The organism is Luteococcus sp. H91 (genome assembly GCF_038433135.1).
GTDB lineage: Bacteria > Actinomycetota > Actinomycetes > Propionibacteriales > Propionibacteriaceae > Luteococcus.
On sequence record NZ_JBCDMV010000002.1, the window covers coordinates 114,058 to 169,626 of the forward strand.

The 55,569-nt window shown below is 68.6% G+C and carries 53 protein-coding genes, 1 tRNA gene and 1 riboswitch (2 of these 55 cut by a window edge); of the genes, 24 read left to right on the top strand and 30 right to left on the bottom strand.

Features of this window, described 5'->3' with window-relative positions:
* Window positions 1-1,384: the 5' portion of an oligosaccharide flippase family protein gene (locus AAEX57_RS01240; protein ID WP_342090415.1), read on the bottom strand. Its footprint begins 188 nt before the window's first position; 1,384 of the gene's 1,572 nt are visible here — the first part of the coding sequence; its start codon is at window positions 1,382-1,384; the stop codon falls past the left edge of the window.
* 333 nt (window positions 1,385-1,717) lie between these two features.
* On the opposite strand from AAEX57_RS01240, the gene AAEX57_RS01245 reads away from it, so the two are divergent.
* On the top strand, window positions 1,718-3,214 hold the full coding sequence (locus tag AAEX57_RS01245; protein WP_342090416.1) for a potassium/proton antiporter: 1,497 nt from the start codon (window positions 1,718-1,720) through the stop codon (window positions 3,212-3,214).
* Between the two features lie 66 nt (window positions 3,215-3,280).
* On the opposite strand, the gene AAEX57_RS01250 is transcribed toward AAEX57_RS01245, so the two are convergent.
* A complete protein-coding gene (locus tag AAEX57_RS01250; protein ID WP_342090417.1) occupies window positions 3,281-3,775 on the bottom strand; it encodes a LytR C-terminal domain-containing protein in 495 nt (164 codons plus the stop codon).
* 62 nt (window positions 3,776-3,837) lie between these two features.
* The gene (locus AAEX57_RS01255; protein ID WP_342090418.1) at window positions 3,838-4,131 is read right to left on the bottom strand and encodes a type II toxin-antitoxin system VapB family antitoxin; all 294 of its coding nucleotides are present in this window, start codon (window positions 4,129-4,131) and stop codon (window positions 3,838-3,840) included.
* 108 nt (window positions 4,132-4,239) lie between these two features.
* Here AAEX57_RS01255 and AAEX57_RS01260 point away from each other — a divergent pair, with 108 nt between their 5' ends.
* Window positions 4,240-5,814 carry a helicase HerA-like domain-containing protein gene (locus tag AAEX57_RS01260; protein WP_342090419.1) on the top strand — a complete coding sequence of 525 codons (1,575 nt, stop codon included), beginning with the start codon at window positions 4,240-4,242 and terminating at the stop codon, window positions 5,812-5,814.
* A 61-nt stretch (window positions 5,815-5,875) separates the two neighbouring features.
* Here the strand turns inward: AAEX57_RS01260 and AAEX57_RS01265 are convergent, their stop codons facing one another.
* The 3 genes from AAEX57_RS01265 to AAEX57_RS01275 form a co-directional block, all read right to left on the bottom strand.
* Window positions 5,876-6,802 (bottom strand): universal stress protein, encoded by a 927-nt coding sequence (locus AAEX57_RS01265; protein ID WP_342090420.1) that lies wholly within the window; start codon window positions 6,800-6,802, stop codon window positions 5,876-5,878.
* A gap of 223 nt (window positions 6,803-7,025) precedes the next feature.
* Window positions 7,026-8,405 carry an extracellular solute-binding protein gene (locus AAEX57_RS01270; RefSeq protein ID WP_342090421.1) on the bottom strand — a complete coding sequence of 460 codons (1,380 nt, stop codon included), beginning with the start codon at window positions 8,403-8,405 and terminating at the stop codon, window positions 7,026-7,028.
* Window positions 8,393-9,196 (bottom strand): helix-turn-helix transcriptional regulator, encoded by an 804-nt coding sequence (locus tag AAEX57_RS01275; RefSeq protein WP_342090422.1) that lies wholly within the window; start codon window positions 9,194-9,196, stop codon window positions 8,393-8,395. The genes AAEX57_RS01270 and AAEX57_RS01275 overlap by 13 nt, the downstream gene beginning before the upstream one ends.
* Window positions 9,197-9,407: 211 nt before the next feature.
* Between AAEX57_RS01275 and AAEX57_RS01280 the strand changes: the two genes are divergently transcribed.
* The 3 genes from AAEX57_RS01280 to AAEX57_RS01290 all read left to right on the top strand — a co-directional run bounded on the left by AAEX57_RS01280 (window position 9,408) and on the right by AAEX57_RS01290 (window position 12,090).
* Entirely contained in the window at window positions 9,408-9,992 is a 585-nt protein-coding gene (locus AAEX57_RS01280) for a MarC family protein (protein ID WP_342090546.1), read from the top strand.
* 371 nt (window positions 9,993-10,363) lie between these two features.
* The gene (locus tag AAEX57_RS01285; protein ID WP_342090423.1) at window positions 10,364-11,218 is read left to right on the top strand and encodes a hypothetical protein; all 855 of its coding nucleotides are present in this window, start codon (window positions 10,364-10,366) and stop codon (window positions 11,216-11,218) included.
* Window positions 11,215-12,090 (top strand): oxygenase MpaB family protein, encoded by an 876-nt coding sequence (locus tag AAEX57_RS01290; RefSeq protein ID WP_342090424.1) that lies wholly within the window; start codon window positions 11,215-11,217, stop codon window positions 12,088-12,090. The genes AAEX57_RS01285 and AAEX57_RS01290 overlap by 4 nt, the downstream gene beginning before the upstream one ends.
* Window positions 12,091-12,097: 7 nt before the next feature.
* On the opposite strand, the gene AAEX57_RS01295 is transcribed toward AAEX57_RS01290, so the two are convergent.
* Window positions 12,098-13,645: a peptide MFS transporter gene (locus AAEX57_RS01295; protein ID WP_342090425.1), complete on the bottom strand. Its 1,548-nt coding sequence runs from the start codon at window positions 13,643-13,645 to the stop codon at window positions 12,098-12,100.
* A 101-nt stretch (window positions 13,646-13,746) separates the two neighbouring features.
* On the opposite strand from AAEX57_RS01295, the gene AAEX57_RS01300 reads away from it, so the two are divergent.
* A complete protein-coding gene (locus tag AAEX57_RS01300; protein WP_342090426.1) occupies window positions 13,747-15,075 on the top strand; it encodes an adenosylmethionine--8-amino-7-oxononanoate transaminase in 1,329 nt (442 codons plus the stop codon).
* A 2-nt stretch (window positions 15,076-15,077) separates the two neighbouring features.
* The gene (gene bioD, locus AAEX57_RS01305) at window positions 15,078-15,746 is read left to right on the top strand and encodes a dethiobiotin synthase (RefSeq protein ID WP_342090427.1); all 669 of its coding nucleotides are present in this window, start codon (window positions 15,078-15,080) and stop codon (window positions 15,744-15,746) included.
* Between the two features lie 111 nt (window positions 15,747-15,857).
* On the opposite strand, the gene AAEX57_RS01310 is transcribed toward bioD, so the two are convergent.
* The 3 genes from AAEX57_RS01310 to AAEX57_RS01320 form a co-directional block, all read right to left on the bottom strand.
* Window positions 15,858-16,277 carry an ankyrin repeat domain-containing protein gene (locus AAEX57_RS01310; RefSeq protein ID WP_342090428.1) on the bottom strand — a complete coding sequence of 140 codons (420 nt, stop codon included), beginning with the start codon at window positions 16,275-16,277 and terminating at the stop codon, window positions 15,858-15,860.
* A 50-nt stretch (window positions 16,278-16,327) separates the two neighbouring features.
* The gene (locus AAEX57_RS01315; protein WP_342090429.1) at window positions 16,328-16,558 is read right to left on the bottom strand and encodes a hypothetical protein; all 231 of its coding nucleotides are present in this window, start codon (window positions 16,556-16,558) and stop codon (window positions 16,328-16,330) included.
* A 633-nt stretch (window positions 16,559-17,191) separates the two neighbouring features.
* Entirely contained in the window at window positions 17,192-17,845 is a 654-nt protein-coding gene (locus tag AAEX57_RS01320; protein ID WP_342090430.1) for a response regulator, read from the bottom strand.
* A gap of 181 nt (window positions 17,846-18,026) precedes the next feature.
* Here AAEX57_RS01320 and AAEX57_RS01325 point away from each other — a divergent pair, with 181 nt between their 5' ends.
* Window positions 18,027-19,175 (top strand): hypothetical protein, encoded by a 1,149-nt coding sequence (locus AAEX57_RS01325; RefSeq protein WP_342090431.1) that lies wholly within the window; start codon window positions 18,027-18,029, stop codon window positions 19,173-19,175.
* Window positions 19,176-19,220: 45 nt separating this feature from the next.
* Window positions 19,221-19,679, top strand: coding sequence for a dimethyladenosine transferase (locus AAEX57_RS01330; RefSeq protein WP_342090432.1), 459 nt, complete (start codon window positions 19,221-19,223; stop codon window positions 19,677-19,679).
* Window positions 19,680-19,707: 28 nt separating this feature from the next.
* Here AAEX57_RS01330 and AAEX57_RS01335 read toward each other — a convergent pair whose 3' ends face one another.
* The 3 genes from AAEX57_RS01335 to AAEX57_RS01345 all read right to left on the bottom strand — a co-directional run bounded on the left by AAEX57_RS01335 (window position 19,708) and on the right by AAEX57_RS01345 (window position 21,987).
* Entirely contained in the window at window positions 19,708-20,115 is a 408-nt protein-coding gene (locus AAEX57_RS01335) for an HTH domain-containing protein (protein WP_342090433.1), read from the bottom strand.
* Between the two features lie 41 nt (window positions 20,116-20,156).
* Window positions 20,157-20,828, bottom strand: coding sequence for a membrane protein YczE (gene yczE / locus AAEX57_RS01340; protein ID WP_342090434.1), 672 nt, complete (start codon window positions 20,826-20,828; stop codon window positions 20,157-20,159).
* A gap of 199 nt (window positions 20,829-21,027) precedes the next feature.
* A complete protein-coding gene (locus tag AAEX57_RS01345) occupies window positions 21,028-21,987 on the bottom strand; it encodes an acyl-CoA thioesterase (RefSeq protein ID WP_342090435.1) in 960 nt (319 codons plus the stop codon).
* Between the two features lie 183 nt (window positions 21,988-22,170).
* Here AAEX57_RS01345 and AAEX57_RS01350 point away from each other — a divergent pair, with 183 nt between their 5' ends.
* From AAEX57_RS01350 to AAEX57_RS01360, 3 genes are read left to right on the top strand one after another with little or no spacing between them, the layout of a single operon-like run.
* The gene (locus tag AAEX57_RS01350) at window positions 22,171-23,388 is read left to right on the top strand and encodes an acetyl-CoA C-acyltransferase (protein ID WP_342090436.1); all 1,218 of its coding nucleotides are present in this window, start codon (window positions 22,171-22,173) and stop codon (window positions 23,386-23,388) included.
* Entirely contained in the window at window positions 23,385-24,182 is a 798-nt protein-coding gene (locus AAEX57_RS01355) for an enoyl-CoA hydratase/isomerase family protein (protein ID WP_342090437.1), read from the top strand. The genes AAEX57_RS01350 and AAEX57_RS01355 overlap by 4 nt, the downstream gene beginning before the upstream one ends.
* A 32-nt stretch (window positions 24,183-24,214) precedes the next feature.
* Window positions 24,215-25,069: a 3-hydroxyacyl-CoA dehydrogenase family protein gene (locus AAEX57_RS01360; RefSeq protein WP_342090438.1), complete on the top strand. Its 855-nt coding sequence runs from the start codon at window positions 24,215-24,217 to the stop codon at window positions 25,067-25,069.
* A 127-nt stretch (window positions 25,070-25,196) separates the two neighbouring features.
* Here AAEX57_RS01360 and AAEX57_RS01365 read toward each other — a convergent pair whose 3' ends face one another.
* The gene (locus tag AAEX57_RS01365) at window positions 25,197-25,622 is read right to left on the bottom strand and encodes a PaaI family thioesterase (RefSeq protein WP_342090439.1); all 426 of its coding nucleotides are present in this window, start codon (window positions 25,620-25,622) and stop codon (window positions 25,197-25,199) included.
* A gap of 146 nt (window positions 25,623-25,768) precedes the next feature.
* Between AAEX57_RS01365 and paaZ the strand changes: the two genes are divergently transcribed.
* Window positions 25,769-27,859 (top strand): phenylacetic acid degradation bifunctional protein PaaZ, encoded by a 2,091-nt coding sequence (gene paaZ / locus AAEX57_RS01370; protein WP_342090440.1) that lies wholly within the window; start codon window positions 25,769-25,771, stop codon window positions 27,857-27,859.
* A gap of 116 nt (window positions 27,860-27,975) precedes the next feature.
* Here paaZ and AAEX57_RS01375 read toward each other — a convergent pair whose 3' ends face one another.
* The 3 genes from AAEX57_RS01375 to AAEX57_RS01385 form a co-directional block, all read right to left on the bottom strand.
* Window positions 27,976-28,584: a TetR/AcrR family transcriptional regulator gene (locus AAEX57_RS01375; protein ID WP_342090441.1), complete on the bottom strand. Its 609-nt coding sequence runs from the start codon at window positions 28,582-28,584 to the stop codon at window positions 27,976-27,978.
* 139 nt (window positions 28,585-28,723) lie between these two features.
* Window positions 28,724-30,076 (bottom strand): phenylacetate--CoA ligase family protein, encoded by a 1,353-nt coding sequence (locus tag AAEX57_RS01380; protein WP_342090442.1) that lies wholly within the window; start codon window positions 30,074-30,076, stop codon window positions 28,724-28,726.
* A gap of 42 nt (window positions 30,077-30,118) precedes the next feature.
* Window positions 30,119-30,541, bottom strand: a complete 423-nt coding sequence (locus tag AAEX57_RS01385) for a hotdog fold thioesterase (RefSeq protein ID WP_342090443.1) — start codon at window positions 30,539-30,541, stop codon at window positions 30,119-30,121.
* Between the two features lie 217 nt (window positions 30,542-30,758).
* Between AAEX57_RS01385 and paaA the strand changes: the two genes are divergently transcribed.
* From paaA to AAEX57_RS01415, 6 genes are read left to right on the top strand one after another with little or no spacing between them, the layout of a single operon-like run.
* Window positions 30,759-31,727, top strand: a complete 969-nt coding sequence (paaA, locus tag AAEX57_RS01390) for a 1,2-phenylacetyl-CoA epoxidase subunit PaaA (protein ID WP_342090444.1) — start codon at window positions 30,759-30,761, stop codon at window positions 31,725-31,727.
* Between the two features lie 3 nt (window positions 31,728-31,730).
* The gene (gene paaB, locus AAEX57_RS01395) at window positions 31,731-32,048 is read left to right on the top strand and encodes a 1,2-phenylacetyl-CoA epoxidase subunit PaaB (protein WP_342090445.1); all 318 of its coding nucleotides are present in this window, start codon (window positions 31,731-31,733) and stop codon (window positions 32,046-32,048) included.
* Window positions 32,045-32,872, top strand: coding sequence for a 1,2-phenylacetyl-CoA epoxidase subunit PaaC (gene paaC / locus AAEX57_RS01400; protein ID WP_342090446.1), 828 nt, complete (start codon window positions 32,045-32,047; stop codon window positions 32,870-32,872). The genes paaB and paaC overlap by 4 nt, the downstream gene beginning before the upstream one ends.
* A 4-nt stretch (window positions 32,873-32,876) precedes the next feature.
* On the top strand, window positions 32,877-33,428 hold the full coding sequence (gene paaD / locus AAEX57_RS01405) for a 1,2-phenylacetyl-CoA epoxidase subunit PaaD (protein ID WP_342090447.1): 552 nt from the start codon (window positions 32,877-32,879) through the stop codon (window positions 33,426-33,428).
* Window positions 33,428-34,585, top strand: coding sequence for a 1,2-phenylacetyl-CoA epoxidase subunit PaaE (gene paaE, locus AAEX57_RS01410; RefSeq protein WP_342090448.1), 1,158 nt, complete (start codon window positions 33,428-33,430; stop codon window positions 34,583-34,585). The genes paaD and paaE overlap by 1 nt, the downstream gene beginning before the upstream one ends.
* Window positions 34,586-34,629: 44 nt before the next feature.
* Entirely contained in the window at window positions 34,630-35,427 is a 798-nt protein-coding gene (locus AAEX57_RS01415) for an enoyl-CoA hydratase/isomerase family protein (protein WP_342090449.1), read from the top strand.
* Between the two features lie 15 nt (window positions 35,428-35,442).
* On the opposite strand, the gene AAEX57_RS01420 is transcribed toward AAEX57_RS01415, so the two are convergent.
* Both AAEX57_RS01420 and AAEX57_RS01425 read right to left on the bottom strand, forming a co-directional pair.
* The gene (locus AAEX57_RS01420; RefSeq protein ID WP_342090450.1) at window positions 35,443-37,095 is read right to left on the bottom strand and encodes a nuclease-related domain-containing DEAD/DEAH box helicase; all 1,653 of its coding nucleotides are present in this window, start codon (window positions 37,093-37,095) and stop codon (window positions 35,443-35,445) included.
* A gap of 99 nt (window positions 37,096-37,194) precedes the next feature.
* Window positions 37,195-39,432: a sensor histidine kinase gene (locus AAEX57_RS01425; RefSeq protein WP_342090451.1), complete on the bottom strand. Its 2,238-nt coding sequence runs from the start codon at window positions 39,430-39,432 to the stop codon at window positions 37,195-37,197.
* A 472-nt stretch (window positions 39,433-39,904) separates the two neighbouring features.
* Between AAEX57_RS01425 and AAEX57_RS01430 the strand changes: the two genes are divergently transcribed.
* Entirely contained in the window at window positions 39,905-41,185 is a 1,281-nt protein-coding gene (locus AAEX57_RS01430) for a hypothetical protein (RefSeq protein WP_342090452.1), read from the top strand.
* Window positions 41,186-41,308: 123 nt separating this feature from the next.
* On the opposite strand, the gene AAEX57_RS01435 is transcribed toward AAEX57_RS01430, so the two are convergent.
* The 4 genes from AAEX57_RS01435 to AAEX57_RS01450 all read right to left on the bottom strand — a co-directional run bounded on the left by AAEX57_RS01435 (window position 41,309) and on the right by AAEX57_RS01450 (window position 47,807).
* Window positions 41,309-43,498: a sensor histidine kinase gene (locus tag AAEX57_RS01435; RefSeq protein ID WP_342090453.1), complete on the bottom strand. Its 2,190-nt coding sequence runs from the start codon at window positions 43,496-43,498 to the stop codon at window positions 41,309-41,311.
* A 195-nt stretch (window positions 43,499-43,693) separates the two neighbouring features.
* On the bottom strand, window positions 43,694-45,817 hold the full coding sequence (locus tag AAEX57_RS01440) for a YhgE/Pip domain-containing protein (RefSeq protein ID WP_342090454.1): 2,124 nt from the start codon (window positions 45,815-45,817) through the stop codon (window positions 43,694-43,696).
* Window positions 45,817-46,908: an ATP-binding cassette domain-containing protein gene (locus tag AAEX57_RS01445; RefSeq protein WP_342090455.1), complete on the bottom strand. Its 1,092-nt coding sequence runs from the start codon at window positions 46,906-46,908 to the stop codon at window positions 45,817-45,819. Before AAEX57_RS01445 ends, AAEX57_RS01440 begins: the two co-directional genes overlap by 1 nt.
* 77 nt (window positions 46,909-46,985) lie before the next feature.
* On the bottom strand, window positions 46,986-47,807 hold the full coding sequence (locus AAEX57_RS01450; protein ID WP_342090456.1) for a PhzF family phenazine biosynthesis protein: 822 nt from the start codon (window positions 47,805-47,807) through the stop codon (window positions 46,986-46,988).
* 94 nt (window positions 47,808-47,901) lie between these two features.
* A riboswitch (TPP riboswitch) is annotated at window positions 47,902-48,006 on the top strand.
* On the opposite strand from AAEX57_RS01450, the gene thiM reads away from it, so the two are divergent.
* From thiM to thiD, 3 genes are all read left to right on the top strand, one after another.
* Window positions 48,000-48,806: a hydroxyethylthiazole kinase gene (gene thiM, locus AAEX57_RS01455; RefSeq protein ID WP_342090457.1), complete on the top strand. Its 807-nt coding sequence runs from the start codon at window positions 48,000-48,002 to the stop codon at window positions 48,804-48,806. (Overlaps the previous riboswitch by 7 nt.)
* On the top strand, window positions 48,803-49,498 hold the full coding sequence (locus tag AAEX57_RS01460; protein WP_342090458.1) for a thiamine phosphate synthase: 696 nt from the start codon (window positions 48,803-48,805) through the stop codon (window positions 49,496-49,498). Before thiM ends, AAEX57_RS01460 begins: the two co-directional genes overlap by 4 nt.
* On the top strand, window positions 49,495-50,313 hold the full coding sequence (gene thiD / locus AAEX57_RS01465; protein WP_342090459.1) for a bifunctional hydroxymethylpyrimidine kinase/phosphomethylpyrimidine kinase: 819 nt from the start codon (window positions 49,495-49,497) through the stop codon (window positions 50,311-50,313). Before AAEX57_RS01460 ends, thiD begins: the two co-directional genes overlap by 4 nt.
* An 85-nt stretch (window positions 50,314-50,398) precedes the next feature.
* Here thiD and focA read toward each other — a convergent pair whose 3' ends face one another.
* The 4 genes from focA to AAEX57_RS01485 all read right to left on the bottom strand — a co-directional run bounded on the left by focA (window position 50,399) and on the right by AAEX57_RS01485 (window position 53,865).
* Window positions 50,399-51,217, bottom strand: a complete 819-nt coding sequence (focA, locus tag AAEX57_RS01470) for a formate transporter FocA (RefSeq protein ID WP_342090460.1) — start codon at window positions 51,215-51,217, stop codon at window positions 50,399-50,401.
* Window positions 51,218-51,360: 143 nt separating this feature from the next.
* Window positions 51,361-51,918: a hypothetical protein gene (locus AAEX57_RS01475; protein WP_342090461.1), complete on the bottom strand. Its 558-nt coding sequence runs from the start codon at window positions 51,916-51,918 to the stop codon at window positions 51,361-51,363.
* 110 nt (window positions 51,919-52,028) lie between these two features.
* Window positions 52,029-52,856 (bottom strand): MerR family transcriptional regulator, encoded by an 828-nt coding sequence (locus AAEX57_RS01480; RefSeq protein ID WP_342090462.1) that lies wholly within the window; start codon window positions 52,854-52,856, stop codon window positions 52,029-52,031.
* 46 nt (window positions 52,857-52,902) lie between these two features.
* Entirely contained in the window at window positions 52,903-53,865 is a 963-nt protein-coding gene (locus AAEX57_RS01485) for a transglutaminase-like domain-containing protein (protein ID WP_342090463.1), read from the bottom strand.
* A gap of 11 nt (window positions 53,866-53,876) precedes the next feature.
* Between AAEX57_RS01485 and AAEX57_RS01490 the strand changes: the two genes are divergently transcribed.
* A complete protein-coding gene (locus AAEX57_RS01490; RefSeq protein ID WP_342090464.1) occupies window positions 53,877-54,245 on the top strand; it encodes a putative immunity protein in 369 nt (122 codons plus the stop codon).
* Between the two features lie 62 nt (window positions 54,246-54,307).
* On the opposite strand, the gene AAEX57_RS01495 is transcribed toward AAEX57_RS01490, so the two are convergent.
* The 3 genes from AAEX57_RS01495 to AAEX57_RS01505 form a co-directional block, all read right to left on the bottom strand.
* Window positions 54,308-54,395: transfer RNA gene (locus tag AAEX57_RS01495), tRNA-Ser, on the bottom strand.
* Window positions 54,396-54,452: 57 nt separating this feature from the next.
* Window positions 54,453-54,815, bottom strand: coding sequence for a PaaI family thioesterase (locus AAEX57_RS01500; protein ID WP_342090465.1), 363 nt, complete (start codon window positions 54,813-54,815; stop codon window positions 54,453-54,455).
* Between the two features lie 115 nt (window positions 54,816-54,930).
* On the bottom strand, window positions 54,931-55,569 hold the end of the coding sequence (locus tag AAEX57_RS01505) for an amino acid permease (protein ID WP_342090466.1). It continues 795 nt past the right edge of the window; only the last 639 of its 1,434 coding nucleotides appear in the window; the start codon falls outside the window, past its right edge; its stop codon occupies window positions 54,931-54,933.

Consider the following 55,569-nt stretch of genomic DNA (forward strand, 5'->3'; position numbering starts at 1 on the left):
CCACGGCGGCCGGGATCGACGCCAGGGTGGCGGGCAGCAGGCTGGCGAAGATGTCGCGGACGCTGCCGCCGGTCTTGTGCACCGACCAGAGGAAGATCGGCAGCGCGACGACGACGACGGTGAAGATCTGGGCCAGGGCGGCGCCCTCGGTGCCCCAGGTGCGGGCCGCGAACCACGTCGAGCCGAAGAGCACGACCACCCAGGCGATGCTGGCCTGCAGCACGGCGCGGGAGTTGCCGCGGGCGTAGAGATAGCCGGTGAAGGTGTCGAACATCACCCGCACCGCACCGTAGATGCCCAGGATGGCCAGCAGCGGGACGGACCTGGCGAAGTCCGGGGTGTAGAAGAAGAAGATCACGTCATTGGCGAACAGCGCCAGCATCAGCCCGACGGGGAAGGCGATCAGCCAGGTCAGCTGCGATCCCAGCGTCAGCACCGGTTCCCGAGAGGACGGCTTGGTGTGCGCGAAGGCGGGGAGCGCCACGGAGCGGACCACCAGCCCGAAGACCGAAACAGGCCAGTTGGAGACATTCGAGGCCATCGTGTAGTGCCCCAGCCTCAGCGGGCCGAGCAGCGGGGCAACCACCAGCTTGTCCACATTGCTCAGCATCACCTGCAGCAGGTTGGAGCCGGCGACGGGCAGTCCGAAAGCCAGGGCGGAGCGCAGCACGGTGCGGTCCCAGCCGAGCCGGATCCGTCGCTTGGCGAAGAGGTAGAACAGGGTGACCTCCAGCGCCATCCCGCAGACGGCGCCGATCGGCAGCGCCAACACACCGATCCCGGTTCCGAGCAGCAGGCCCAGGATGATGGTGTTGCTGACCACGAAGTTGGCGATCAGGGCAAAGGACAGCCGACGTTGGTCCAACCGTCGGGTGAGCACGGCCTGCGGAACGATCGCCAGGCCGCCGATGAAGACCATCAGGGAATAGACCTGGAGCAGTCGGGTGGCGTCGACGGTGCCCAGGGCCCGCGCGATCAGGCCGCCGCCGACCAGCAGGACGGCCGCGCCGATGCTGCACAGGATCATCCCGAGGGTGGCGACGGTGGGCGCCTTGCGCTCCATCTCCTCCTCGCTGCCCCGCACCAGATCGGTGCCTAGCCCCATGTCGATGAAGGTGAGCAGCATCTGCCCGACGGTCATGGCGACGGCGAAGACGCCGATCCCCTGCGAGCCGACCAGGTTGGCCACCACGATGCCGATCACCAAGGAGCCGGCGCGGGTGATGATGTTGCCCAACATGCTCCACTTGGCACCCTGCGCCACCTTGGCCCCGAGGTTCTCGCCGGCGGACGGGGATGGTGCAGGCTGCGCGACGCCGTGACCGTCGGCGGCCCGTCGTGGCACGCAGGCCACCGGGCTCAGCCGCGACTCATCCGGTGCCACCGGGTCTGCTGCGTCTGGCTCCAGCAATGCACGTCGTGCCCCCAGCCCCCCGGCCGGGTTTGCGGCGTCCCTCATCTTCTTCCTCTCCCCCGAGAATGGTGACTGTCAATGGTCAGCGGAACCGGCAGGGCCGTCGGGGGGACACGACCCAAACCCAAGGGTCGTGTGCAGCCCCGTCAGCCGTGACGCCCTGGCCCTGCCGTCATCAGACAGGCAACGCCTCCAGTATGGGGGACGAATGGGCCGGGAAAGAAGTTGATGATGAATTTGGGGCCAATGACCAGTGAATGTCCAGCCCGCCGCTGGGCTTGTCGGCTCTGGAAGAATGGCCCCATGCCGCCGATCGACTTCGCCCTGCTGGTGGGTTCGGTCGTCTCCCTGGTGGCGGTCTTCGCGGCCCGGCTGGGCTCCCGGTTGGGTTTGCCCGCCCTGCTGCTCTTCCTCTTCCTGGGCATGGCGATGGGCAACAGCGGCCTGGGCTACGCCTTCAACGACGCCGATCTGGCGCACGGCCTGGGCTTCGCCGCGCTGGTCCTGATCCTGGTCGAGGGCGGCTTCACGACGAAGTGGGCCAATATCCGCCCTGCCATTGGCGCCGCCGGCCTGCTGGCCACCCTGGGCATTGGGGTGAGCATCGGGTTGATGACCTTATTCGGTCACTATGTGCTGCTGCTGCCGTGGGCGGTGGCCCTGCTGCTGGGCGCGGTCACCGCTCCCACCGATTCCGCGGCGGTCTTCGCGGTGCTGCGGGGGGTGCCGCTGCCCAGCCGGGTGCGGGCCGTGTTGGAGGCCGAATCCGGCCTGAACGATGCCCCGACGGTGCTCCTGGTGGGGGCGGCCTCCCAGCTGGCCCTGGGGCACGCGCCGCAGGGGGGAACCTGGGGGCTGGCCGCGCTGGTGGCGGGGGAACTGGCCGGCGGCGTGCTGTTGGGGATCGTGCTGGGCCTGGCGGGTGTCGCGGTGCTGCGTCGGATCGCCCTGCCCTCGTCGGGGCTCTACCCGCTGGCTGCGATGGCCTGGGCGGTGGCCACCTATGGCGCCGGCGTCGGGCTGCACGTCTCCGGCTTCGCCGCCGTCTATGTCTGCGCCGTGGTGCTGGGCAATGGCAAGCTGCCGCACCGGCACGCTACCCGATCCTTCGCGGAGGGGATCGGCTGGATCGCCCAGATCGGACTGTTCGTGATGCTGGGTCTCCTGGCCAATCCCGGGCGGATCAGCCAGCACGCCGTCTGGTCGGGCATCCTGGCCGGGCTCTTCCTCACCTTCGTCGCCCGCCCCGCGTCGGTCTTCAGTTCACTGAGCTGGTTCCGGATCTCGCTGAAGGAACAACTGTTCATCTCCTGGGCCGGGTTGCGCGGCGCGGTACCGATCATCCTGGCGACGGTGCCGATGTCGGCCCGGGTGCCCAATGCGGACCTGCTCTTCGACATCGTGCTGGTCTTCGTGATCGTCTTCACCAGCTTGCAGGGCCCGACGCTGCCGTGGGTGGGCCGCAAGCTGGGGCTGGCCGATCCCAATGCCGCCCGCGATGTGGACATCGAGGCCGCGCCGTTGGACAAGATCGCCGCGGATCTGTTGCAGATCAGGATTCCCGACGGATCGCTGCTCTCCGGCGTGCAGGTGCGGGAGCTGCGGATGCCGCGCAATGCGGTGGTCTCGCTGATCATCCGCGGGGAGCGCTCCTTTGCGCCACACGGTGACACCCGGCTCTACATCGGCGATGAATTGTTGATCGTCACCCCCGAACACCATCGGGCCGAGGTGGAGCGACGGATGACCGAGATCGGTCGGGGTGGCCGGCTGGCCCGCTGGAATGACGTCCGCGCCTGATCAGCGCAGCGGCCAGGAGGGCTCGACGGGCGCGGCCTTCGTTGGTTTGATGGGGTGGTGCTGGGCTCAGCGCGCGGGCGTGGCGATCGGCGCGGGCAGGCACACCGTCGGGGTGTCCACCGCGATCGAGGACGGGGCCTTTGCGTTGAAACCGGTCTCCTTGTTGCCCACCAGCACCTCGACGGTGTGGTCGGCGCGTCCGTCGGCCTTCACCTCGGCACCCTTGAAGAAGCCGGAGACCAGCTTCACCTCGGGATTGTTCACGTCGGCGCCGATGATCTGGGTGGTGCTCACCTCGATGCCGGTATTGCCGGTCTTGATCACCTTGAAACCGGCGGCCTTCATCCGGGTGGCGACGGTACTGGCCAGCCCGGCCTTGGTGCCGCCGTTGAAGATCTTCACGCTGACGTGACCGGTGGTCAGCGCCTTGCCCACGCTCTGCTCCGTGCACGGGATCAAGGGTGCGGGCGGCGCGGGGGCAACCACGTTCTTGTACCCCCAGCGGGCTCCGAAGAACAGGATGCCGAGCAGCACCAGCAGTGTGATTGGCGTGCCGAACATGCGCACATACCGCTGCACTGTTGCTCCTGTCGTCGAAAGGTCAGTGAATTCCAGAGGAAATCCTACTTGAGTTCCAGCACTCGGGCATGCATCGTCTGTCGTTGTTGCAGCGCGGCGCGCAGCGCTCGGTGCAGACCGTCCTCAAGATAGAGCTCTCCGCGGTAGCTCACGACGTGGGCAAAGAGGTCGCCATAGAAGGTGGAATCCTCCTCCAGCAGAGCCTCGAGATCCAGGGTTCGCTTGGTGGTGACCAGCTCGTCCAGGCGCACTTGGTGGGGGGCGATGGCAGCCCACTGCTTCTGCACATAGCCATGATCCGGATAGGGACGGGATTCGCCAACTCGCTTGAAGATCACCACTTGAGCTTATCCGGCCGGGCCGTCAGCGGGCACTGCCCCACGCCATTGACCAGTTTCGGCTGGTCCGCGCAGGAATTGTCACAGGCATGTGCCACGCTTGGGGGCATGACTGATGCAGCAGCGAGCAACCCCGTCGAGACCATCACCACGGGCTACACCTTCGATGAGGCAGCCATTGATTTGGGCGTTCTGGCGGACGACGGACAACCCGTCCCCGAGGCGAAGGTTCGCATCCCCCTGAGCATGCTCAACCGGCACGGCCTGGTGGCCGGCGCCACCGGCACCGGCAAGACCAAGACCCTGCAGTTGATGGCCGAGCAGATCAGCAATGCCGGCGTGCCGGTCTTCGCCGCAGACATCAAGGGTGACCTGTCCGGTCTGGCCAGCGCCGGCCAGAGCTCGGAGAAGCTGCTGCAGCGCACCCAGGCGATCGGGCAGGAGTGGCAGGGCGTCGCGAATCCCGTCGAGTTCTACTCGTTGGGCGGCGAGGGGCATGGCGTGCCGCTGCGCGCGACGGTGACCAGCTTCGGCCCGATCCTGCTGAGCAAGGTGCTGGGGCTGAACGAGACCCAGGAGAGTTCGCTCGGTCTGGTTTTCCACTACGCCGATTCCAAGGGGCTGGCGCTGTTGGACCTGGCTGATCTGCAGACGCTGCTCACCTACCTGACCAGCGACGAGGGCAAGGCGGAGCTGAAGACCATCGGCGGGCTGTCGTCGACCACCGTCGGGGTGATCCTGCGCAACATCATCACCCTGGCTGACCAGGGCGCCGACGAGTTCTTCGGGGAGCCGGAATTCGAGACCAAGGATCTGCTGCAGATCGCCCCCGACGGCCGGGGCATCATCAGCCTGCTGGAACTGCCCAACCTGGTGGACCGTCCGGCGCTGTTCAGCACCTTCCTGATGTGGCTGCTGGCCGATCTCTTCCACGACCTGCCCGAGGTGGGCGACGTGGACAAGCCCAACCTGGTCTTCTTCTTCGACGAGGCACACCTGCTCTTCGACGGCGCCTCCAAGGCCTTCCTGGATGCGATCGCCCAGACCGTGCGACTGATCCGCTCCAAGGGTGTCGGTGTCTTCTTCGTCACCCAGACCCCCAAGGACGTACCGGATGACGTGCTGGCCCAGCTGGGTTCGCGGGTGCAGCACCAGCTGCGCGCCCACACCCCGAATGACGCGAAGGCGCTCAAGCAGACCGTCGCCACCTTCCCGAAGTCACATTATGACCTGGCCGAAACCCTGCAGCAGTTGGGGATCGGCGAGGCGATCGTCACCGTGATGGATCCCGACGGTGCCCCGACGCCGGTCGCCTGGACCAGGATGCGCGCGCCGCAGTCGCTGATGGCGCCCACCCCCGACGCCCAGTTGGAGGCAACCGTCGCGGCCAGTCCGCTGCAGGCCAAGTACGGCACCGTGGTGAACCGGGAATCGGCGCACGAGATCCTGGCGGGCAAGATCCAGGCCGCGGCCGATGCCGCCGCCGCGGAGGCCGCGGCCAAGGAGCAGGCGAAGCTGGACAAGGCGCAGGCCACCGCCGAGCGGGCCAGCGCCCCGCGTGGCCGGGGCCGGGAAGAGAAGGGGATCGTGCAGCAGGTGGTGGGTTCGAGCGTCTTCAAGCAGTTCGCCCGCTCCGCCGGCCGGGAGATCGTCCGTTCGGTCTTCGGCACCCGGCGCCGCTGACGTGGCCGGGAGCCCACCCGAGCTTGGCGAGGGGGCCTGGGTGGGCCTCGGCGGACCGGGCTCAGTGTTTGGCGAGCAATTTCTTGTTCGGGAGCACCAGCACGGGGCAGATTGACGTCCGGGCGACGTGGGCTGCCGTCGAGCCGAGCAACAGACCGCCCAGACCGCTGCGACCACGCGAACCGACCACCAGCAGCTCCGACTCGTGGGAGGCATTCACCAGCACCTCGCCGGCATGGCCCAACGTGACTCGGACCTCCACCTCGAAGGACGGATTCTCGCCCACCTGGGTGCGGACCAGTTCCGCCAGATCCTGCTCATAGGTGTGCTGCACGGTCTCGAAGAGCTCCGAATCCATCGCGGGCATCCCCTCCACCACGGTGGGGCTGTACTCCCAGGAGTGGATCGCCAGCAGCCGTCCGCCGACACGCTGTGCCTCCTCGATCGCGGCGTGCAGCGTGGCCGTCGAATGAGTGGCGTCGTCGACGCCCACCGCAATCGTGCCGGCGGCGCGCTCGTCGCGGGCCATGCCCGTCTCCGGGACCACCACGACGGGGCAGTGGGCGTGGGTGATCAGGTGACGGGAGACCGAGCCCAGGGCCATCGCCTTGATCGCGCCCAACCCGCGGGTGCCCACCACGGTCAGCATGGCCGTCTCGCTGGCCTGCACCATGGCCAGGGCGGGTTCGGAATCCTCCAGCAGCAGGGCGACGATGTCCAGCCCCGGGTGCGCGGCGCTCACCTCGTGGGCCGCGGCATCCAGCCGTTCCCGGGCCCCGGCCACGATGCGCTCGGCGAAGTCGGTGGCATTTTGCCGCATCATCCTTCCCCGCGAGGTGGGGATCTGCAGCGGCGGGGTGGCCAGCAGCAGTGTCAGTCCCAGCCCCAGTTGCTCGGCACGGTGGGCAGCCCATTCGGTGGCGACGGCCGACTGGCCGGAGCCGTCGACGCCCACCACGACTCGTCCGGTGTGGTCAACAACGCTCATGGCGCACGCTCCTTTGCGTCCAGCGGGGCGTGCACCGGGCGACGCCCTCACCAGCATTCTACCTAGTGAGCGAAGGAAAAGCGCTGAGAATTGGAGAAATTCACCCCAACTGCCGGTGGGGATGGACGCGTCGAAGCTGCCTGCTGCGACGGTCTTGCGATGAGCCGGTCAGTACCTGCGTCGGGCCATGCTCTCTGAACCGTGACCGCGGTGCCCCCGGGGCCTACAGGCGGGCCTGGGCCGGATCGGCAGCCACCAGATCGGAGATTCGCTGCGACTCCCGGGTCAGCGTCGCCACATCCATTGTCCCCTCCAGGAAGCTGTTCCAGAGCACTTGGTGATCGTGGTTGGTGCCGTGGTGGCTGATGAAGCGCCAGCTGAAGACGTCTTCACCCGCGGCGCGCACCAGATCCAGCTGTTGGGTCAGCACCGGCCCGGGGATGGCCGGCAGGGCATCGGTGCGGGTGGGGATCACCTGGTTCGTCTGGGCGAAGTGGCTGGCCGCGGCGCGTCCCAGGGCAACGCGGAGCAGGGCCTTGCCCGCTTCCGGATTGGTGGCCGCGGCGGGCGCCAGAAAGCCCTCGTCGGGGCCGGCGTGCAACGCGGCGGCGGGCAGCTTGGCCTTTCCGTCAAGCACCGGATCCGGGGCCACGGAGAGTTCGAAGTCGTTGCCAGGGGCGATCTGCGCGCCGATCCAGGAGCCGCAGGGCACCAGCAGCACGCTGCGGTCGCTGGCCCACGCGGCCATCGCACTGCGCCAGGACCGCTGCGAGCCGCCGGGTTTCACGTAGCCGGCCCGGACCGCCTCCTGCACCGCGGTCAGCGACGCCTGCACCGCCGGCTGGCTCCAGGCCTTGGGCTCCAAGTGCTCCAGGGCCTGCAGGACCTCCGGTCCGCTCTGCTTGGCGGCCATCGACAGGGCCATCCGAAGGTAGGCGGTGGCGCCGTCGCGTCCCCAGCAGAAGAGAAAGCGCTTGTCCCGCTGGGCGCGTTCGCCCAGGGTCATCAGTTCGGGCCAGCTGGTGGGGGCGCGCCAGCCCTGCTCGCCGAACAGCTCGGCGGAGTACCACAGACCGTGCACGGTGTAGACGTAGGGAATGGCGACCAGCCGCTTGCCGACGGTGCCGGCGGCCAGGGTTCCGGGGCGCAGCAGCGAGCCGATCGGGGTGTTGCCCTCGGCGGTGGAGGCCGATCCGGCCAGCGAGGTCAGGTCCACCAGGTGCTGGGTCAGCTGGCCGACCGACAGTTCGTCGGAGCCGCCGTTGAAGACCAGGGAGGGGGGCCTGCCCTCGCTGAACCGGGTTGCCAGGGCGGCGGCCAGCTCGCTGGTTGAGTTGACCTGGGTGCGCAGCGCGGTGGTCTGCTCGCTGGCCAGCCGGGAGAGCTGCTCGGCCCAACTGACCGGATAGCGGCTGTCATCGGCCCACAATTCCACGTCGGTTCCGTTGGTCACCGGTTCGGGGGAACGGCTGGTGGCGCTGGGGCTCTGCGACGGGCTGCTGCCCGGCGTGCTGGGGGTGCTGTCGCAACCGGTCAGGGCGGAGCCGGCCGCGGCCAGCCCGACGGCCTGCAGGAGCTGGCGTCGGCGGATCACCAGCGCCACGCAATCCCGAAGTTCCGGCCCAGCTCCGGCTTCGCGATGCGCATCGTGCAGGTGCCGTTCGGCAGTGGCGTGATGATGTCGTCGCGGTGCCGGGGCCCTTCCGCTCGTGGGTCACCGACGTTGTGTTGGGCGAAGATCCAGACGGCCTCGGGTCGCGGGCCAAGGAAGTTGAGCGCCAGCTGCACATTGCGGGTGGGGCGCGTGAAGCGCACCGTGACGGCGGTGTCCGGTTCGTCCTCCCGGACCCAGCTGCGCACGGCGAACTCGTGCACCTCGCCGCGCCGCAGGGAACGGTCGAAGTGGAAGCGGGTGAGCAGCGTGCTGATCCCGTCCTCCTGATGACGCTCGTGCTTCTCGATCCAGCCGCCCCACAACGCCTCGCTGTCCAGGTCGAAATTTCCGGACTGGTTTCCCAGCTGCAGGCCGTAGCCGTCGTTGCCGTCGCTCAGGGAGCGGACCTGGCGCACCTGGATGATCTCCTCCGGGGCGCGATGGTCGCGGAAGGTGTAGGCATAGGTGGCTGCCAGGATCTCGTAGTTGCCGGAGATCTCGAACGGTGGGTCCCCGGCCGGACGGTGCACGGCGGCGAACCACGGTTCCAGCGGTGCCACCCAGTCCGGCAGGTGCACCTCGATCGCTCGCCACAGCCTGGCCGACGGGTTCTCCCGTCCCACCTCCACATTGGCCAGGGTGGATCGCGCGATCACATGGTCGAGCGCCTCCACCAGATCCTGTTGGCGCATTCCGGCGGCCTGCCGTTGCCGACGCAATGCCTGTCCGAAACCATCCACCTCTTCATCGTGACACGATTCTTCGGGGCAGCGATATGGCCTCGCCGGGTGGGACGGGCAAAGGCTTCGCATGGCGACCTCCCGGCGATTTTCGTTTCCCGACACACTTCGACGATAATATTCATCGTCTGCGCCAGTCGGGCGTGGTTCTTGCGTCGGTTGGCGAGAATGGCAAGAGTTTTCCTTGAAGGGAGGGGTGGCAGTGAGCTTGATGCAGGCAATCACGTTGCTCTTCCTGGTGATGGATCCGCTGGGCAACATTCCGTTCTTCATGACCTCGCTGAAGAAGGTGGCCAAGGAACGGCGGCAGTGGGTGATCGCGCGTGAGCTGCTGATCGCCCTGGTGATCATGGTGGCCTTCCTCTTCGCCGGCCAGGGCCTGCTGAGCGCGCTGCAGGTCTCCCGGGAGGCGTTGACCGCCGCCGGCGGCATCATCCTGATGCTGATCGCGGTGCGGATGGTCTTTCCGTCGCCAGAGACGACGCTGGAAGAGGTGAGCCTGGCCGCCGAGCCCTTCATCGTACCGCTGGCGATTCCTTACACGGCCGGACCGTCGCTGTTGGCCACGGAGATCCTGCTGATGAGTCAGGATCCGGGCCGATGGATGACCTGGCTGGGCGCCGTGCTGGCGGCCTGGGCAATGTCTGCCGTCATCCTGTTCATGTCCGGCTACCTGGAGCGGATCCTGGGCGAGCGGGTGCTGCTGGCGCTGGAGCGCCTGATGGGGATGATCCTGGTGCTGATCAGCACCCAGATGATCTTCACCGGCATTCGGGAGTTCTTTGAGCTGGGCTGAGCGGGCGGCTCGCGGGTGAATCTGTTGGATGACTGAGAAGAGCCCTCCCAATGGCGGGCGGCAAGGGGTGACAGGGCAGACTTGACCCGGCAGTCAGCACGATCGGAGTTTCGGATCGGGGTGGATCCGAGTGGGCGTCAGCGATGGCGACCAGGGCCCCGGGAGGGGCAAGCACGCCGGGCAGGTCGGGTGTCACCCGCACCTTCTGCGCGGCCGATCGTGCACACGGACCAGAGCCTGCGGATGGCAGCGTGGCCGAGGGCTGCCCAACCTGGGAGGTTGGCCGGTTAGGGATGGGAGCCCGTCGGGGGAACCGGAACCTCCAACACCCCTGCTGGCCTTTGCCCAGCCCCCGGAGCAAACTGGTGTGCGTGAGCGTCCCCCTCCCTCGAGTCCAGCAACTGCGGCGCACCACCGCCGGGCTCACCGCGCGCGGGCGTCGCACCTGGATCGGGCACACCCTTCGTCGCTTCGACGAGGTGGATCTGGCCACCCACACCCTTGCCCTGGCCGCCCAGCAGGTGATGTGCACCGTGCCGCTGCTGCTGGCCGTCTCCGCCCTGCTGCGACGCTTCCACGCCGGCGGGGTGGTGGGCCTGATCTCCGATCTGCTGCAACTTGACGAGCCCAGCCGCCAGGCCCTGATGGGCCTCTTCTTCACCCGGGCCCGGGTGGGTCTGGGCTCGCTGCTGCTGGAATTCGGCTGGGCGGTGATCTTCCTCACGGGCCTGGCCGCCACCACCCAGTCAATGCTGGAGGCCGTCTGGGGGGTCACCCAGCCACCACGTTCCCGCTGGTGGCGGCAGGCGGTCTGGGTGCTGTCCGCGGTGCCTTGCCTGACGCTGGCCATGATGGCGGGTCGGGAGATGCACCACCTGCTCGGTGGCCGAAACCACTCCTGGCTCTTCGCGGCGCTGATTGAGGGGGTGGCGGCGCTGTTCTTCTATTGGTGGACCCAGCACCTGCTGCTGGGCGGGCAGATCAGCTGGCGTCGGCTCGCGCCCGGATCGGTGCTCAGTGGCCTGGGAATCGCCGGCGCGGCGATGGCGTCGGCATGGCTGATGCCCGAGCAACTGGTGGAGCAGGCCGCCTACTACGGGCCGATCGGGGTGGCGATGGTGCTTTCGCTGTGGCTGATGGGGGTTACGGCGGTGGTGGTGCTGGCCGCTGTGGCTGGTGCAGTACTGGATGAGCGTCGAAGGACGCGAGAGGACGAACGACGATGACGCAGCTGGCAGCCCGTGAGCGACTGGCCCAATTCCTGCGGGACAAGGTGGCCGGCCCCGATGCCGCCGAGCGCGCCTGGCGGATCTGGGGCGTTGAGGGGGAGCGTTGGTTCAGCGAGGACGACGTGATCTGGCGGGTCAACCAGGATCCGTCGATGTATGCGGGCGGGGTGTGTGCGCTCTTCCTGCAGTCCCTGCACCCCGGGCCGATGGCCGCCGTCGCCCAGCACGACAACTACCAGTCCGATCCTTGGGGGCGGCTGCAGCGGATCAGCAACCACATTGCGGTCACCACCTACGCACCCATCCCCGACGCCGAACGTCAATTTGCCCGGGTGCGGGCCGTCCATGAACACGTCCGCGGCACCGACGCCTTCGGCGGCTCCTACTGGGCGGGTGATCCCCGGTTGCTGCGTTGGGTGCACGACGCGGAGACCTGGAGCTTCCTTGCCGCCTATCAACGCTGGGGCCGGGGCCGCCTGACCCCAGCGGAGGCGGATGAGTACGTCGCCCAGGCCGCGCAAGGTGGCGAACGGCTGGGTGCCACGGGCCTGCCGCGCACCGTTGCCGAGCTGGAGTCCCAACTGACCAATTTCCGGCCCGAGCTGGCCTGCACGCCCGACGCGCTGGAGGTGGTGGACTTCCTCACCCACCGGCCGCCGCTGCCTGCCGTCGCCAAGCCGGGCTACCGGATGGTGATCGCCGGCGGCAAGGCCTTGCTGCCGCGCTGGGCCAAGGTGATGCTGGGCCTGCCGGTGGACCGGTGCGCGGTCGCGGTGCAGTCCGGCCTCGGCGCGGGCGCGACCCGACTGGTGGGGTGGGCGCTGGTCAATCCCGACGGCCAGCACAACCGTCCGATGCGTGCAGGCTGACAGCAGCTCAGGCCGGCAGCTCCGCGGGCTGCGATTCTGGCCGGCCGGGCGGTGCCCCGAGGACTTTGGAAGCCTCAACCCTCGATCTTGCCCGCGAGAATTGCAGGGTGGCCAGCCCGATCGCGATCGCGCCCAGCCCGCAGGCCAGGAAGTAGCGCCGTTCGGCGGCCGCATTCTGCGGGTTGTACCAGCGGCTCAGCACCCCGGCCAGGGAGGTGCCCAGCGCCATCGACAGGAAGTAGAGCGCGGAGAAGCGGGTGCGGAAGGCGGCCGGGGCGTGGGCGGTGGTCGCAGACATGCCCACCGGGCCCACCAGCAGCTCGCCCAGGGTGATCACCAGCACCGCCGCGGCCAGGGCCAGCACCGGCGTCGAGGCGGCGCCCTGAGCGGCGAAGGGCAGCAGCACCAACATGCCGCAGCCGGAGATCACCACGCCGAGGCACATCTTGGTGGCCGAACACGGGCCGCGCTGGCCCAGCCGGGTCCACAGCAGCGCCATCGGCAGACTCAGCAGCAGGATGTAGGCCGGGTTGAAGGACTGCGTCCATGCGGCCGGCATCTCGAAGCCACCCAGGTGGCGATCCAGCCGGACGTCGGAGTAGACCGCGAAGACGCCATAGGTCTGGTTCAGCACCGACCAGAAGGTGCTCGACGCGATGAACAGGGGAATGAAGGCCCGCACCCGCGCACGTTCCGCGGTGCTGACCCGCGGCGAACCGAGCATCTGCACGAAGAGCCCGACGGCCGCGGCCAGGATCACCACCAGCAGCAGCGTCGCCAGATTGCCGAGCGCCAGCCGGCCGGTGGTGACCAGCAGGGCGATCAGGGCGCAGGCGGTCAGCACGATGCCAATCGGGGCGACGGCGCTGCGAATCGGCAGCGGATTGCCCGGCCGCTGCAGCGCGTCGGCGGCCCGCGGCCCCAGCTCGGCCAGGTAGCGGCGGCGCAGCGCCAGGTAGTTCAGCAGGCCAATCACCATCAGCGCCGCGGCCGCCCCGAAACCCACCCCGAAACCGTGCCGGGCAGAGAGCCAGCCGGTCAGCAGCGGCCCGAAGAGCGCGCCGACATTGATCCCCAGATAGAAGAGCTGGAAGCCGGCATCGCGCCGGGCATCGTCACCGCCCGGGTAGGCGTGGCCGAGCACGGTGATCGCCGCGGTCTTCAGCGCGCCGGAACCCATCGCCACCAGCACCAGACCCGTCGCCACGCCCCAGCCGCCGGGCAGCAGGCTGAGCGCGAGGTGGCCGGCCACCAGGGTGAGAGCGCCGGTGAACAGGGTCCGTTCCGCACCCAGCAGCCGATCGGCCAGCCAGCCGCCGGCCAGCGTGCACAGGTAGACCGCCGCACCATAGGCGCCCATCAGCGCGGTGGCCTGCGCCCGGTCAATGCCCAGCCCACCCTCGCTGGCCTGGTGGTACAGGTAGTAGGCCATGATCGCCTGCATCCCGTAGAAGCTGAAGCGCTCCCACATCTCCACGCCGACGGCGGCGGGCATCGCGAGCGGTGGGCGACCGGTCTCCGCGACGGGCATTGAACGCTGTTCAAGTGGACTCATGGATTCATGGTGCCCGACGAATGCGGAGTGCGAGCACCTCCGTTCCGCTATCTTGAACAGTGTTCAATTCTCACGTCGGGAGCGGAGGGGCTGTGCTGGCAATGCAGGCTGCACAACTGGGGGATCGGCTGGCGGAGCGGCTGGTGGAGCTGGATCGGGCGCACGTCTGGCACCCCTACAGCCCGTCGCCGACGACGATGGATCCGCTGCCGATCGCCGAGGCGCACGGGGTGTGGTTGAACACCGTCGACGGCCGAGAACTCATCGACGCGATGAGTTCCTGGTGGGCCGCTTGTCACGGGCACTCGCACCCGCGGATCACCGCCGCCGCGCAGGCGCAGATCGCCCGGATGAGCCATGTGATGTTCGGCGGCCTCACTCACGAGCCAGCCGTCGAGCTGGCCCGGCTGCTGGTGGAACTCACCGACGAGCCGCTGACCAGGGTCTTCTTCTCCGACTCCGGCTCGATCAGCGTCGAGGTGGCGATCAAGATGGCGCTGCAGTACCAGCGCGGGCTGGGGCATCCTGAGCGGCGTCGGCTGCTGACGTGGCGCTCGGGCTACCACGGCGACACCTTTGCCGCCATGAGCGTCTGCGACCCCGACGGCGGGATGCACTCGCTGTGGGCCGGAACCCTTGCCCAGCAGGTCTTTGCGCCGCCGCCACCGGTGCGCGGCAGCGATCCCTCCACCCGGGAGGCCTACCTGCGCGAGCTGGAGGCGTTGGTGGCCGACGACATCGCCGCGATCATCATCGAACCGGTGGTGCAGGGGGCCGGCGGGATGCGCTTCCACGACGCCGAACTCGTCGCCGGGGTGCGGCAGATCTGCCATCGACACGGCCTGGTGATGATCGCCGACGAGATCGCCACCGGTTTTGGGCGCACCGGGGAACTGTTCACCACGAGTGCCGCCGGGGTCACGCCCGACATCCTGTGCGTCGGCAAGGCGCTCACTGGGGGTTTCATGACCCTGGCCGCGACCCTGACCACCGACGAGATCGCCCGGGTGATCGGCACGCCCGGCGGTGGCGGTGCGCTGATGCACGGCCCCACCTTCATGGCCAATCCGCTGGCCTGCGCCGTGGCCCGGGCCTCGCTGGAGCTGATCACCCAGGGGCAGTGGCGCACCAGCGTGCCGCGGATCGAGGCGGAACTGCGCGCCGGATTGGAGCCCCTGGCCGAGTTGGACGGGGTGGCAGACGTGCGGGTGCTCGGGGCGATCGGCGTCGTGGAACTGGTTGATGACGCCGACCTGCGAGCCGCCACCGACGCCGCCGTCGCCGAGGGGGTGTGGCTGCGGCCCTTCGGGCGGCTGGTCTACTGCATGCCGCCCTTCATCTCCACCACGGACCAGGTGGCCCGGATCTGTCGCGGGGTCCGGGCCGCCGTCCAGGCCAGCCTGACCGCCCGCACCACCCAGGGGAGTTGACCATGATCATCGTCATCACCGGTACCAATACCGACGTCGGCAAGACCATCGCCACCGCCGCGCTGGTCAGCAAGCTCAGCCGGGGCGGGCGCACCGTCGTGCCGGTCAAACCGGTGCAGACCGGTGAACCCGCTGGTCAGGGCGACGCCAGTACCGTCGAGCGCCTCACGGGCGTCACAGGCCTGGACCATCTGCGCTTCCCGGAACCGCTGGCACCGAACCTCTCCGCGCGTCGCGCTGGGATACCGCAGCCCGTGCTGGCCGAGGTGGTCGACTGGATTCGCGGGCTCGACGGCGATGACCGGGTGGTGCTCGTGGAGGGTGCCGGCGGATTGCTGGTGCGGCTCGCCGACGACTGGACGCTGGCCGATCTGGCCCGCGAGCTTGACGCGCCCCTGGTGGTGGTCACCTCCACCGGGTTGGGGTCGCTCAACCTGGCCGAGCTGACGGTGGAGGCGGCGATGCGACGCGGGCTGCGGGTGCTCGGGCTGATCGGCGGGTCCCTGCCTGACGAACCGGATCTGGCCACCCGGCTCAACCTGGCCGAATTCCCGGTGGTGACCGGGATTCCGCTGTTGGGTTGCCTGCCGGAGGGCTCGGGCTGTCTTGGGCAGCAGGACTTTGCCGTGGTCGCCGACACCTTGGACCTCGAACCGCTTGCCCTGGCTTGAGCGCCTCGGCAGGCACGGCCATCGTGGTGGGGTTCCTGCCTCACGCAACCGTGGTCCCCGAGCAGCTCACGCAAGCACGGTCGCCGAGCTTGCCCAGGGGATTGAACACGACTACAGCGTGGGCTGGGGCTTGGGCGGCAGCAGGTCGCGCATCGCGTCCAGGTTGAAGAAGTCGACGATCTCCCAGACGTGCATGTGGCCGGCACTCGGGTCGGCGCCGGCGGCCAACAGGGAACGGACCGAATCGACGTCCTGCACGAACAGCGCACAGGCCAGGGCCGTCTGGCCGCGCTGGTTGAGCCGGTTCGGGTCGGCGCCGCGATCCAGTAGCGCCTGGACCAGCGCGGAGTGCCCGTTGTAGGCGGCCAGTCCCAGCAGGGAGTCACCCTTGTGGTCGGCCAGGTTCACCGGGATTCCCGCGTCCACCAGGGCCAGCAGTCGGGCGGAATCGCCGCGTCGGGCCAGGTCGAAGCAGTCGTTGAGCAGTTCCAGCTGCTCGTCGGTCAGGGTGGGAGCTTCGTCGGCGGCCATGCCGCCACGCTACCGGGCTCGGACTCCATCCGCCGTTGGGGTGAGGGTTCTCAGCCGGCAATCTTGCGGGCGATCTTGCCGGCGGTCTTCATGAACTCGGGGGTTCGACGGGTGGGCTGGGCCGGCGTCGCGGTGTGCACGGTGGGGCGCTCCAGCTCGCGCGGGCGCACCAGTAGGGCATGGCGGATCTGCGGATTGTTCATGGGCGTGACGATGGCGATGGCGAAACTCCTTGTGGTGATGGCCGGGGTGGCGATGGTCAAGGTGAGGTCAAGGAGCACTCCAGCGGAGCATCCTCGACGCTGGGGGGACTTTCATTGAAGAGTCTACACCCGTCTACCAAAGCAGGCAGATTGTGCCATGCGCTGGTCAGGGTTGGCCTGACCAATGACGTGGAGGATCTGGGCATTTCACTGGCTTGAGGGGATGGGATCGTCCCCATTTTTCGGGGAAGTTCGTGCCGCTGAGGGGAACGTCTGCCTCGTGGGGAGTGCGGGGGCGTCGCCCGGAATTCATCATGCGGCCCATTTGCGGTAGTCAGCTCCCTATGCGCTGGGTTCCTGCGACCGGGGGTCGGGTGTCCTCGGCCGCTGAATTGTTCAGCTGTTGGAATGTCACCGATTCACGTGACATGGCGGCCTTTTGTTCGGCCAGTAGCTTTGATCCCGGTCGGCGCGGTGCAGGCCCGGCTGGCAGAGGATTTTTCCCTTCGGGGGTGGCCATGGAGTGTTCGGGGAGAACCTCACCATGGCGGGTCCAGTCAGCGGGCGTGATGATTTCTTGCGCAGATCGATCTCCGGCTCGGGGGAGTCGAAGGGGATTGGTCGTCGCGCTCGAAGGGCTCGGGGGGGCCACTCGGATTCGTCACATCGCGTCGACCGTACTGTCTTTGCGGGGGATTCTCCCGGGGGAGCTCAGACCTCGAAGTAGCCGTCGCGCTCCGCGTGGCTGAGGGCATCCGGCACGCCATGCACGGTGCGCCCCAGCATCCGGTACTTGCCGGAGACCCGTCGCAGGTAGGTGTCGACGGTGGAATCCGAGGCCGGCGGATTCATCAGGCGCCCAACCGACTTGCGGGGAATTCCCTGGTGCAGGAGTTCCAGCGCCTCGATCTCGCGCGGGGCCAGCCGGGGGGTCAGCGTCGGATCCTTGATCAGCACGTCGGCCAGCTGGCTGCTCACCGCGAATTCGCGGGCCGCCGCGCCCTGGATCGTGCGGATCAGGCCGTCGAGCGGGTCATTCTTCAGAGCCAGGCCCAGGGCGCCGGCCGCCATGGCGCGTCGGATCGGCAGCGGGCGCAGCTCGGCGGTGTAGACGACGCTGGGAATGCCCAATTCGTCCAGCTTGGCAACCACATCCGGTCCCTTGAGGCCGTCCTTCAACTGCAGGTCAACCAGGGCGACGTCGACGGGATCGCGCTCGATCAGCCGGTAGAGGTCATCGGGCTCGGTGACCGAGTGAACGATCTTCAACTGCCCAGCGCTGGCCTGCTCGATTGCCTGCAGGCCCGCGAGCACCACCGGATGGTCATCCAGGGCAGCGAGACGCAGCGGTCCGTCTTCATTCATCGGCAATCCTTGTGGGGTGGAGCTGTGAGCTGGTTGGTTCCGCGCTTGGTCGAGGCCAGTGCAACAGCAGTGCCATTCTCGCAGGTTTTGGTCACTTAACCAATACGGGGACTTGACGAATCCATGAGTTCATGGTCGAGGTCGGGGACATGGCCGGACCGGGCTCCCATAGGCTGGCGAGGTGGACATGGCAACGGTGCGGGAGCGGCTCTACGCGGGAGAACCGGAGGACTTTGTCGCCACCCGGAAAGGCTTGGCGCGCGAGGCCAGGGCCGCCAAGGATCGGGAGCTGGCCCGACAGATCGAGGCGCTGCGTCGGCCCACCCGGGCGGCCTGGCTGGTGAACCTGCTGGCCAGGGCCGAACGGGATCGGCTGGTGGAGTTCTTCGGCCTGGGGGAGGAACTGGCCGAGTTGCACCGCTGCGGAACACCGCGCGACATCCAGGAGATGAATCGCCGACGCGGGCTGCTGTGCCTGCGGTTGGTCGCCAGCGCGATGAAACTGGCGAACACCTATGGCCATCGGGCGTCGCTGCGCACCATGGACGAGGTGGAGGTGTGTCTGCAGGCCGGGCTGACCCACCCCGAAGCGGGTGCAGAGATGCTGAAGGGATGTCTGGTGAAGGCGCCGGAATCGGCGGCCGGTTTCCCGCTGGATCTGTTCGAGAGCGTGGGGCAGCACGCGACTCCCGGCGCGCCAGCCGAACCCCGCCGCAAGACCCCGGCGGCCGGGGTGATCCCCTCCCACCCCGTCAAGGGAGTGCCCCAACGGCCCACACCCCCGTTCGGCCCCGCGGGCGAGGCGGACCGTCCACTGGCCCCGGTGATCAGCCTGTCCGAGGCACGGCAACGGCACGCCCATCCGCCGGCCGCGTCGACGTCGCATGCCGCCTCCGAAAGCACCACGGCCCCGATGGCGGAGCCGTCGGTGGCGGGGCGGGGCGATCCCCAGCTGCGCGAGGTGGAGGATGCCTTGGCGGCGGCGCGGGCGATGCTGGCGGAACTCACGTCGGACCGCGACGCCGAAGCCTCCCGGCGGGAAACGCTGGACGCTGAGCTCACCGCCGCGGAAGCGGCCGAGCACCAGGCGGCTGCCGGCGCGACGGCGCAGCGGGGCAGGGTGGAGGAACTGGCAGCAGAACTGGCCCGGGCGCAGGCCGAACAGCGGCTCCGTGACGAGCGGGCCGAGGAGTCTCGACGCCGCCTCGAAGCCCTGCGGCGGGAGCACGACGACGTCGCTCGCCGGCTGGAGCAGACCGAAAAGGATCTGGAGCAGGTGTCCTTCGAGCTGCAGTCCTTCGAGTCGATCTGGAAGATGCTGCACGGCTGACGAGGCGCATAGGCTTGGGTTCACTGTCGACCACAGGAGTTCCTCATGGCCAAGCTCATCCATTCCGTCCAGCGCGTGGTGCAGGCCGGTCCCGACGTGATCTTCGACATGCTGGTGCACCCCGCCCGGCACTGCGAATTCGACGGCAGCGACACGGTTCGCACCGCCGCCACCGGCCCCGAACGGCTGAGCCTGGGCGATGACTTCGGGATGGGGATGACCAACAAGATCAGCTACACCTCCAGCAACCGGGTGGTGGAATTCGAGGAGGGGCGACGGATCGCCTGGCAGACCGGCCTCTTCCGCGGTGACAAGCGGATCTTCGGCGGCCAGGTCTGGCGCTACGAGCTGACCGACCGGGGCGACGGAAGCACCCTGGTCAAGGAGACCTTCGACCTGACCCATGCCCGGCCGGCGTCGCTGCTCAACCGCTTCGTCTCGGCCTCGACAGAGGTGAACATGCGCCAGACCCTGGCGCGGATGGCGGCGCTGTTCGAGAACTGAGCGACGCCCGGGTCAGAACAGACTCGGGTCAGAACAGACTCGGGTCGGCCAGGTGGCGGCGCAATTGTTCCCGGGTCTGCAGCAACCGCTCCGGCAGATCCGCGTCCAGGAAGTCCAGCGCGAGCACCAGCGCCATCACCTGGTCGTCGTCGAGTCGCAGCGGTGAGCGGCTACGGGTCACATCCAGCCAGACCCCGCCGCCGTGACCACCCCGGCCACGCAGGGGGAGCCGCGCGGAGCGCAGCCTCTCCAGGTCTCGCTCGACGGTGCGTTCCGAGACCCCGAGCCGTTCGGCCAGGGCGTCGACCGCCAAGGGCTCGCCGCGCTGGTCCAGCAACACCTGCAGCACCTCCTGCTGCCGCGCGATCTGCCGGCTGGTGGTGCGCGGATCGGTGGGGCGCGGCTTGGGGTTCAGGCGACGCGGTGTTCGGCTCACCCGTCCAGTCTCCCCCGAATCGGGCGATCCGTGGAAGGGGGTCATCTGGTGGTGGCCGGGGCGGCGACGCGAACCAACCAGTACGGCAGCATCCATTGCACCAGCGGGCCGATCGCCAGCGCGTATGCCACCGTCCCCAGCCCGACCGGGCCGCCCAGCAGCCAGCCCAGCGCCAGCACGGTCACCTCGATGCCGGTGCGCACCACACCGATTCGCCAACCGGTGCGTTCGCTGAGCGACGTCATCAGTCCGTCGCGCGGGCCCGGACCCAACTGACTGCCGATGTACATGGCGCCGGCCAGCCCGTTGAGTACGATCCCCGACGCCAGCAGCCCGAGCCGCAACGCCCAGCCGGGCGCGCCCGTTGCCGTGATGCCCGGCAGGGCCGCCAGGGTCACGTCGATCGCGATCCCCACGACGAAGATGTTCAACACCGTGCCCAGCCCCGGCCACTGGCGCAGAGGGATCCACGACAGCAACACGACGACGCCGACCAGGATCGAGACGGTGCCGATGCTCAACGGGAGGTGCCGGGCGATGCCGACGTGCAGCACATCCCACGGCGACAGCCCCAGCCGGCTGCGCAGCACCAGCGCGATGGACGCGCCGAAGATCCACAGCCCGATCATCAGCTGGGCGATCCGCCGGGGCATCCGCCCGGCGCGCAGCTGTTGTCTGGGCGTCAGGTTGAGCAGCTCCGGGGCGGCGGTCATGCGCCCATCCTGACCGGTCCTCGGGTGGCGTGGCAATGCGTCCCAACGGGCCGCGCCCTGCTCCTTGAACTGTGGCCCTGCTCCTCGAGCTGCGGTCCTGCCATGGTCATTACCGGCGCAGGCCGACGCTTCGTGGAACAAGGGACGATTTCGTTGAGCAGGCTGGGACGTGGTGGAGCTGGGTGGTGTCTCGACAGGACTAGTGCGGCACCTCGCGCGGGGCGGTGCGGGCCAAGCCCTGACGGATGTCGATCAGCCGCTTGGCGTGCTCTTGGAGGGCCAGGTCCTCGGGTAGCCGGGGGTTCCAGGACCGCACGTGCTGCTTTCGGGTGCCCGTCTCGTCCAGCGCCACCAGCACCATCAGGCAATGGGTGGTGGTCTCCATCTCGTTCTTCATCGGGTCACCGGAGCGGACGTGCACGCTGACGTGCATGGAGCTGTGGCCGGTGTGGATCAGCCGAGCCTCCACCTCCACCAGGTGACCGATGTGGATCGGGCGGTAGAAGCGCACGCCACCGGCGAAGACGGCGATCGCCGGGCCCTGATGCCAGGTCTTGGCGACCAGGTTGGCCGCCTCATCGATCCACTCCATCGCGATGCCGCCGTGCACCTTGCCGCCCCAGTTCACGTCGGTGGGCTTGGCCAGGAAGCGCAGGGTGCGCTGCAGTGCCTCGGTCTGGTCGGTGTAGACCTGCCGGGCCATGTCCTGTTCGATCTCCTTGCGGCCCTCGATCCGGCGGATGGCGATCTGCTGCTGCTCGATCTCCCAGTCGGTCTCGGGCTGGAAGCTGGTCACCTCGACGGACTTTCCCTTGCCGTCGGTGGCGACGAAGATGATCAGGCACTGGCAGGTGACGGTCAGCTCGCCGGTGCGCGGGTTGCCGGAGCTGACGGTGCAGACGATGTGCATGGAGCTGCGCCCGGTGTGCACCATCCGTGCCTGGATCTCCACCAGCTCGCCGACCAGGACGGGGCGCTTGAAGCGCACATTGCCCACATAGGCAGTGACGCAGTAGGAGCCGCTCCAGGCGACGGCCTCGGCATAGCCCGCCTTGTCGATCCAGGCCAGCACCGTGCCGCCCTCCACATGGCCCTTCTCATTGCCCTCCATCGGGGCAGCGAGGAATCGCAGAGTGGTTTCGCGTTGCGTGCCAGCCATGTCAGTTCCGTTCGGGTAGCGCCGTTGCCGGGAGGCGGATCAGCCTCCCTTGTGATCCAGTTCACAGTTTCTCGCGACGGGGGACAGGAGGCAAGGGCTGTCCCACCGCGCCGAAACACCATTGCGCAATAACCGACTGTTCGTTAAGTTATTCCTGATTCCCGGCTGCAAGGAGGCAGGCAGATGACACAATCGACGACACCGCAGGCCTATCTGGTCTCGGGCAAGCGCACGCCCGTCGGCCGCTATGGCGGTGCGCTCTCCAGCGTGCGCCCGGACGACTTGGCGGCGCTCACCATCAAGGCGGTGATCGACGACGCAGGGCTGGACCCGGCCGTCGTCGACGAGGTGATCCTGGGTAATGCCAATGGCGCCGGCGAGGAGAACCGTAATGTCGCCCGGATGGCCTGGCTGCTGGCCGGCTACCCGGACACGGTGCCCGGCATCACTGTAAACCGCCTCTGCGCGTCCGGGATGAGTGCGATCGGCCTGGCCAGCGCGATGATCCAGTCCGGGCAGGCCGAGGTGATCGTCGCCGGTGGCGTCGAATCCATGTCCCGAGCGCCCTGGGTGCAGGCCAAGCCCACCGCTGCCTTCGCCAAGCCGGGGGAGAGCTTCGACACGTCGATCGGCTGGCGCTTCGTCAATCCGGTCTTCGCGGCGCAGGACAAGATGACCTTCTCCATGCCGGAGACCGCGGAGGAGGTGGCCCGCGTCGACGAGATCTCCCGCGAGGACGCCGACGCCTTCGCCGTCCGCTCCCACGAGCTGGCCCTGGCCGCCATCGAGGCAGGGCGCTTCGACGCCGAGATCGTCCCCGTCCCGGTGAAGGACCGCAAGGGCAATGTCACCATGGTCACCACCGACGAGGGCCCCCGCCCCGGCACCAGCATGGAGGTGCTCGCCAAGCTGAAGCCCGTGGTCAAGGGCGGTTTCAATGTGACCGCCGGCAATGCCTCCAGCCTGAACGACGGCGCCTCGGCGATCATCGTCGCCAGCGAGGCCGCAATCGAGAAGTACGGCCTGAAGGCCCGCGCCCGGGTGGTGCAGGTCACCGCCGCCGGCGTCCCCGCCCCGATCATGGGCATCGGCCCCGTGCCTGCCACCCAGAAGGCGCTGGAGCGGGCCGGCTGGACCTTGGACTCCATCGGCGCTGTCGAGCTGAACGAGGCCTTCGCCAGTCAGTCGCTGGCCTGCATGCGTCGGCTGGGTCTCAATTCTGAGATCGTCAACCGCGACGGCGGCGCCATCGCGCTTGGCCACCCGCTGGGCTCGTCAGGTTCCCGGATCACCATCACCCTGCTGGGTCGGATGGAACGCGAGGACGTTGAGCGGGGGCTGGCGACGATGTGTGTCGGCGTCGGTCAGGGCACCGCGATCCTGGTGGAGCGGGTGAAGTGAGCGCCCCCACGAACCCGGCCCCCACGATCCCCGAGCCTGTCGAGGGGTGGACCGCCATCACCGTCGAGGAACGTGACGACCGCCTCTTGGTGCGGCTGGATCGCCCCGAGCTGCGCAATGCGATCGACCAGACCATGGTCGACGAACTGCACGCGGTCTGCGACCACCTGGAACGCAACCCCAAGATCCTGATCCTCACCGGCACCACGGTCAACGGCAAGGGCATCTTCGCCTCCGGCGCCGACATCGCCCAGCTGCGCGAACGTCGCCGCGAGGACGCGCTGGCCGGCATCAACTCGCAGCTCTTCGCCCGGATCGCGAAGCTGCCGATGCCCGTGATCGCCGCCCTCGACGGCTGGACCCTGGGCGGCGGCGCCGAACTGGCCTATGCCGCCGACTTCCGGATCGCCACCCCGCAGGTCAAGATCGGCCAGCCCGAGACCAACCTGGGGATCAGCGCCGCCGCCGGTGCCCTGTGGCGGCTGAAGGAGCTCGTCGGGGAGCCATTGGCCAAGGAGATCGTTCTGGCCGGTCGGATCCTGGACGCCGACGAGGCCCTGGCCTGCCATCTGGTCACCGAGCTGCACCCCAGCGAGGGTCTGCTGGATGCGGCCCATGCCCTGGCCGACCGGATCGGGACGCAGGACGCCCTGGCCGTGCGGATCAGCAAGGCCGTCTTCCACATGCCCGCCGACGCCCACCCGATGGTGGACCAGCTGGCCCAGGCCGTGCTCTTCGAGAGCCAGGCCAAGTTCGACCGGATGCAGGCCTTCCTGGATCGCAAGAAGAAGTGACCGTGACCACTGTGACCTTGAGAGGCAATGAGATGACCCAGAATCAGGTTCCCGGCCGCGTCGGCGTGCTCGGTGGCGGCCAGATGGGCTCCGGCATCGCCCACGGCTTCTTGGCCAGTGGCGCCGACGTCGTCGTGGTGGAACGAGACCAGGCCAGCGCCGACGCCGCCCGCGAGCGGGTGCTGAAGGCCGTCGATGCCTCCATCGAACGCGGCAAGATCAGTGGCAGTCACGACGACTGGGCCGCGAAGCTGCAGGTGGCGGTCGGTTACGACGCCTTCGCCGACTGCGACCTTGTGGTGGAGGCCGTCCCCGAGGTGTGGGAGCTCAAGGTCAGTTCCCTGACCGGCGTTGAGAAGGTGCTGCGCTCCGAGGCGTGGCTGGCCAGCAATACCTCGTCGATGAGCATCAACGGCCTGGCCAAGGAATTGCAGCGTCCGGAACGCTTCTGCGGCCTGCACTTCTTCAACCCCGTGCCCGCCAGCAAGCTGGTGGAGGTGGTGATCGGCGAGCAGACCGGCGACGAGTTGAAGGCGCTCTCTGCGCAGTGGGTGGAAGGACTGGGCAAGACCGCCGTCGTCGTCAACGACGCCCCCGGCTTCGCCAGCTCCCGGCTGGGTGTGTGCATCGCGCTCGAGGCCATTCGGATGGTTGAGGAGGGCGTTGCCGAGCCCCAGGCGATCGACGACGCGATGGTGCTTGGCTACAAGTTCCCGATCGGCCCGCTCGCGTTGACCGATCTGGTGGGCCTAGACGTCCGGCTGGGAATCGCCGAATATCTGGCCGGCCAGCTGGGCGAGCGCTTCGATCCGCCGCAACTGATGCGAGACATGGTGACCCGTGGCGAGCTCGGCAAGAAGTCCGGCAAGGGCTTCTACGCGTACTGATGATTGAGGGGGGGGCGACCCTCTCAAGGCCCCGCGGGACACTCGCGCGCACCGGCTCGGCCGCTCGCTGCGCTCGCGTTGGTCTGCGCTCGTGGCAGGAAGGGTTGAGGGGGCTGGCCGGTCCGGCTCAGTGATCCTTCTCGCGGAGCAGATTGGTGATCCGGAAGGTGCTCAGTAGCTTGCCGTCATCATCGGTGATGTCCACCTGGTGCACGTCCAGGGTCCGGCCCAGTTTCACCGGGGTGGCGGTGGCGGTCACCCAGCCGCCTTTGGTGGAGCGCAGGTGGCTGGCGGAGACGTCGACGCCGACGCAGACCATGCCGTGTGTGCTGGCGTGGATTACCGCGGCCCAGGAGCCGCAGGCCTCGCCCAGTGCCAGCAGCGCGCCGCCGTGCAGCAGCCCGAAGGACTGCCGGTTGCCCTCCACCGGGATTCGCGCAACCACCTTCTCCACGCCCTGTTCCAGGATCTCCAGACCCATCCGCTCGTCCATCTCGCCCAGGGTGATACGCCACGGTTCCTGCGGGCCGATCGCGGGGTTGGTCTTGCTCATGGAAGTCACCTTTCCGGCTGGTGGATCGTCTGTGCCGCGGCTCTTGCGGAGTCTCTCGGCACACCTTACAGTGAGATTACTGAACGTTCGGTCTGTAATTGAGGTGGGCGGAGTTGCCCGCCATGAGCCGTGAGAGGAACACGACCATGACGAAGACCCAGAACCTGCCCATCGTTCCCAGCTATGTCTGCGACCAGTGGTGGAGCCCCGCCGCCGACGTCCGCACCACCAAGGTGCTCGACGCCAGCACCGGCGAGGTCGTCGCCCGGGTCAGCACCGACGGACTGGACATCGCGGCCGCCGTCGAACACGCTCGCACCGTTGGCCAGAAGGCCCTGGGTGAACTCACCATCCACGAGCGTGCCCTGCTGTTGAAGGAGATCGCCGGCTACCTCAACGGCCGCAAGCAGGAGCTCTACGACCTGTCCTTCGCCACCGGCGCCACCCAGCGCGACCACATGAGCGACATCGACGGCGGCATCGGCACGCTGTTCACCTTCTCCTCCAAGGGCCGCCGCGAACTGCCCAATGCCAATGTCATCGTCGATGGCGCTCCCGAAGTACTCAGCCGCGACGGCAGCTTCATCGGCCGCCACGTGCACACCCGGATCGACGGCGTAATGGCGCAGATCAACGCCTTCAACTTCCCGATGTGGGGGATGCTGGAGAAGTTCGCCCCGGCCTTCATCGCGGGCGTCCCGACGATCGTGAAGCCCGCCACCCCCACCGGCTACGTCACCGAGGCCTGCGTGCGGATGATGGTGGAGTCCGGCAAGCTGCCCGCCGGCTCGCTGCAACTGGTCTCCGGCTCCGCTCGTGACCTGCTGGACCACCTGGACATGCGGGACATGGTGGCCTTCACCGGCTCCGCCGCCACGGCCGGAAAGCTCAAGCTGCACCCCGCCGTCACCGAGCGCGGTTGCCGTTTCACCGCCGAGACGGACTCCCTCAATGCGGCCGTCCTGGGTAGCGACGTCACCGTCGACAGCCCCGAGTTCGACGCCTTCATCAAGGCGATCATGGTGGAGATGACCGTCAAGGCCGGTCAGAAGTGCACCGCCATCCGTCGCGTCATCGTGCCGCAGGCCATGGTCGAGCCCGTCGTCGAGACGCTGGAGGCCAGGATCAGCAGCAAGATCGTCGTCGGTGACCCGCGGACCGAGGGATGCACGATGGGTCCGCTGGCCTCCCTTGACCAGCGCGACGAGGTGGCCAAGGCGGTCAATGCCCTGGTGGAGGCCGGTGGCCGGATCGCCTTCGGCGGGCCCGACGCCGAGCTGCCGCAGGCCAACCCCAAGGGTGCCTTCTTCGCCCCCACGGCGCTGGTCTTCGAGGATCCCTTCACCGCCGCCGTCAACGAGGTGGAGGCCTTCGGGCCGGTCACGAGCGTGCTGGGCTATGCCGACACCGAGCAGGCCATCAGGATTGCCAATGCCGGCGGCGGTTCGCTGGTGGCGACGGTGTGCACCCATGCCCCGTCGCTGGCGCGCGAGTTCGCGGTTGGCATGGGCTCGCACCACGGGCGTCTGCACTTCCTGGACCGTGACGACGCCAAGACCTCCACCGGCCACGGCTCGCCGGTGCCGCACCTGGTGCATGGCGGCCCCGGCCGTGCCGGTGGCGGGGAGGAGTTGGGTGGTGTGCGCGCCGTCAAGCACTGCATGCAGCGGCTGGCCGTGCAGGGCAGCCCGGACCACCTCACCGCCATCACGGGCATCTGGCACACCGGCGCCGCCGCGAACAGCGTCAGCCGTTCGGACGTCGACGCCGGCACCGGCAAGCACCCCTTCCGCAAGAGCCTGGCGGAACTGCGCATCGGCGACCAGTTCCGCTCTGAACTGCGCACCGTCACCCTGCAGGACATCACCGACTTCGCGCACGAGACGGGGGACACCTTCTACGCGCACACCGACGAGGAAGCGGCGATGGCCAACCCCTTCTTCCCGCGTCGCGTGGCGCACGGCTACCTGCTGGTGAGCTGGGCTGCCGGCCTGTTCGTCGACCCGGCCCCCGGGCCCGTGCTGGCCAACTACGGCCTGGAGAACCTGCGCTTCATCACGCCCGTCACCTATGACGACCAGATCCGGGTCACGCTGACCGCCAAGCAGATCACGCCGCGCGTCACCGACGAGTACGGGGAGGTGGCGTGGGACTGCGTGCTGCACAACCAGTCCGACGAGATCGTCGCCACCTACGACGTGCTCACCCTGGTGGCCAAGGAGTGGCCCGCCGGGTGACCCGTCGCTCCCGAACTGAGGCCTCGACTGGCTCGGCCGCCGCGGTTGCGTTGACCTCGGCGGTCGAGCAGTCTTGCGACTCGCAATCCTGCGCGTCTGCTGGGTGCAGGCGGGGGTCAGTGGGCGCGGATGCCGTCCATGGCGATGGTGCGCACGTTGTGCACCAGCTCGTCGACGTCGGCGGAGCCGTCCAGTCGGTACCAGTCGACGATGGAGTTGACCATGCCCAGCATCAGTCGGGTGGTGGCCTTGGCGCCCAGGTCCGGGCGGATCAGGCCGTCTTCCTGCGCGGCCCGCACCAGCGCCTCGATCCGCTTGGTGGCGGCCCGTCGGCGGGACATGGCGGCCAGCTCGACCTCCGTGTTGCCGCGCAACCGTAGCAGCAGCGTCACATAGGGGCGCTCGGCCACCAGCAGGTGGACGCTGCGCACCAGCATCCACTCCACCCGGTCCAGACTGGTGCCCTCCTGCCGCTCCGCCTCGTCGATGGTGCCCTCCAGGGCGCCCAGGGCACGGTCGACGGCCATCTCCAGCAGCTGCTCCTTGGAGTCGACGTGGTGGTAGATCGCGGACTTGGAGACGCCCAGGGCGTCGGCGAGGATCCCGATCGACGTCGCATGGTAACCGTGCTTGATGAACTCGGCCACGCAGACCTCCAGCAGGGCCTCGCGGTCATAGCCGGGACGGCCTCGACGGTGGCGGGTGGTGGTGGTCTGCGTGTCCATCGTCGTCCTCCTCCCCTCGACAGGCTCGGGGATCGTGGGTGGGTGCCTACTGAACGTTCAGTATCTCGCATGGTTCCGACGTGCAGCACCCCGCCCCTCCTGAGGAGTGGCGGGGTGGCATGCATCGGGCCCTGGAGTCTCAGCCCTGGCCGTGGCTCGGGGCGTCGGGGCGCAGGTCGTAGATGCGCTTCATCTTGCCCTCGGAGCGCGCCAGCTCACCGGGCTCGGCGATCTGCACCGCGCACGAGGAACCGATTCGCACCTTGATGCCGCGGGCCAGCATCTTGGCGGCCTGGTAGCCGTCCTCGGTGGTGGAGTCGTGGCGACGCTCGACGCGCACCGTCAGCTCGTCCATCCGGCCCGGGCGGGTGATCTCCAGCACGAAGTGCGGGCTCAGCGCCGGCTGCTCCAGGATGATCTGCTCGATCTGCGACGGGAAGAGGTTCACGCCGCGCAGGATGATCATGTCGTCGACGCGGCCGCTGATCCGCTCCATCCGCCGGTGTCCGGGGCGCGCCGTGCCGGGCAGCAGCTTGGTGAGGTCCTTGGTGCGGTAGCGCACGATGGGCAGGGCGTGCTTGCCCAGCGAGGTGAAGACCAGCTCGCCCTGGGTCTGGTCGGGTAGCGGGTTCATCTGCTCGTCGACGATCTCGGGCAGGAAGAGGTCCTCCCAGATGTGGGAGCCGTCCTGGGTTTCGCAGGACTCGCCGGCGACACCGGGGCCGAGCACCTCGGACAGGCCGTAGATGTCACAGGCCTTGATGTCGAACATGTCCTCGATCTCCTCGCGCATGGACTGGGTCCACGGCTCGGCGCCCAGGATGGCGGTGCGCAGGTTGGTCTTGCGCGGGTCGATGCCCTTGCGCTGCATCGCGTCGCCAATGGTCAGCAGGTAGGTGGGGGTGGCGAGGATGCAGCTGGGGCCGAAGTCCTGGATCACCTGGATCTGCTTGTCGGTCTGGCCGCCGGACATGGGGATGACGGTCAGGCCCATGGCTTCGGCGCCGTAGTGCATGCCCAGGCCGCCAGTGAACAGGCCGTAGCCGAAGGCATTCTGCACCATGTCGCCGGGCTTGACGCCGCTCATCCGGAAGCAGCGGGCGACGATCTTGCCCCAGTTCTGCAGATCCTCCTCGGTGTAGGCAACGACGGTTGGCTGCCCGGTGGTGCCGGAGCTGGCGTGCACCCGTCGCACCTCGTGCATGGGCACCGCGACGGTCTTGAAGGGGTAGTTGGCCCGCAGGAACTCCTTGTCCGTCACGGGGATGTGCTTCAGGTCGTCCAGGCTCTTCACGTCATTGGGGTGCACACCTGCTTCGTCGTAGAGCTTCTTGTAGGCCTCGACATTGCTGTAGGCATGGTGCAGGGTCCACTGCAGGCGAGTGAGCTGGATGTCGCGGATCTGCTCGACATTCATCCGCTCCTCGGGGTCGAGCTTGCTCGGGTCGTTCTGGACGCCGGCCATCACGGGCGGCATGTGCGGGTTGGTCATGGCTACTCCTCGTTCGGGTGTTCGTGGGACGGATGAGTGGGGTCAGCCGCGCTGCGGCAGGGCGCGGCACCGGCCGCGGAAAATGGCGATGGTCCGTTCGCCGTCGTCGGTGACGGCGCTGACCGTGACGTCGTAGACGCCGGCCCTGCGGCCGCGGTGCACCAGGTTGCCCCGGGCCACCAGCAGGTCGCCCTCCATGGTGGGGCTCAGGTAATCGATCTCGCAGTGCTGGGCCACCATCAACTCCTTGCCGATGTCCTGGTTGCAGGTCAGGGCGAAGCAGCCGTCGGCGAGGGCGAAAACGATCCCGCCATGTGTGATGGCGAAGCCGTTGAGCATGTCCTGGCGCACCCGCATCTGCAGTACGGCCCGGCCCGGGGTGTCATCGAGCACCTCCATCCCCAGACTCTCGGCGACGTGATCGGTCTGGGGGAAGGCCGCAAAGCCCACGGGTGTGGCTGTCATTGGGTCCACCTCTTTCCCTGGGCTCGACGGCGAACCCGGCAGTCAGGCAATTACTGAACGATCAGTTAGTTTTCCTTGCTGAAGTCGCTCGCGTCAAGTGTTTCGAGTGACCAATCTCACTCGGGTTGAAGTTCTGGACCACCTCTTGACAGTGCTGTTGGCCGTCTCCTACATTTACAGAACGATCAGTCAGTTATTCGTCCTCAGGAGGACTGCCATGACCCTGGATGTCGCCACGGATGCCGGCACCGAGCAGGCCAGTTTCGACGAACTCATTGCCGCGGACCTGCGCGTCGAGCCTCGCGACTGGATGCCCGACGACTACCGCAAGACCCTCACCCGGCAGATCTCGCAGCATGCCCACTCCGAGATCATCGGTATGCAGCCCGAGGGCAACTGGATCAGTCGCGCCCCGTCGTTGAAGCGCAAGGCGATCCTGATGGCCAAGGTGCAGGATGAGGCGGGCCACGGGCTCTACCTGTACTCGGCCGCAGAGACGCTGGGTACCCCCCGGCACGTGCTCAACGAGCAGCTGCTCAACGGGCGCGCCAAGTACTCGTCGATCTTCAACTACCCATGTCGCACCTGGGCCGACGTCGGGGCGGTGGGCTGGCTGGTAGACGGCGCTGCCATCGCGAATCAGGTGCCGCTGTGCCGCTGCTCCTACGGCCCCTACGGTCGGGCGATGGTGCGCGTGTGCAAGGAGGAGTCCTTCCACCAACGCCAGGGCTGGGAGATCCTCTACTCGCTCTCCCATGGCACCCCCGCGCAGAAGCAGATGGCGCAGGATGCCGTCGACCGGATGTACGCGCCGGCCCTGATGATGTTCGGCCCGCCGGATTCGCAGTCCTCCAATTCCGACAAGTCGATGGCCTGGAAGATCAAGCGCTTCAGCAATGACGAGCTGCGCCAGCGCTTCGTCGACATGATCGTCCCGCAGGCCGAGGCGCTGGGCCTGACCCTGCCCGATCCGGACCTGAAGTGGAGTGAGGAGCGTCAGCACTACGACTTCGGCGAGCTGGACTGGGATGAGTTCTGGCGCGTCGTCAAGGGCGGCGGCCCGCTCAATGTCCAGCGCCTCAACCGCCGCATCGAGGCCCACCGCGACGGTGCGTGGGTCCGTGAGGCGGCGGCGGCCTATGCCGCGAAGCACACCGAACCCGTTGCGAACCTGATCGGAGCCTGACCCATGACCGATGTGAATGCCAGCCCCGAGCAGGGCACCGACGAGCTCTGGCCGCTGTGGGAGGTCTTCGTGCGCAGCTCGCGTGGCCTGTCCCATGTGCACGCCGGATCGGTGCACGCCCCGGACGCCACGATGGCGCTGCGCAATGCCCGGGACCTGTACACCCGTCGCAATGAGGGCACCAGCGTCTGGGTGGTTCCCGCCCAGGCGATCACCGCCAGCGACCCCGACAGCAAGGGCGGCTTCTTCGAGTCGTCGTCGGGCAAGGTCTACCGGCACGCGACCTACTACCAGCAGTCCGAGGGGGTGCCTCACCTGTGAGCAACATCTCGAACGAGTCCGCGACCAGGATGAGCGTTGGCGGCGGGATCACCGCCGAGCAGATCCAGGACGGTGGCACCAAGGCCAGCGAGCCCGCCGCGCAGTACGCCCTGATGCTGGGTGACGACGCCCTGATCCTTGCTCAGCGCCTGGGCTGGTGGATCAGCCGCGCGCCCGAGCTGGAGGAGGACATTGCGCTGGGCAACATCGCGCTGGACCTCGTCGGCCACGCCCGCTTCCTGCTCAGCTATGCCGGCACCGCCTGGGGCAAGACCGAGGATGACCTGGCCTACTTCCGCGACGAGGAGGACTTCCGATCCTGCCGGCTGGTGGAGCAGCCCAACGGCGACTTCGGGCAGACGATTGCCCGCCAGCTCTTCTACTCGCACTTCGCCTACGCCCAGTACGAGGCGCTGCTGGGCTGCACCGATCAGACTCTGGCCGCGATCGCCGCGAAGGCGGTCAAGGAGGTGGCCTACCATCGCGACCATGCCGACCAGTGGGTGCTGCGACTGGGGGATGGGACCGAGGAGTCCCATCGTCGGATGCAGGAGGCGCTCAATGCCATGTGGCCCTATGTGGAGGAACTCTTCGAGGACCTCGACGTGCACCGCCAGCTGGACGGGGCAGTTCCGCTGCCTTCGTCGCTGCGGGATCGGGTGCTGGCCGAGGTGACTGCCGTGGTGCAGCGCGCGACGCTGAGCATGCCCACCACAGCCCAGGCGATGAGCGACCAGCGCACCGGCGCCTTCAGCGAGTACCGGGGCTACATCCTGGCCGAGATGCAGGTGCTGGCCCGCCAGCACCCCGGCGCCACCTGGTGACGTGATGGCCAGCCAGGAGCAGGTGATCTGGGACGGCAGCCGCCCCAGCGAGCCGCGTGCCGCGGCCGTCTGGGATGCGGCCGCAACCGTGCCCGATCCCGAGATCCCGGTGATCGGGATCGACGACCTGGGGATCCTGCGCGGCGTCGAACTGGACGACGCGCAGCCCCAGCGGGCCGTCGTGGTGATCACGCCGACCTATTCGGGCTGCCCCGCGATGGGGCAGATCGCCGCCGACGTCACCACTGCGGTACGGGAGATCGGCTTTGCCGAGGTGGAGATCCGCACCGTGCTGCACCCGGCCTGGACCACCGACTGGATGAGTGACAAGGGCCGGGCCGCCCTGGAGGAGTACGGCATTGCGCCACCGTCGGCGCGCCAGCCCGACGGCCCCGTCGACCTCGCCATGCCCATGCTGCGCACCGATGCCGTGCGCTGCCCGCGCTGCAAGTCCTTCGACGTGAAGGAGCTGTCGCGCTTCGCCTCCACCTCCTGCAAGGCGCTGTACCAGTGCCGTGCCTGTGCGGAACCCTTCGACTACTTCAAGGTGCTGTGATGACCGAGACCCAGACCCCCCAGAAGCGCCGGGCGGACTTTGCCCGGCTGACCGTCCGCAATGTCCGCCGCGTCACCGACGACGCGGTGGAGGTCACCTTCGAGGTGCCCACCGAGCTGGAGGACGACTTCAACTACCTGCCCGGCCAGTACGTCGCGCTGCGCGCCACCATCGACGGGGAGGAGCTGCGCCGCTCCTACTCACTGTGCGATGTGCCCCGCCGCGGCGAGATCAAGGTGGCCATCAAGCGCACCCGCGGTGGTCGGTTCAGCACCTGGGCCAATGAGAAGCTGTCCGTCGGTGACCAGATGGACGTGATGAACCCGCAGGGCGGCTTCACCTCCAGGCACCGGCTGACCAGTCTGAACAGCGCCCAAGGCGTCGCCGACGAGGTGGCCGCCAACCCGCGGCTTCACCTCGTCGCGATCGCTGCCGGCTCCGGCATCACCCCGATCATCGCGATCGCGCAGGCCGTACTGTCCGGTGCTGCCAGCTCCACCTTCGAGCTGATCTACGCCAACAAGAGTTCCGGCGACGTGATGTTCGCCGAGGAACTGGGTGACCTGAAGGATCGCTACCCGACCCGCTTTGCCGTGCACCACGTCCTTTCCCGCGAGCAGCGCAGCAATCCGCTGCTCAGCGGACGGATCGACGTCGAGAAGCTCAACACGATGCTCGACCACGTGGTGCGTACCGCGCATGCCGACGAGTGGTTCCTGTGTGGCCCCTTCGAGCTGGTGCAGCTCTGCCGCGACGCCCTGGCTGCCCGCGAGGTGCCCGAGGAGAAGGTGCGCTTCGAGCTCTTCACCACCGGCACCGCCCCAGCCGGCGACGGCAACCACGGCGCCCCGGTGGTCGTGGAGGAGGACGGCGACAACATCGTGATCGACTTCACCCTGGACGGCACCCAGGCGCAGGTGAAGTCCCCGCGCTCGGCCAAGGAGACCGTGCTGAATGCCGCCCTGCGGGTGCGCGACGACGTGCCCTTCGCCTGCGCGGGAGGAGTCTGCGGCACCTGCCGTGCCCGTGTGATCAAGGGTGACTTCGAGATGGGCGAAAACTACGCGCTGGAGAAGGATGAGGTGGATTCGGGTTATGTGCTCACCTGTCAGACCCGGCCGTGCGGCGACGAACTGGTCGTCGACTTCGACGCCTGAACCTGGCCACCCCACCGATTCTCGACCTGACAAGGGGATTCATGATGGATGAGCAGAACTTTGGAATGGTGCGGCTGGGCTTCGCCGACGGCGTGGCCGAGGTGGTGCTGGATGCACCCAAGAAGCTGAACGTGCTGGACGAGCAGGGCCTGACGGATCTGGCCGCCGCCTTCCGCGCTGCAGCCGAGCTGGACGGGGTGCGCGCCCTGGTGCTGCGCGGGGAGGGCCGCGGCTTCTGCGCTGGGCGGGATGTCTCCGCCGTCGATCCGGCCACCGACGACGTGGCCGGCTATCTGGCCGGGCTGATGGGCCCGCTGATGCGCCAGATCAGTGACTTCCCGGCGCCGACCTTCTGCGCCGTGCAGGGGCCCTGTCTGGGGGTTGGCCTGGGTCTGGCGATCGCCTGCGACGTGGTCTACGTCGCCGACGATGCCAAGCTGGGCTCGCCTTTCGTGAACCTGGGTGCGGTGCTGGATTCGGCCGGGCACGCCCTGTTCGTCGAGCGGCTGGGCGTGCACCGCACGCTGGATCTGGTCTACACCGGCGAGCTGGTCTCGGGCGCGGAACTGGTGCGCGCCGGGGTCTTCAGCCGCTCGATGCCGGCCGAGGAATTGCTGGGCTCCACCCAGAAGGCGGCGGCCGCGGTGGCTCAGGGCCCCACCCAGGCGCTGTTGGCCTCCAAGAGGCTGGTCCGACGGATCGAGGCGGAGCGGCTGGGCATCTGGGACGTGATGGATGTGGAGAATGCCGAGCAGGCGCGGTTGGCCGCCAATGCCGACTACCGCGAGGGTTTCAAGGCTTTCCAGGACAAGCGCCGCCCAATCTTCACCGGCCTGGCCTGAACCGATGAGCTGGCCTCAGATCCCCAGCCGCCGGGCCACCTCGTCGCCACCCATCGCGCGCACCTCGGCGGGGTCACCGACGACGATCAGCCGGTCGGTGGCGCGGGAGAGGCCGACGTAGAGCATCTCCGCCGCGCGCTCCCGGCCGGCGTCCAGGTTGACGCAGAGCACCACCGCCCGTCGCTCCAGCCCCTTGAAACCGAGCACATGGGAATAGAAGATGTCGGTCCCGTTCCAGAACTCGTCCCAGTAGCCGTCGTAACCCAGCACCTGCTGGCGTTCGATCTGCACCGGGTGTCGCCGCCCCATGGTGATCAGCGCGATGTCGTGCTCACACCAACCCTCGTCGAAGAGCGCGTCGATCTGTTCGTCGGCGGCCTCGATCGCCCCGTCCAGGGTGCAGGGGACGAAACTGACCTCCGGGCCGGAGTCGCCGCGCAGGTTCATCGGCGGCGCCAGCGGCGCGAAGGTCTCGGCGATTTGCCGGGTGTTGCGCAGATTGTGGTCAAGCACCAGCGGCACCAGCGCCACCGGCGGCCGACCGAAGCGGGGGAAGACCCGCTGCCGCTCGTCGGAGTAGACGAACAGGCCACCGTTCTCCTCGTCGCGCAGGCTGGCCAGCAGGGGAGCCCACCAGGTCTCGGCGAAGTCCTGCGCCTCGTCGACGATGATCGCGTCGAAGCGCTGCTCGTCGCCCAGCTCGCCGGCCCGCTCGGCCATCAGCTCGGGCAGCCGCTGCTCCCAGAAGTCGGAGTCGTCCCGGCTGGCCATCTCCAGCCCCCACAGGCGCCCCAACTGTTCGAAGGTGCCGACGAAGGCGGGCCGCTTGCCGTGAGAACCGACGCACAACTCGCGGCGCAGGAAGTTGGCCAGACCGTAGGAATAGCAGACCACTGCCACCCGCTGTCGTTGGCCGGTCAACCGGCCGGAGGCCAGATCGCCGGCCTGCTGCACCGCGAGCATGGTCTTGCCGGAGCCGGCCCCGCCGCGCACCTCCACCCGGTTGAGCAGCCGGGTGACCCGCAGCAGGTTGGCCTGTTCCATGGTGAGCCGGCGCGACCGTTCCTCGCGGTCCGCGGCCAGCTGGGACGCGTCGACGGCGGGGAGCGCCCGCCCCAGCAGGATCCGCTCGATGGTGTCGACGTCGTCCCGGCTGGGGGCCAGGGCGTCGCGCCGGTAGCGCCAGGTGGTCTCCCAGATCCGGTCGCCCAGGGTGCCCAGATCGCCCAGCCCGCTGACCTGCCACCGTGGGCAGTCGGGGGTCGCGAAGTCGGCGGGCAGCTCGGTGCGGGCCAGTACGACGTGGTGACTCCAGCGCACCCGACGTCGGCTGCCCCAGCGTGGATCGGACTCGACGAAGCTCCGCAGCGCGTAACAGGCATCGCGGGCCTGGTCGACGGGATGGATCACCTCGTCGCCCGCCCCACGGTTGATCCGCCAGTCGGCACCGTCGTGCCAGACGTGGCTGCCCTTGACCTCCACCGTGACGATCCCGGAACCGGGCATCAACACCAGCAGGTCGATCTCGTGGTCCTTGGTCTGGTCGCTGACCCGCAGGTTGGCGAGCACCAGACAGTCGTCGTCGAACTGGCGCACGACGCGATCATGCACCTGATGTTCGGAGGTGGTGGTGAAGCTGACGTGGCCAGGTTGAGTGCGTGCGGTCATCCGGGGGCTCCAAGTTCGGGCGGCCCCGATCCGCGTGTGACAAGAGATTAACCCGTTGGCGCCGCCAGCCAAACTTGGTCGAAAGACCAAGCAGATGGGTCAGGAGACCAGGGCGTCTTCGGCGGGCTCCACCGGGAGGCTGAGTCGGACGAAGTCCGGGTCGGTGTCCAGCTGACCGCCGCGCTGCTGCAGCCGTCGGCGCCAGGCGGTGCACTGCTGGTCGCTGGCCTCCAGCACCACTGCCAGGGTGTGGGTCTGGTTGGCGCTGACCGTGATCGGCTGGCCAGCCTGGGCGGGGGCCCCCAGCAGACCCAACATGCCGTGGGCGCGTTGCAGGGCTTCGGGGGAGTCGTTCTGGGAGAGGGTGGAGACCAGATTCCATCCGTCGGCGCGCACCTGGGCCAGGGCCGCCACCAGCCTGCCGTGCTGTGGCCCCAGCACCAACTCGTCGCGTAGCTGGGCCTCCAGCAGGGTGGAGGTGTTGCGCACCACGGCTTCGCGGGGATCGACGTCGCCGTCGCCCACCGCCTTGAGCAAGGGCAGCGCCTCCTGCGTCACCCGCTGGCTCCAGAATTGGTCCAGCTGCCCCTGCGCCTGCATCTGGGCGATCGCCGCCAGCCGGTGCGACGCCTGCTCGGCCGCCTCCGCCTCCTGCGAGGCGGTGTGCTGCGCCACCATCAGCACCAGCAGGGTGAGCAGCACGTCGCCGGCACCGGTCGTCAGCACGAAGGAGTGGTCCCAGACCGCCCAAGGATCCCGGAAGCGCAGCCACAGCCCGCCCGCCTGGAAGACGCTCCACAGCGCCGTCACCACGGCGCCCACGCTCAAGCGGGACGTGAGCACCACCAGGTGCACCAGGGCAGAGGCTTCCCACGCCAACCAGAGTGGATAGTCATGTTCGGGTGGGGTAGGGACGGCCCACAGGTTGGCCGCCCACAGGACGGATGCGGTGGCCAGCAGCAGTGTGATGCCCCACAGCCGCAGCGGTCGGGTCAACAGGGCGACCGCCGCCGCCACGCCCACGGCCAGGCCAAGGGCGCCCAGCAGGGTCATCACCTCCGGGTGGGAGGCACGCGGGCCCGAGGCCCAGAAGTTCAGGATTGCCGACAGTGCCAGCGCGGGCCAGGCGGCGCGGGTCAGCCCGCTGCGCATCAACCGGTTCGGTGGCCGGTTCCACAGCGAATCCGTGTCGTTCTGGGTCTGCCGGGGCCATTCCAGGCTGACCTTGGTGCCCGAGCGCTCCCAGGAGACGATGTCGGCCTGTCCACCGACGTCGTCCAGGCGTTGCAGGATGGAGCGGCCGACGCCCATCCGGTCGATCGCCCGCCGCGACGGGTCGAAGCCGCGTCCGTCGTCGGTGATCGCCACCCGGACCACCCCCGCGATCGACGCGATCCGCACCGCCACCCGGGTGGCCCGGGCATGGCGTTCGACATTGCTCATGGCCTCATGCGTGGCGGCGGCGATGGCGCGGGCCGCCGCCGTCGGGATCGGGTCGCTGCCGCCGGAGAGCTGGACTCCCAACCGGGCCACCAGCGGGTCGGCCGAGATCAGATCCTCCACCCGGGCCACCTCGGAGATCGGGGTCTGTTGGGTGAGGGTGCGGTAGGCGGTGAGGCATTCGTCGCGGGCCAGCTGCGCCGGGGTGTTGGCGATCGGCCGGGACAGCGCGTGCAGGGCGTGCAGCACATGGTCGTGCAGCAGCCGGGCAGCCTCGCGTCGGGCGGCGGTCAGGGCCGTCTCCTCCTGGTGCTGCAGGTCTGCCCTGATCCGGCGGGCGACCGCCGCGTCGCGCGCCCGGGCCACCTCGATTACGGCCTCACCGAAGAGCAGCGTCTGGGCCACCGGCGCCAGCAGCCACAGGTAGCCGGTATTTCCCGCCAGGCTGTCGAAGCGCTGCAGGTACATCATCAGCAGCAGCATCACCGTGGTGGTGACCCCCGTGAAGCACAGGTAGCGGCGTCGGTCCTGGGTACGCAGCGCCACCACGATCAACGGGACGAGCCAGAAGCCGGGGATCAGCAGTGAGACCGGGTCGTACTGACCGGGGTTGCGCAGGATGTCGAAGATGCCGCCCAGCAACAGGCCGAACAACAACCAGGCGTGCCACAGCCGTTCCCGGCGCAACAGCAGCGCCAGGCCGGCCAGGAACTGGCTGGCCAACACCATCATGAAACCGTTGTGCGCCTTCTCCGCCCAGTGCCAACCGTCCCGGACGAAGGGGATGGTCTCCGTGCTGAGGGTCATGGCAAGGGAGGCCAGCCCGAGCGCGCGCAGCGCAGCGCTCGACGTCTTGCTGACCTCTGCGGTGCTCGACGGCTTCTGCAGTAGGGGCACGGGTTCTTCCTGGGGGACTCAGGCACACGGTTTCGCACCTGTAGGGAGACTATTGTGGCAGGCGCCCTGCGCGTGACGCCCGATTTGGACCGGTTCTGCACCACATGTCCAGCCGCTCACAATTCACACCGGAGGTTCAGCCGGATGAACTTCGGGTCGATCTGGGCGCTGCCGCCCAAGGCCTGGATCTGCGGGGGGAGAGGCCGAGACACCTGGCCTGGCCAGCAGGGTGCGTGCCGCCACAGCCCGGCTGCAGATGCGCAGTCCAGGCTGCGCAGCGCGACGATCAGCGGGCCGATCATCCAGTGTGGTGCTCTCACCCGGATGGTGTTTCGATTGGCACTTCCGCTGTTGGCGTAGCCGCCCGCTTTCCCTGTTGAGCAGCCCACCCCAACGGGTAGCCTCCCCAGCATGACGTCATGCAGCTGACCAGTCCGCGGTCGTCGTCGCAGCCAATCAGGAGGAGAGTTTCGTGGCCATCAACATCAACCTGGGGCCCCGGCAGGATGTTGACCCGTACAACCAGCCGATCCCACGCAGCTTCGTGGGATTCGACGCCAAGGCGAGCGACGAACAGCTGTGGAATGCCAACCGGGGTGCTTGGCCCCTGCCCTCGCAGACCACCCAGGAGCAGTTCGCCACCTTCAGCCATGACGGCACCATCCGGCTCGTAGCCGAGCTGGAGGGCGTGGAGAATGTGGAGCAGGACGGGCGGATCGTGCAGGCCCTGCTGGGGCGGCTGCTGCACCGCGGCGATCCGGTGCGCGACGCCCTGGTCGGGCGACAGGTCGAGGTAGGTGGCGCCGGGGTCAGTCTGATCGACACCGCGGAGCAGGATGCGATGACCGCGGCGGAGCGCTATGCCCCGCGGGAGCGCGCCCGCCGCACCTTCCTGATCACCCACGACACCGACCAGTGGTTCTGGACTCCGGATGACGAGCAGGAGCTGATCAACCGCACCGCCGCCGGCGCCACCGTCCGCGAGTGCTGGAGTTGCGGGGGACGTCGCCACGGCATCGAACCTGGCGACCGGATCTTCCTGCTGGAGCGGGCACAGGGCAAGCCGCGCGGTGTGCGCGGCGCGGGCGTGGTCTCCAGCCAGATCTTCTCCGGCGAGCACTGGGACGATCCGTCGCGAACCGCCAACTACGTGGATGTCGACTGGGATCTGGTGCTGCCGGCCGATCAGTGCGTCCCCGCCGAGGCCCTGCAGCGCGACGTGCCCGGTTACGGCTGGAATCCGCAGAAGAGCGGTGTTGAGCTGCACCAGCCGATGGCCGACGAGATGGAGGGCCTGTGGCGGCGGCACAACGGGGATGACAAGCCGGTGCGCCAGCCCCGCAAGGCGGGTTGGGATCTGGACGATGCCCGACGCCGGGTGCTCAGCGCCGACGCCTGCGAGCGGTTGGTGGAGAGCTTCGAGGAGGACGGCTGGGAGGTGGCTCGAGCCAACGACGACAGGCCCTTCGTGGCCGTCGCCTTCCGCGGCGACGAGCAGCAATACCTCTTCGCCAAGGGTACCGAGACGGTCGGGCGCCCGGTGTTGTTCACCGCCGACGAGGTGGACTTCATCAAGGGCCATTCCGGCAAGTGTGCACTCGGTGTGCTCAGCGACGTGGAGTTCGAGCAGGGCAGCATGGCGGAGGGGCCGCAGGGGATCCTGACCGTCGTCGCGCTGGACTACCGGGAGGACGCCTTCTCCCCGGTGCTGTTCAGCTATGCCAACGACGTTTCCGAGGGCGCCGAATCCTGAGTCCGGTACCTGGGGGAGCGATCCCGCTCGAGTGGTGGACTCGCCGTCCCGCATACTGGTGGCGTGGCGTAGGTTGACGCCAAGCTCGGTTGGCTCGACGACGCGTCGGCCGGGCCCGCTGCGTCAGGGGGCCGGAGGTGAGGCAAGGGCCGTCAGTCGGCTGAAACCGGGATAGTTGTCCACGTGCAGATCGGGGCCGGTCAGGGTTTCTGCCCAGCGCTGCTGCTGTTCTGGCGTCGGTTCCAGCGCCACGGCGAAGACCTGGTCCCCCCTGGCGCTCAGGGTGACCTCCTGCTGGGGTGTGGTCGGAGCACCCAGGGCCTGAACCAGCCGTGCAGCGTGTTGCAGCGGTCGGCCATCGTCCTTGGTCAGGGTGGAATTCACGGCCCACCCTGCCTCCCGGGCCAGGTTCAGTGCAGCGAGCAGGCGCGGCTCGTCGGGGCCCAGCAACAACTCCTCACGCAGCCCGACGGTCAGCCTGCGCGCCCGTTCCACCACGGAGGGGTCGTTGGGGCAGGCGCGTCCGGCCGCGACGTCCTGCAGCAGTGGCAGCGCCTCATCGGTGGCGCGTTGCGACCAGAAACGATCCTGATGGCTGCTCAGCTGCAATCGGGCGGTGGCCGCCCGGGCCTGGTCCATCAGGGTCTGCTGGGACACGTGCGTGTCGGCGATCCGCCGGGCGGCGGCCAGCCCGAAGAGCACGATCATCACCTGGCCGGAGCCGGTCAGTACCGTGGGGCTGAGCTTTTCCCAGTCCGCGGACCAGCCGTAGCGCCACACCAGTCCCGTCAGCTGCACCGCGAACCAGCCGGCGGTGACCAGGCTGCCGACCCGGGTGGACAACTGCAGGACCACCAGGTGCAGCAGGGCGGAACAACCCCAGGCCATCCAGAGCATGTCGACGCTCTGCAGGGCGTCGGGAGCCAGCCAGAGGTTGACCAGCCAGCCGACGGTGGCGGCGGTGATCAGCAGGATCCCGCCCGCGGTGTTCAGCTGGTGGCGGCGCAGGTGCCTGGCCATGAACAGCCCCACGCCGATCACTGCCAGCATGGTCCCGGTGGCCAGCAGCGGATTGCGCTGGCTGGGGGCCATCACGGCGGTCATCAGGATGCCGGTGGCCAGCCCCGGCCAGGCGGTGCGCAGCATCCGCTGGCGAACCTCTTCCTGGGCGGTGTTGACCAGGCTCTCGCGCTGGGCGCCTTCGGGGGTGCGGGGCCAGGTCAGGGTGATCTCGGTGCCGCGGCCGAGCGCGGAGCTCACGCTGGCGTCACCGCCGACGTCGTGCATCCGTTCGATGATGGAGCGACGCAGGCCAACCCGATCCGGGCGCACCTTGGACGGGTCGAAGCCCACGCCGTCATCGATCACCCGCACCTGCCACCGGTCGTCCTGATGTTGCAGCCGCACATCACAGCGGGTGGCCTTGGCATGACGGGCCACATTGTCCAGAGCCTCGTGCGCGGCGGCGGTGATGCTCAGGGCGACGTGCCGGGGTGCGATCCCGCTGCTGCCGAACAGGTGGGCCCCGGCCCGTTGCATCGCGGGGTCGACGCTCAGCAGCCGGCCGATGTTCAGCATCGCACCGCCCTCCGGGGCATCGCTGATCGCGCTCAACGCCGTTTCACATTCGGAGACCATCAACTCGGGGGAGACCCGGCCGGCGCCCTGCCCCAGGGCGTGCAGGGCATGCAGCACATGGTCGTGCATCAGCCGGTCACTCTCGCTGTGCGCCTCGCGGACCAAGGTTTCCAGTTCCTGCTGCTCCTGCGCGGCACGGCGGCGCAGGGCCAGGTCATCGGTGCGATTGCCCAGCCAGAGCAGGCCGTCGCCGAACAGGGCCATCGCCATCAGCGGCGGCGCGATCCACACCGCCGGGCTGAGGGCCCAGCGGGTGATCGGCTGGTCATTGGTGAGCTGGATTCCGATGTCCACCAGGGTCAGGGCGGGGGCAACCACGAAGACGGCCAGCAGATAACCGCGGCGGCGCAGGCTCGTCAGCGCCCAGGCCAGCCAGGGGAGGGCCCAGTAACCGGGGGCCCATTGGTTGACGGGCTGGAAGAGGTGGCGATGTGGTGCCAGCATGACCGCGGCCGCCAGCAGCATCAGACCGGTGACTCGCACCAGCCAGCGGCTGCGGACGTCGAAGATCAGGCCGAACAGCGTGATCAGGGTGCTCAGCGCCAGCACCGCCAGACCGGGGCGCAATTCTCGCTCGCCGCTGCTGCTGAAGGTGGGCAGCAGGGCGGTGGCGGTGACCAGCAGCCAGCAGAGCAGCCCGGTGGCGCGCAGACCCTGCACCACGGCCCCGCGCATCGCCGGCTCCTCGCCGGAAGTGTGACGACGAGACGCGGATACCGCTGGGTGTGACACGCGAACCTTCTAGAACGGAGAGGGATTTTGGCCAGTCTTGCATCCGACGGGGGCAGAACCATCACCCATCTTTCGGTGACAGGCATTCCTTCAGCGACATTCCGGCAAGTCAGCGCCGCAACTCTGCAGACGGGGCGCTCAGTGCTGCAGCGGCGGGTGCAGATCGGCCATCGTGAACCGCTGGCGCGCGCCGACGGCCAGCACGTCGAGCAGGAAGGTGGTCACCCCGATGCAGGCCAGCACGATCACGTCGTGTGTGAAGTGGCTCCACAGACCGCCGGAGATCACCACCCGGAAGGCGTCGATCGAATAGCTGATCGGCATGAAGGGGCTGATCCAGCGGAAGAAGGGCGGCAGTACAGCGGCCGGATAGGTGCCACCCGTCGAGGCGAGCTGCAGGATCAACCAGACCAGCAGCAGGGCGGAGCCGGGCAGCCCCAGGGCCATTCGCAGGAAGTGCGCGATCAGGGAGAAGACCACCGCCACCAGCAAGGTGAGCCCCACGGCCGCGATCCCGTGCAGGGGGTCGAGGCCGAGCGCGATCCACACCGTTGCCAGCATGATGAACGCGCCGGCCGCGGCCACCGTCCCGAAGGGGAGGTAGGCGCTCAGGGTGAGGTGGGCCGGGTTCATCCGCCCGGACAGCAGCCGGCCGGAGATGGGCCGCATCACCAGGAAGCCGGAGATCCCGAAGACCCACATGGCGATGGACAGGAACAGGGGCGCCAGACCCCGACCGTAGACGTGGGCCGGGTTCTCCACCAGGGTGTGGACATCTGCCGGGGCGGAGAGCACCTGCGCCGCGCCCTGGGCCTGGCTCTTGCTCAGCGCCGGGATCTGCTTGACCCCGTCGGTCAGGCCCTTGGTGAGCTGTTCGGAGCCGGACTTCAACTTGCCCAGGCCCTCGTCCAGCTTGGTCATGTTGGTGTCCAGCTTGGCCATGCCCTCGTCGAGCTGGCCCAGGCCGGTGCTCAGCTGGCTGACGCCGCCCCCGGCCTTGGTGATTCCCGCGCTCAGGGTCCCGGCCCCCTCGGCGGCCTGGTCAATGCCCTTGTGGAGGTTGTTGGCGCCGGTGGCGACCTGCTGGGCGCCGCTGTTGAGCTGCTTGAGCTTGGCCGAGGCATTGTCCAGGTCCTTGGCGGCATCGGATTCCTGCACCCGCTGGTTGAGCGCGGCGGAGCGGGTGGACGCCCGGGTGGCGGCGGTGGCCACCTTGGCATTGCGGGCCTGGGCTTCGTCCAGTCTGGTCTGCGCCTTCTTGTAGGCCTCCGTGTCGGCCACTTCGGGCAGCTGGCCGACGGTTGCCAGGGCATCCTCCGCCTGATCCAGCTTGTTGCCGACGGAATCGGTGGTGCCGGTGACGTCGGAGCTGATGGCCTGGATGTCGGTGTTGATGGTGGCCGAATCCTGCTTCACCTGCCCCTGCAGCGTGGCGGCCTTGTCCAGCACCGGCACGACGGTGTCCTCCAGTTGCTGGGTTCCGCCCGCCACCTGACTGGCCCCGTTGTAGAGCTTGAGGGAGCCGGTGCCCAGCTCGCCCAGGCCGGACTGCAGGTCACCGGCGCCGTTCTCCAGCTTGGGGAAGGCCTCGTTCAGGGTGTTGGCGCCCGTGGACAGCTTGTGGGTGGCGTTACGCGCATCGGAGGCGCCGGTGGCCAACTGGGCCGAACCGCTCTTGGCGTCGGTGAGCCCCTTGGTCAGCTTGGCCGAACCGTCCCGGGCATCGATCATCCCCTGCCGGATCTTGTCCAGATTGGCGAAGACGGCCTCGAAATAGGCCTCGACGGCCGTCTCGTTGACCGCCTGCTCGATCTTGTTCTGGGCCTGGCCGGTGACCGAGCCGATCACGAAGCCATTGGCGTCATTGCGGTGCATGGTGATCTCGGCCCGCTTGGGGGTGGTGCTCGAGGCGCTCACCAGGTTGGCGGAGAAATCCTTCGGCACCCGAACCGTCAGGTAGTAGCGGCCCTCCCGCAGGCCCTCCTCGGCGTCCGCGGCGTCGGTGACATGCCAGTCGAAGTCCTTGCCGGAGACCACATTGTTGGTGAAGTCCTTGCCCGCGTGCACCTGCTGCTTGTTGTAGGTGACCGGCTGGTCCTCGTTCACCACCGCCACCGGAAGGTCCTGCAGCCGGCCATAGGGGTCCCAGTTGGCGGCCAGGTAGATGGAGCCATAGATCACCGGCACCAGGGTGGCGAAGATCAGCGCCAGCTTGGGCAGCAGGCCGCGGAAGCGACGCAGTTCGAAACGGGAGAGCAACATCAGTCGAGTTCCTCGGTGGTGGGATTCGTGGAGGTGGGCTGGGCCAACCGACGACGGAGCCGGTGCAGCTCGAAGTTCGGTTCGGTGCGGGTGGGCGGCGGGCTCAGGTGGACCACCTGGGCGCGGGGTGGGAGCGGGCTCTGCTCCAGCGAGCTCAGCACGAAGCTGTTGCCCTGCTCTTGCAGCAGCGCCAGCGCGTCGTAGATCCAGCCCAGCTGGCGGTCGGTCAGGGAGTCGTCGACATCATCCAGGACGACGAAGCTGGCCGGGGCCAGGCAGCCCAGCACGATGGTCAACAGGGTGCGCTCGACGGCCGGCATCCGGCCGACCCACTGCTCCTTGTCGAACTGGTGGTTGAGCAGGGTTTCCAACTCGGCGAAGCGCTCCCGGCCGCGGCGCACCCCGATTCCGTCGGCGATGGACCGCTCGTCGCGGGATTCGGCAATGGTCAGGTTGGGCTCCAGGTCCGCCAGGTCACTGATGCGCGCGACGGAGACCTGCCGCCGCAGCTTGCGGGGGTGGGCGATGCCGTCGATCTCGGCGGACTGCAGCTCACCCTGGACCCCCTTCAACCGGCCGGACAGCGCCAGCAGCAGCGCGGACCGCCCGGCACCCTGCTGCCCGGTCACGACGGTGATCCCACCCCTGGTCAGGGTGAGGTCCACCGGCCCGAAGACCCTGGACTCCCGGCCGCGCAGGTGGAGCCGGCGGGCGTGCAGGATCTCGTCGTCCCCGGTGGTGGGTGTCGGGCTCTCGGGCGCAGCGGGTGCCGGGGCCTCGGCCGCGATCGGTGTCGGGCCGATGATGTCGAGGCCAGCGGAGGTGGGCTCGTCCTGGACGACGGGGGCCGAGCGCTGGGGGACTTCGGCCTGCGTCGGCTCGGTGCCATTCCGGGGCTCGGCGGCCGAGTGCCGCGGTGCCTCGATCGGTGCTGGGTCGGTGCCATTGCGGGGCTCGGCGGCCGAGTGCCGCGAGGCCTCCACGTGGGCCGAGCCTGTCGAGGCCACGCGGGGCAGGCCCCCGTCACGGGGATTCTCCACGTCGTCCCCACGCGGGGGGACGGGCGCCTCGTGGGGCTGGATCTCAGGCATGGGCTTCCTTTCGGGACGTACCCGAAAAATATATTCGGACTAGGTGGTCTAGAAAAATCGTTGCTCTTGGTGATCTCTCAGGTGCTGAGCTCACCCTGGACCCGGACGGTCGCCTCGCCGCCGATCCAGGTCTCGGAGCCGTCGTCGCGTACCGTCACCCGGCCGGCGCGCCCCACCTGACCGCCCTGCGTGGCCACGTACTGCGCGGGTACCACGCCCCGCCCGCGCAGCCACTGGGCCAAGGCCCCGTTCAGGGAGCCGGTCACCGGATCCTCTCGGTCCTCGGCGATGGCGCGCACCTCGTAGGCGGCAGGGGAACCGGCGTCCTCCAGCCCCACCAGGCCGATGCGGACGCCGGGCCGGTCGGTGCGCGGGCTGACGGCCCGCACGGCGTCGGCATCGTGCAGCTGCAGGAGCTGCCACGGCGGGCCGTTCACACCCCAGGCATGGGCCACGACGTCCGCTGGTGTCAGGTTGAGCACCCGCACGGCCTCGGTCAGGTCCTCGTCGTCCAGGGGGCCGGTGCGGATGCACGGCGGGGTGGCGAAGGCCAGGTCATCCCCGTCGATCCGCACCGGTACCAGCCCGGCACCACATTCCTGCACCACGGTGCCTGGCCGGTGCGGGCGGCCGCCCAGCTCCAGCCAGGCCCGGGCTGTACCCAACGTGGGATGGCCGGCGAAGGGGAACTCTTGGCTGGGGGTGAAGATCCGCACTCGGTAGTCCGCCTGCGGCGTGGTGGGGCGGAGCAGGAAGGTGGTCTCGGAAAAGTTGGTCCAGGCCGCGATCCCTTGCATCTGCTCCGTGCTCAGGCCGTCAGCCTCGGCGATCACGGCGAGGGGATTGCCGCTGAACGGGCCGGTGGCAAAGACGTCGATCTCAAAGAAGGGGTGGCGCATCCCCCCATCTTCGCGCAAACCACACAGAGGGTCGGGGGACCCAAGATCCGGCCGCCCGAGCCGGTCCGAGCAGACGCCATGCGATAACGTGGCCGAAAGTGACGCGGGGTGCCACCCTCTGTGAGTGATGGTGGCTGAGAACACACCCGTCGAACCTGATCTAGTTCGGACTAGCGAAGGGACGTCTCTCTCATGAGTACATCCAGTTCACCCGTCACCCCCGACGCGCTGGCGGGCGCCCTGCGAGCGCTGCGCGAGCAGACGCCGCTGGTGCAGTGCCTGACCAATATCGTCGTCGCCCAGTGGACGGCCAATGTGTTGCTGGCCGCCGGGGCCGCCCCCGCCATGGTGGACAACCCGGAGGAGTCCGGGATCTTCGCCGGCGTCGCCTCCGGCGTGCTGGTCAACACCGGGACGCCGTACCGCGAGACCTATGAGGCGATGCGGGTGGCCTCCCGGGCGGCCAACCAGGCGGGCACGCCGTGGGTGCTGGATCCGATCGCGGCCGGCGGCCTGCCGGTGCGCACCGCCTTCGCCGTCGAGGCGCTGGCCAACCATCCGACGATCATCCGCGGCAACGCGTCGGAGATCTCCGGGTTGTCCGGTGGCGCGGGCGGCCGGGGCGCCGACAGCACCGCCGCCCCCGAGGAGGTGCTGGAGCTGGCCCGAGAACTGGCCTGCGCCAACCAGTGCGTGGTGGCGGTTTCCGGGGCGGTGGACCACATCACCGACGGTGACCGGCTGGTCCGGATCCACAACGGTGACCCGATCATGACCCGGGTCACCGGCGTCGGCTGCAGCCTGGGCGGCCTGATTGCGGGCTTCGCCGGTGTCGCGGAGCCCCTGCTGGCAGCCAGTGCCGCGACCGCGCTGATCTGCGTGGCGGCGGACAAGGCGGTTGCCGTCAGCGACGGCCCGGGCAGTTTCGCCGTCGCGCTGCTGGACCAGCTGGCTATGGTCACCCCGGAAGAACTCGCTGACAAGGTGCGACTGTCATGAAGCTGTTCGATCTGACCTGTTATCTGATCACCGACACCGGCATCTGTGGCGGCCCCGATCGGGTGGTGCAGACCGTGCTGGCGTCGGTGGCCCAGGGCGCCACCTTCGTCCAGGTGCGAGACCCCGATCTGCCGGACCGGGACTTCCTGGCCCTTTCCCGCGCCGTGGTGGAGGCCGTCGCCGGCCGGGTGCCGGTGGTGCTCAATGACCGGGTGCACCTGGTGGGGCCGGCCGGCGCCGACGGGGCGCACATCGGGCAGGGTGACCTGCCGCCGCTGGAAGCCCGACGGTTGCTGGGCCCCGACGCGATCCTGGGGCTCTCGGTGGAGCAGCGCTCCCACATCGAGGCCGCCAATGCGCTGCCGGACTGGGTACTGGACTATCTGGGGATCGGGCCGGTGTGGGCCCAGCAGACCAAGCCGAATGCTGCCCCGCCGATCGGCCCCGACGGGCTGGCCGAACTGGCCGCCCTGAGCACCCTTCCGAGCTGTGCGATCGGCGGTGTGGGCGGGCCCGGCCGGATCGCCCCGCTGCGGCATTCGGCCGCCGGCATGGCGATCGTGAGTGCCATCTGTGGCGCCGAGGACCCGGGCGCCGCCACCGCCGCCATCCTGCGGGAATGGCAGCAAGCAGGTACCGCAACCACCATCCCCGAGCCTGTCGAGGGGCCGGAGAACGAGGTGCGCCCATGATCCCCAAGGTCCTGTCCATCGCCGGCGTCGACCCCAGCGGCGGCGCCGGAGTCTTCGCCGACCTCAAGGCCTTCAGCGCGCTGGGTGGCTACGGCATGGGCATCATCACCGCCCTGACGGCGCAGTCCACCCGCGGTGTTACCGGCTTCGTCGCCACCGATCCGGCCTTCGTCCGGCAGCAGTGGGACACCCTGGCCGACGACATCCTGCCCGATGCGATCAAGATCGGGATGCTGGCCACCGCGCAGGTGGCCGAGGTGGTGGGGGAGATCATCGACGACTACCGGGCGCGCGGTGGGGAACACGTCGTGCTGGATCCGGTGATGGTGGCCACCAGCGGCGACCGGCTGCTGGATGCCGACGCCGAATCCGCGGTCCGAGCACTGGTGGGCAAGGCGTCGCTGATCACCCCGAACCTCCCGGAGGCGGCGGTGCTGCTGGGCGTCGACGAGGTGAGCGACGACGCCCGGATGGCGGCCCAGGCCACCGCGCTGCTGGAGCTGGGGGCGCAGCGGGTGATGCTCAAGGCCGGGCACCTGGCCGGCGCGACGTCGGCGGACGTCTACGCCGATGCGCACGGCGTCGCCGAGCTGACCGCACCCCGGGTGGCGACGAAGAACACCCACGGCACGGGTTGCACCTTGTCGTCGGCCATTGCGGCGCTCCGGCCGCAGCGCGCCGACTGGCTGGAGGCCGTCACCGACGCCAAGACCTGGCTGACCAGCGCGTTGGAGCATGCCGACGAGTTGACGGTGGGGCATGGGCACGGGCCGGTGCACCACTTCTGGGACATCTGGCCGGAGCAGTCGTCGTAGGTGGCCTCGACGGGCTCGGCCGCCGTGGTTGCGTCGGACGGGCAGTGAGGTGCCCACGATGCCCGAACCTGTCGAGGGCCCTGGGTCAGGGCTTCGCCGCGCCAATCTTCTTGTGCACGATCGTGTAGAAGACCCCGATCATGATGCCGCCGCCGATGATGTTGCCGACGGTCACCGGCAGGATGTTGCTGGTGAAGATCCCCGTCCAGCTGAGGTGGCTGAAGGCGTCGGCGCTGGTGGCGGTCTCGGCCCAGAAACTGGCCGGCGCCCAGGTCTTGAGCATCATGGCGAAGGGCAGCAGGAACATGTTGGCCACCGAGTGCTCGAAGCCGCAGGCGACGAACATGGCGATCGGCAGGGTCAGCGCGATGATCTTGTCCGTGGCGGTGCGGCCGGCGTAGGTGAGCCAGACGGCGAGGCAGACCAGCAGGTTGCACAGGATGCCCAGCGCGATCGCCTCGACGATGGTGTGCGAACACTTGGCGTCGGCAGCCTTGAGCGCGCCCAGCCCCAGCGCGCCCTTGCCGGATTCCCAGCTGCCGCCCAGCCAGATCAGCCCGGCCAGGGTGAGGGCGCCGAAGAAGTTGCCGACATAGACGATCGCCCAGTTGCGCAGCACCTGCCCCCAGCTGACCCGCCCGACGGTGCGGGCACCAAGCGCGAGCGTGGAGCCGGTGAACAGTTCCGCGCCCGTCAGCACCACCAGGGCCAGACCGACGGTGAAGACCAGGCCGCCGACCACCTTGGCCATGCCCAGCGGCATGGCGGCGGCGCCGATCTGGCTGGTCAGGAAGAAGAGCATGCCGATGCCGATGAAGGTGCCGCCGGTCAACGCCAGCATGAAGGTCTTGGCGGCGGGCGCGTTGACCTTGGCCGTGGAGCCGTCGATGGCGAAGTCGGTCATCTCCGCCGGGCTCAAAATGGGCTTGAAGCCGTCCATCGGTGGTTCCCCTCGTGGGCGCTGCCTGGATCGTCGAAGCTGCGCAGAATCCTAGACCGCCGCGGTATTGCCGTCGGCAATCGGGGCCCTGTCTTTTCGGTTTGGGGTCAGGCGACGGGCGGAAGGCCCAGCCGGGTGCGATGGGCGCGGACGGCGACGGACAACAGCTTGGCGGTCTGTTCGGGATCGCAGCCCCTCACCAGCGGAATCTCCAGGCCGCGGAGGTCCGGGCGGTGCGCCAGCTTCATCCGCGCGGTGCCGTGCTGGCGGAGCCAGACGAGCCCGTCGTCGGTGAGGGACAGGACGGGGAACTCCTTGGGGCCGCGGTCCGTGCCGGGATCCGTGCGTCGGAAGGCGCCGCCGATCAGCGGCCAGGCGATGACCGGGGAGCCGTCCACGGACAGGCCCTCGGGCCGGATCCGGTAGGTGCGGCGGACGCGGGTCAGGCTGGCGAACCCGGCCAGCGTCGCGACGGCCATGGCCAGGCCGAGGGCTGCGGCCACGATCCGCACCAGGGTGTTGGTGGAGCCGATCGCCACGGCGACGGAGGTCAGCACGAGGGCCCCGGGTGCCGCGGTGCGCCACATCAGCGACGAGGTACTACCCGGCAGATCTACCCGCTGGTCGCGTTGGACCGCGATTGTCAGCTCGGCGGGGGTGGCCATGCCCTCACCCTAGTGGGAGGCGGGTTCGTCGACCTCGCTACGTGCCCTCCCGAGCCCGTCGGGGGCCGCCCGGATCGAGCAGGACGTCGCTCGATCCGGGCGGACCTGCTTCAGCGGATCGGCTGGAAGACGTCGGTGACGAGGTCTTCCGGAGCCGCCTGGTCGGGGGTCACCAGGTAGTGGTTGAACGGCTTGGCTGCCAGTGTCCCGTCGTTGCGCAGGGTGAGGCCGTCGGCGACCAGCCGGCTGCTGATCTGGTCGTGGGCGGCGGTGATCTGGTCATAGGGTCCGGCGACGTGCGCGACCAGGCAGTCGCGCGCCGGCAGCTCCAGCACCTGCAGCGGTGCCGCGACGGTGGTGCCCGGTGCGACGGGGAAGAAGACCGACAGTTCGACGTCGTGTTCGGTGTACTCCTCGCAGTGCTCGATGACGCCACACGGGCCGATGGGCGTGATGCCCTGGGCCTGCAGCAGCGGGAAGAACTGCTGCCACAGCTGGCCTTCGTCGGAGTATCTGGGTACGACGCCGTGCAGGGCGACGACGGTCTGGGCGGGGACGGTGGTGCGTTCGACGGTGATGGACATGCTGGGCTCTCCTTGGGTGAGAAGTGTGGTGATGAGGGCCAGCCGGGTCTGGGCGGCGCGCTGTTCGTCGACGAGGGTCTGGCGCTGCAGTTCCAGCGCGCTGGCCCAGGCCGGCGTCCCGCGGGCGGCGAGGAGGGCTGAGATGGCGGAGACGCCGAAGCCGACGTCGCGCAGGTTGCGGATGTCCGCGGCATCGCGCAGCTGCTCCGGGGAGTAGCGGCGGTAGCCCGTCCACGCGTCGACGTCGGCGGGCACCAGGACACCGTGGGTGTCGTAGTGGCGCAGCATCCGCACGGACAGGCGGGTCAGCGAACTGAACTCGCCGATCGTCATGAGCTTCGTGGTCTCGGCCATGGCTCCACTGTGGCGCCTGACACGGTGGCAGGGTCAAGCGGGGCAATCAGAGCGACGACGGCAGCGTGACCTGGCGTAGGTCGGTGGCCTCGGTCAGGGCATTCAGGACGCTCAAGGTGGGTTCGGCGTGGATGCCTGGCAGGTCCGCCACACCCTCGCCGGTGAAGGCCAGCCGCTCCCGCTCAAGGTCGAACTGGGCATCGATGCCCGGCTTGTTGCCGCGGACATCCAGCCGGTGCCAGGCGCCGTCGACGTGGATGGCGACCAGCCCGTGCAGGACGGGGCCGTCGTCGCCGTCGATCAGCTGGTAGGCCAGCCCCGCTGGGATCCCGGAGCGACGAAAGAGCGCCGCGGCCAGATGGGCCTTGGCGTAGCAGAGCCCGGTGCCCTCCTCCAGCACCTGGTAGGCGGTCAGCGTCACGGCTGTGTCCCCGTGGTCCAGGGAGTGCCGGACCTCGTCGCGCACGAACTCATAGATCCGACGGGCGGCGGTCAGCTGGTCCGGTCTGTCAGCGGTGAGCCGGTCATGCAGCGCGGCCACGTCCTGGTTGTGGTAGGACATCACCCAGGACCAGGCCAGGAAGCGACGGCTGATGGGTGGGTCCGGGTCGGGATCGCGGTGGGTGAACACGGCGCGCAGCATCTCGGTGAGCTCCTTGTGGCCCTCGGCTACCGACTGGCCCAACAAGGCCCGATAGCGGTCCGCGGCGTCGTCGTGGCCGATGGCGATCAGCATCTCGTCCAGGCCGATGCCCTCACAGCGCACCTCCCGCAGCCGGTCCTCCTGGACGTCCACGATCACGTCGTAGCAGAGGAAGTCCACGTCCTCGTAGCCGCTGCCGTCGGGCAGATCGGGGAAGTCGGCGCGGATGGTGCTCAGCGGCACGCAATAGGTGGCGTTGGCCGTGCACCCATCGGCGCCGATCTGGGCGGGCTGGAAACCCACGCCCTCCAGCACCGGCCAGAGGGTCACGTCGAGCTGTCGCAGGGCGGCTTCGGGGCTGGTCATGGCTCCACGGTATGTGGGCACCGTGGGTGGACGCACCCGCATTTCGGCCGGGCAGGGCGTACCGGGCAAGGTCCGAGGTCTCGTCGCGTGGTTGGTGGCGGACAGACATCGGCAGATCCGGAGACTCGTCGCGGGGAGATCATGCCCTGGGCGCCGCCGCGTACGCCGTGAAAGCGGTGTCCCTGACCCGCGGTGCCGATGCGGTTGATGACGAAGTCGCCTGGCAGATCTCCCACCTGACACCTGAGCAACGACGGGCCTTGGCGTTGCTGCCCGAGGTCGGTTGCAGTGAGCCGGGTCCGCTGGGGCCGGGCCTGTTGAGTCGCGGATTCCTTGGCGACGTGGTCCGTCGGATCCAGACGTCGATCGCGGGGGAGTGAGACCAATGCAGAACGCCCTCGGGAGCCAGAAGCTCGCCGAGGGCGTCGTCCCTGGTGGGGAGTGGCGGAGGATACGGGATTTGAACCCGTGAGGGCGTGAACCCAACCCGCTTTCCAAGCGAGCGCCATAGGCCTCTAGGCGAATCCTCCGTGGGAGAGCGTACACGTTCGGTTCACCTTGTCGCCAATCGGGCCGCGGACCCTGGGTCAGTCCTTGTGGCTGATTGCGAAGGTGGCCTGCGCCTGGGCGATGTCCCGGCCGTCGGCGACGCGGGTCACCTCGGCGGATACCAGGGCCAAGGACTTCGAGGTCTTCAGTACTTCGGCCCGGGCCTCGAGCTCGTCACCTGGCTCCGCACCATTGAGGTAGGTGACGGTCATCTGCACGGTCACCACCGTCGCGTCATCGTCAACCGCCTCGCGCACCGCCTCGCCCATGGTGGAGTCCACCAGAGTGGCAATCAGGCCGCCATGGACGCCGCCGTTCGCATTGGCGGCCCAGTCGGCCGTTCTCACCCGTGCGTGCGGGCCATCGCCCACGTGAACCTTGTTGTTCTCCAGGAATCCCATGGGAAGGACGTTAGAACCTCACGGTGGGGGAGCGCATCCCCTCGAATGGGTGATTGTGGGAGGCATGCCAAGGCCCCGCCCGCGCAAGGCGCGAACGGGGCCCAGGCCACAACGCTCAGTGCTTGTGGTTGTAGAGCTCGTCGTACAGCTCGGCGGGGGTGATGTCGTCGGCGTCGGGCACGGCGTGCTTGCGGCCGAAGAACCAGGCCACGCCCAGCAGCGCGAACCACAGCGGGGTGACCATCAGCGCCTGCAGGGTGTCCTTCTCCTGCGTCAGGATCACCAGGACGAAGGCGAAGAAGGCCAGCACCACCTGGGGCATGAAGCGGGCGCCGGGCATCGGGAAGATGCTGCGCTCATGCGCCTGGGGGAAGCGCTTGAGGTAGCGCATGTAGCTGAACAGGATCAGCCCCCAGACAAAGATGAAGAGCACCGCCGAAATCGTCGTGACAACGGTGAACGCGCCCATGATGGAGTCATTGAGCATCAGCAGGATGGCGCTCAGGATCAGCGTCACGCTCATCACCAGCCCGGCCACGGGCACACCATTGCCGGAGAGTCGGCCGAAGCGTTTGGGGGACATGCCCTTGTGCGCCAGGCCGTAGAGCATCCGCGACGTGGAGTAGATGCCCGAATTGCAGGAGCTGGAGGCCGAGGTCAGCACCACGAAGTTCATCACCGACGCCGCGGCGCTCAGACCCAGCAGGCCGAAGAGGTTCACGAAGGGGCTGACGGCCGGGTTCACCTCATCCCA

Coding starts and splice junctions, on each gene's coding strand:
- AAEX57_RS01245 (WP_342090416.1), top strand. CDS start 1,718: ATGCCGCCGATCGACTTCGCCCTGCTGGTGGGTTCGGTCGTCTCCCTG.
- AAEX57_RS01260 (WP_342090419.1), top strand. CDS start 4,240: ATGACTGATGCAGCAGCGAGCAACCCCGTCGAGACCATCACCACGGGC.
- AAEX57_RS01345 (WP_342090435.1), bottom strand. CDS start 21,987: ATGGCTGGCACGCAACGCGAAACCACTCTGCGATTCCTCGCTGCCCCG.
- AAEX57_RS01250 (WP_342090417.1), bottom strand. CDS start 3,775: ATGTTCGGCACGCCAATCACACTGCTGGTGCTGCTCGGCATCCTGTTC.
- AAEX57_RS01415 (WP_342090449.1), top strand. CDS start 34,630: ATGGATGAGCAGAACTTTGGAATGGTGCGGCTGGGCTTCGCCGACGGC.
- AAEX57_RS01360 (WP_342090438.1), top strand. CDS start 24,215: ATGACCCAGAATCAGGTTCCCGGCCGCGTCGGCGTGCTCGGTGGCGGC.
- AAEX57_RS01300 (WP_342090426.1), top strand. CDS start 13,747: ATGCAGGCTGCACAACTGGGGGATCGGCTGGCGGAGCGGCTGGTGGAG.
- paaB (WP_342090445.1), top strand. CDS start 31,731: ATGACCGATGTGAATGCCAGCCCCGAGCAGGGCACCGACGAGCTCTGG.
- thiM (WP_342090457.1), top strand. CDS start 48,000: ATGAGTACATCCAGTTCACCCGTCACCCCCGACGCGCTGGCGGGCGCC.
- thiD (WP_342090459.1), top strand. CDS start 49,495: ATGATCCCCAAGGTCCTGTCCATCGCCGGCGTCGACCCCAGCGGCGGC.
- paaD (WP_342090447.1), top strand. CDS start 32,877: ATGGCCAGCCAGGAGCAGGTGATCTGGGACGGCAGCCGCCCCAGCGAG.
- AAEX57_RS01460 (WP_342090458.1), top strand. CDS start 48,803: ATGAAGCTGTTCGATCTGACCTGTTATCTGATCACCGACACCGGCATC.
- AAEX57_RS01280 (WP_342090546.1), top strand. CDS start 9,408: ATGCAGGCAATCACGTTGCTCTTCCTGGTGATGGATCCGCTGGGCAAC.
- AAEX57_RS01320 (WP_342090430.1), bottom strand. CDS start 17,845: ATGAATGAAGACGGACCGCTGCGTCTCGCTGCCCTGGATGACCATCCG.
- AAEX57_RS01350 (WP_342090436.1), top strand. CDS start 22,171: ATGACACAATCGACGACACCGCAGGCCTATCTGGTCTCGGGCAAGCGC.
- bioD (WP_342090427.1), top strand. CDS start 15,078: ATGATCATCGTCATCACCGGTACCAATACCGACGTCGGCAAGACCATC.
- AAEX57_RS01445 (WP_342090455.1), bottom strand. CDS start 46,908: ATGCCTGAGATCCAGCCCCACGAGGCGCCCGTCCCCCCGCGTGGGGAC.
- AAEX57_RS01500 (WP_342090465.1), bottom strand. CDS start 54,815: ATGGGATTCCTGGAGAACAACAAGGTTCACGTGGGCGATGGCCCGCAC.
- yczE (WP_342090434.1), bottom strand. CDS start 20,828: ATGACCGCCGCCCCGGAGCTGCTCAACCTGACGCCCAGACAACAGCTG.
- AAEX57_RS01265 (WP_342090420.1), bottom strand. CDS start 6,802: ATGAGCGTTGTTGACCACACCGGACGAGTCGTGGTGGGCGTCGACGGC.
- AAEX57_RS01490 (WP_342090464.1), top strand. CDS start 53,877: ATGTGGGCACCGTGGGTGGACGCACCCGCATTTCGGCCGGGCAGGGCG.
- AAEX57_RS01485 (WP_342090463.1), bottom strand. CDS start 53,865: ATGACCAGCCCCGAAGCCGCCCTGCGACAGCTCGACGTGACCCTCTGG.
- AAEX57_RS01310 (WP_342090428.1), bottom strand. CDS start 16,277: ATGGCCGCCGACGAAGCTCCCACCCTGACCGACGAGCAGCTGGAACTG.
- paaA (WP_342090444.1), top strand. CDS start 30,759: ATGACCCTGGATGTCGCCACGGATGCCGGCACCGAGCAGGCCAGTTTC.
- AAEX57_RS01380 (WP_342090442.1), bottom strand. CDS start 30,076: ATGACCAACCCGCACATGCCGCCCGTGATGGCCGGCGTCCAGAACGAC.
- AAEX57_RS01440 (WP_342090454.1), bottom strand. CDS start 45,817: ATGTTGCTCTCCCGTTTCGAACTGCGTCGCTTCCGCGGCCTGCTGCCC.
- AAEX57_RS01295 (WP_342090425.1), bottom strand. CDS start 13,645: ATGAGTCCACTTGAACAGCGTTCAATGCCCGTCGCGGAGACCGGTCGC.
- AAEX57_RS01480 (WP_342090462.1), bottom strand. CDS start 52,856: ATGGCCGAGACCACGAAGCTCATGACGATCGGCGAGTTCAGTTCGCTG.
- AAEX57_RS01420 (WP_342090450.1), bottom strand. CDS start 37,095: ATGACCGCACGCACTCAACCTGGCCACGTCAGCTTCACCACCACCTCC.
- paaE (WP_342090448.1), top strand. CDS start 33,428: ATGACCGAGACCCAGACCCCCCAGAAGCGCCGGGCGGACTTTGCCCGG.
- AAEX57_RS01435 (WP_342090453.1), bottom strand. CDS start 43,498: ATGCGCGGGGCCGTGGTGCAGGGTCTGCGCGCCACCGGGCTGCTCTGC.
- AAEX57_RS01375 (WP_342090441.1), bottom strand. CDS start 28,584: ATGGACACGCAGACCACCACCACCCGCCACCGTCGAGGCCGTCCCGGC.
- AAEX57_RS01385 (WP_342090443.1), bottom strand. CDS start 30,541: ATGACAGCCACACCCGTGGGCTTTGCGGCCTTCCCCCAGACCGATCAC.
- AAEX57_RS01450 (WP_342090456.1), bottom strand. CDS start 47,807: ATGCGCCACCCCTTCTTTGAGATCGACGTCTTTGCCACCGGCCCGTTC.
- AAEX57_RS01475 (WP_342090461.1), bottom strand. CDS start 51,918: ATGGCCACCCCCGCCGAGCTGACAATCGCGGTCCAACGCGACCAGCGG.
- AAEX57_RS01330 (WP_342090432.1), top strand. CDS start 19,221: ATGGCCAAGCTCATCCATTCCGTCCAGCGCGTGGTGCAGGCCGGTCCC.
- AAEX57_RS01365 (WP_342090439.1), bottom strand. CDS start 25,622: ATGAGCAAGACCAACCCCGCGATCGGCCCGCAGGAACCGTGGCGTATC.
- AAEX57_RS01290 (WP_342090424.1), top strand. CDS start 11,215: ATGACGCAGCTGGCAGCCCGTGAGCGACTGGCCCAATTCCTGCGGGAC.
- focA (WP_342090460.1), bottom strand. CDS start 51,217: ATGACCGACTTCGCCATCGACGGCTCCACGGCCAAGGTCAACGCGCCC.
- paaZ (WP_342090440.1), top strand. CDS start 25,769: ATGACGAAGACCCAGAACCTGCCCATCGTTCCCAGCTATGTCTGCGAC.